This is a genomic window from Nocardia sp. NPDC005825 (assembly GCF_040630175.1).
In the GTDB taxonomy this organism is placed as follows: domain Bacteria; phylum Actinomycetota; class Actinomycetes; order Mycobacteriales; family Mycobacteriaceae; genus Nocardia.
Genome location: NZ_JBEXXC010000002.1, coordinates 1 through 57,671, shown reverse-complemented (window position 1 = coordinate 57,671; position 57,671 = coordinate 1). Strand labels below are relative to the sequence as shown.

At 65.2% G+C, this 57,671-nt stretch carries 48 protein-coding genes (1 of these 48 running past the window's edge); 29 read left to right on the top strand and 19 right to left on the bottom strand.

Going from position 1 to position 57,671, the window contains the following annotated elements:
• The 6 genes from ABZ382_RS04915 to ABZ382_RS04890 all read left to right on the top strand — a co-directional run.
• On the top strand, window positions 1–876 hold the 3' portion of the coding sequence (locus ABZ382_RS04915; protein WP_357084211.1) for a helix-turn-helix transcriptional regulator. The gene continues 441 nt to the left of window position 1, outside the view; 876 of the gene's 1,317 nt are visible here — the last part of the coding sequence; its start codon lies off the left edge, out of view; it ends in the stop codon at window positions 874–876.
• Window positions 877–884: 8 nt separating this feature from the next.
• Window positions 885–1,790 carry an aminoglycoside phosphotransferase family protein gene (locus ABZ382_RS04910; protein ID WP_357084208.1) on the top strand — a complete coding sequence of 302 codons (906 nt, stop codon included), beginning with the start codon at window positions 885–887 and terminating at the stop codon, window positions 1,788–1,790.
• 347 nt (window positions 1,791–2,137) lie between these two features.
• Window positions 2,138–3,043: an aminoglycoside phosphotransferase family protein gene (locus tag ABZ382_RS04905; RefSeq protein ID WP_357084205.1), complete on the top strand. Its 906-nt coding sequence runs from the start codon at window positions 2,138–2,140 to the stop codon at window positions 3,041–3,043.
• 638 nt (window positions 3,044–3,681) lie between these two features.
• Window positions 3,682–3,837: a hypothetical protein gene (locus tag ABZ382_RS04900; protein ID WP_357084203.1), complete on the top strand. Its 156-nt coding sequence runs from the start codon at window positions 3,682–3,684 to the stop codon at window positions 3,835–3,837.
• Entirely contained in the window at window positions 3,834–4,808 is a 975-nt protein-coding gene (locus ABZ382_RS04895; protein ID WP_357084200.1) for a radical SAM protein, read from the top strand. The genes ABZ382_RS04900 and ABZ382_RS04895 overlap by 4 nt, the downstream gene beginning before the upstream one ends.
• A 91-nt stretch (window positions 4,809–4,899) precedes the next feature.
• Window positions 4,900–6,138, top strand: a complete 1,239-nt coding sequence (locus tag ABZ382_RS04890) for a glutamate-1-semialdehyde 2,1-aminomutase (RefSeq protein WP_357084198.1) — start codon at window positions 4,900–4,902, stop codon at window positions 6,136–6,138.
• Between the two features lie 153 nt (window positions 6,139–6,291).
• Here the strand turns inward: ABZ382_RS04890 and ABZ382_RS04885 are convergent, their stop codons facing one another.
• The 4 genes from ABZ382_RS04885 to ABZ382_RS04870 are packed head-to-tail and all read right to left on the bottom strand — an operon-like array spanning window position 6,292 to window position 11,352.
• Window positions 6,292–6,885 carry a GNAT family N-acetyltransferase gene (locus ABZ382_RS04885; protein ID WP_357084195.1) on the bottom strand — a complete coding sequence of 198 codons (594 nt, stop codon included), beginning with the start codon at window positions 6,883–6,885 and terminating at the stop codon, window positions 6,292–6,294.
• Window positions 6,869–8,758 carry a hypothetical protein gene (locus ABZ382_RS04880; RefSeq protein ID WP_357084192.1) on the bottom strand — a complete coding sequence of 630 codons (1,890 nt, stop codon included), beginning with the start codon at window positions 8,756–8,758 and terminating at the stop codon, window positions 6,869–6,871. Before ABZ382_RS04880 ends, ABZ382_RS04885 begins: the two co-directional genes overlap by 17 nt.
• A 25-nt stretch (window positions 8,759–8,783) precedes the next feature.
• Window positions 8,784–9,785, bottom strand: coding sequence for a hypothetical protein (locus ABZ382_RS04875; protein WP_357084189.1), 1,002 nt, complete (start codon window positions 9,783–9,785; stop codon window positions 8,784–8,786).
• 43 nt (window positions 9,786–9,828) lie between these two features.
• Window positions 9,829–11,352, bottom strand: coding sequence for a hypothetical protein (locus ABZ382_RS04870; protein WP_357084186.1), 1,524 nt, complete (start codon window positions 11,350–11,352; stop codon window positions 9,829–9,831).
• Between the two features lie 766 nt (window positions 11,353–12,118).
• Here ABZ382_RS04870 and ABZ382_RS04865 point away from each other — a divergent pair.
• Window positions 12,119–12,832, top strand: a complete 714-nt coding sequence (locus tag ABZ382_RS04865; protein WP_357085862.1) for a hypothetical protein — start codon at window positions 12,119–12,121, stop codon at window positions 12,830–12,832.
• A 66-nt stretch (window positions 12,833–12,898) separates the two neighbouring features.
• Here the strand turns inward: ABZ382_RS04865 and ABZ382_RS04860 are convergent, their stop codons facing one another.
• A complete protein-coding gene (locus ABZ382_RS04860; RefSeq protein WP_357084183.1) occupies window positions 12,899–14,263 on the bottom strand; it encodes an amidohydrolase family protein in 1,365 nt (454 codons plus the stop codon).
• A gap of 1,562 nt (window positions 14,264–15,825) precedes the next feature.
• On the opposite strand from ABZ382_RS04860, the gene ABZ382_RS04855 reads away from it, so the two are divergent.
• The 4 genes from ABZ382_RS04855 (at window position 15,826) to ABZ382_RS04840 (ending at window position 18,640) form a co-directional block, all read left to right on the top strand.
• Window positions 15,826–17,034 (top strand): hypothetical protein, encoded by a 1,209-nt coding sequence (locus ABZ382_RS04855; protein ID WP_357084180.1) that lies wholly within the window; start codon window positions 15,826–15,828, stop codon window positions 17,032–17,034.
• A complete protein-coding gene (locus tag ABZ382_RS04850) occupies window positions 17,022–17,792 on the top strand; it encodes a hypothetical protein (RefSeq protein ID WP_357084177.1) in 771 nt (256 codons plus the stop codon). The genes ABZ382_RS04855 and ABZ382_RS04850 overlap by 13 nt, the downstream gene beginning before the upstream one ends.
• A gap of 138 nt (window positions 17,793–17,930) precedes the next feature.
• Window positions 17,931–18,428 (top strand): hypothetical protein, encoded by a 498-nt coding sequence (locus tag ABZ382_RS04845; protein WP_357084175.1) that lies wholly within the window; start codon window positions 17,931–17,933, stop codon window positions 18,426–18,428.
• Window positions 18,422–18,640: a hypothetical protein gene (locus tag ABZ382_RS04840; protein ID WP_357084172.1), complete on the top strand. Its 219-nt coding sequence runs from the start codon at window positions 18,422–18,424 to the stop codon at window positions 18,638–18,640. Before ABZ382_RS04845 ends, ABZ382_RS04840 begins: the two co-directional genes overlap by 7 nt.
• Window positions 18,641–19,426: 786 nt before the next feature.
• Here the strand turns inward: ABZ382_RS04840 and ABZ382_RS04835 are convergent.
• Window positions 19,427–19,996, bottom strand: a complete 570-nt coding sequence (locus tag ABZ382_RS04835; RefSeq protein WP_357084169.1) for a hypothetical protein — start codon at window positions 19,994–19,996, stop codon at window positions 19,427–19,429.
• 126 nt (window positions 19,997–20,122) lie between these two features.
• Between ABZ382_RS04835 and ABZ382_RS04830 the strand changes: the two genes are divergently transcribed.
• From ABZ382_RS04830 to mobF, 8 genes are all read left to right on the top strand, one after another.
• Window positions 20,123–21,355: a DUF4192 domain-containing protein gene (locus ABZ382_RS04830; protein WP_357084166.1), complete on the top strand. Its 1,233-nt coding sequence runs from the start codon at window positions 20,123–20,125 to the stop codon at window positions 21,353–21,355.
• Between the two features lie 2 nt (window positions 21,356–21,357).
• Window positions 21,358–22,227 carry a DNA-processing protein DprA gene (dprA, locus tag ABZ382_RS04825; protein WP_357084163.1) on the top strand — a complete coding sequence of 290 codons (870 nt, stop codon included), beginning with the start codon at window positions 21,358–21,360 and terminating at the stop codon, window positions 22,225–22,227.
• 145 nt (window positions 22,228–22,372) lie between these two features.
• A complete protein-coding gene (locus tag ABZ382_RS04820; protein ID WP_357084161.1) occupies window positions 22,373–22,612 on the top strand; it encodes a hypothetical protein in 240 nt (79 codons plus the stop codon).
• A 101-nt stretch (window positions 22,613–22,713) separates the two neighbouring features.
• Window positions 22,714–24,450 carry a ParB N-terminal domain-containing protein gene (locus ABZ382_RS04815; protein WP_357084159.1) on the top strand — a complete coding sequence of 579 codons (1,737 nt, stop codon included), beginning with the start codon at window positions 22,714–22,716 and terminating at the stop codon, window positions 24,448–24,450.
• Window positions 24,451–24,558: 108 nt separating this feature from the next.
• Window positions 24,559–25,083, top strand: coding sequence for a single-stranded DNA-binding protein (locus tag ABZ382_RS04810; RefSeq protein ID WP_357084156.1), 525 nt, complete (start codon window positions 24,559–24,561; stop codon window positions 25,081–25,083).
• Between the two features lie 366 nt (window positions 25,084–25,449).
• Entirely contained in the window at window positions 25,450–26,889 is a 1,440-nt protein-coding gene (locus ABZ382_RS04805) for a hypothetical protein (protein ID WP_357084153.1), read from the top strand.
• Between the two features lie 99 nt (window positions 26,890–26,988).
• Window positions 26,989–27,153 carry a hypothetical protein gene (locus ABZ382_RS04800; RefSeq protein ID WP_357084150.1) on the top strand — a complete coding sequence of 55 codons (165 nt, stop codon included), beginning with the start codon at window positions 26,989–26,991 and terminating at the stop codon, window positions 27,151–27,153.
• A gap of 319 nt (window positions 27,154–27,472) precedes the next feature.
• The gene (gene mobF / locus ABZ382_RS04795; RefSeq protein WP_357084147.1) at window positions 27,473–33,064 is read left to right on the top strand and encodes a MobF family relaxase; all 5,592 of its coding nucleotides are present in this window, start codon (window positions 27,473–27,475) and stop codon (window positions 33,062–33,064) included.
• 43 nt (window positions 33,065–33,107) lie between these two features.
• Here the strand turns inward: mobF and ABZ382_RS04790 are convergent, their stop codons facing one another.
• Entirely contained in the window at window positions 33,108–33,848 is a 741-nt protein-coding gene (locus ABZ382_RS04790) for a hypothetical protein (protein ID WP_357084145.1), read from the bottom strand.
• Between the two features lie 41 nt (window positions 33,849–33,889).
• On the opposite strand from ABZ382_RS04790, the gene ABZ382_RS04785 reads away from it, so the two are divergent.
• The 5 genes from ABZ382_RS04785 to ABZ382_RS04765 are packed head-to-tail and all read left to right on the top strand — an operon-like array spanning window position 33,890 to window position 38,755.
• Window positions 33,890–34,474 (top strand): helix-turn-helix domain-containing protein, encoded by a 585-nt coding sequence (locus ABZ382_RS04785; RefSeq protein ID WP_357084142.1) that lies wholly within the window; start codon window positions 33,890–33,892, stop codon window positions 34,472–34,474.
• On the top strand, window positions 34,471–36,651 hold the full coding sequence (locus tag ABZ382_RS04780; protein ID WP_357084139.1) for a molybdopterin-dependent oxidoreductase: 2,181 nt from the start codon (window positions 34,471–34,473) through the stop codon (window positions 36,649–36,651). The genes ABZ382_RS04785 and ABZ382_RS04780 overlap by 4 nt, the downstream gene beginning before the upstream one ends.
• Window positions 36,651–36,902: a 4Fe-4S binding protein gene (locus ABZ382_RS04775; RefSeq protein ID WP_357084136.1), complete on the top strand. Its 252-nt coding sequence runs from the start codon at window positions 36,651–36,653 to the stop codon at window positions 36,900–36,902. Before ABZ382_RS04780 ends, ABZ382_RS04775 begins: the two co-directional genes overlap by 1 nt.
• Entirely contained in the window at window positions 36,899–38,221 is a 1,323-nt protein-coding gene (locus ABZ382_RS04770) for an FAD-dependent oxidoreductase (protein WP_357084133.1), read from the top strand. The genes ABZ382_RS04775 and ABZ382_RS04770 overlap by 4 nt, the downstream gene beginning before the upstream one ends.
• A 36-nt stretch (window positions 38,222–38,257) precedes the next feature.
• Entirely contained in the window at window positions 38,258–38,755 is a 498-nt protein-coding gene (locus ABZ382_RS04765; protein WP_357084131.1) for a hypothetical protein, read from the top strand.
• A 134-nt stretch (window positions 38,756–38,889) separates the two neighbouring features.
• Here ABZ382_RS04765 and ABZ382_RS04760 read toward each other — a convergent pair whose 3' ends face one another.
• Both ABZ382_RS04760 and ABZ382_RS04755 read right to left on the bottom strand, forming a co-directional pair.
• Window positions 38,890–39,858, bottom strand: a complete 969-nt coding sequence (locus ABZ382_RS04760; RefSeq protein ID WP_357084128.1) for a hypothetical protein — start codon at window positions 39,856–39,858, stop codon at window positions 38,890–38,892.
• Complete coding sequence (locus tag ABZ382_RS04755; protein WP_357084125.1) at window positions 39,855–41,132, bottom strand: hypothetical protein; 1,278 nt, start codon at window positions 41,130–41,132, stop codon at window positions 39,855–39,857. The genes ABZ382_RS04760 and ABZ382_RS04755 overlap by 4 nt, the downstream gene beginning before the upstream one ends.
• 64 nt (window positions 41,133–41,196) lie before the next feature.
• On the opposite strand from ABZ382_RS04755, the gene ABZ382_RS04750 reads away from it, so the two are divergent.
• Window positions 41,197–41,784, top strand: coding sequence for a TetR/AcrR family transcriptional regulator (locus ABZ382_RS04750; RefSeq protein ID WP_357084122.1), 588 nt, complete (start codon window positions 41,197–41,199; stop codon window positions 41,782–41,784).
• Between the two features lie 784 nt (window positions 41,785–42,568).
• Here ABZ382_RS04750 and ABZ382_RS04745 read toward each other — a convergent pair.
• The 10 genes from ABZ382_RS04745 to mdcA form a co-directional block, all read right to left on the bottom strand.
• Window positions 42,569–43,804 carry an NADH:flavin oxidoreductase/NADH oxidase family protein gene (locus ABZ382_RS04745; RefSeq protein ID WP_357084119.1) on the bottom strand — a complete coding sequence of 412 codons (1,236 nt, stop codon included), beginning with the start codon at window positions 43,802–43,804 and terminating at the stop codon, window positions 42,569–42,571.
• Window positions 43,801–44,703 (bottom strand): SDR family oxidoreductase, encoded by a 903-nt coding sequence (locus tag ABZ382_RS04740; protein WP_357084116.1) that lies wholly within the window; start codon window positions 44,701–44,703, stop codon window positions 43,801–43,803. Before ABZ382_RS04740 ends, ABZ382_RS04745 begins: the two co-directional genes overlap by 4 nt.
• A complete protein-coding gene (locus ABZ382_RS04735) occupies window positions 44,696–46,093 on the bottom strand; it encodes an NAD(P)-binding domain-containing protein (protein ID WP_357084114.1) in 1,398 nt (465 codons plus the stop codon). Before ABZ382_RS04735 ends, ABZ382_RS04740 begins: the two co-directional genes overlap by 8 nt.
• Window positions 46,094–46,384: 291 nt before the next feature.
• Window positions 46,385–47,314: an acyltransferase domain-containing protein gene (locus tag ABZ382_RS04730; protein WP_357084111.1), complete on the bottom strand. Its 930-nt coding sequence runs from the start codon at window positions 47,312–47,314 to the stop codon at window positions 46,385–46,387.
• Window positions 47,315–47,318: 4 nt separating this feature from the next.
• Window positions 47,319–47,945 carry a malonate decarboxylase holo-ACP synthase gene (locus ABZ382_RS04725; protein WP_357084108.1) on the bottom strand — a complete coding sequence of 209 codons (627 nt, stop codon included), beginning with the start codon at window positions 47,943–47,945 and terminating at the stop codon, window positions 47,319–47,321.
• Window positions 47,942–48,754, bottom strand: a complete 813-nt coding sequence (locus tag ABZ382_RS04720; RefSeq protein WP_357084105.1) for a biotin-independent malonate decarboxylase subunit gamma — start codon at window positions 48,752–48,754, stop codon at window positions 47,942–47,944. Before ABZ382_RS04720 ends, ABZ382_RS04725 begins: the two co-directional genes overlap by 4 nt.
• A complete protein-coding gene (locus ABZ382_RS04715; RefSeq protein WP_357084102.1) occupies window positions 48,751–49,605 on the bottom strand; it encodes a biotin-independent malonate decarboxylase subunit beta in 855 nt (284 codons plus the stop codon). Before ABZ382_RS04715 ends, ABZ382_RS04720 begins: the two co-directional genes overlap by 4 nt.
• Complete coding sequence (locus ABZ382_RS04710) at window positions 49,605–49,901, bottom strand: malonate decarboxylase acyl carrier protein (RefSeq protein WP_357084099.1); 297 nt, start codon at window positions 49,899–49,901, stop codon at window positions 49,605–49,607. The genes ABZ382_RS04715 and ABZ382_RS04710 overlap by 1 nt, the downstream gene beginning before the upstream one ends.
• Window positions 49,902–49,903: 2 nt before the next feature.
• The gene (locus ABZ382_RS04705) at window positions 49,904–50,761 is read right to left on the bottom strand and encodes a triphosphoribosyl-dephospho-CoA synthase (protein ID WP_357084096.1); all 858 of its coding nucleotides are present in this window, start codon (window positions 50,759–50,761) and stop codon (window positions 49,904–49,906) included.
• Between the two features lie 70 nt (window positions 50,762–50,831).
• A complete protein-coding gene (gene mdcA, locus ABZ382_RS04700; protein ID WP_357084093.1) occupies window positions 50,832–52,487 on the bottom strand; it encodes a malonate decarboxylase subunit alpha in 1,656 nt (551 codons plus the stop codon).
• Between the two features lie 147 nt (window positions 52,488–52,634).
• Between mdcA and ABZ382_RS04695 the strand changes: the two genes are divergently transcribed.
• The 4 genes from ABZ382_RS04695 (at window position 52,635) to ABZ382_RS04680 (ending at window position 57,574) form a co-directional block, all read left to right on the top strand.
• Window positions 52,635–53,549 (top strand): LysR family transcriptional regulator, encoded by a 915-nt coding sequence (locus tag ABZ382_RS04695; protein WP_357084091.1) that lies wholly within the window; start codon window positions 52,635–52,637, stop codon window positions 53,547–53,549.
• Window positions 53,550–53,693: 144 nt separating this feature from the next.
• The gene (locus ABZ382_RS04690) at window positions 53,694–55,007 is read left to right on the top strand and encodes an MFS transporter (protein WP_357084089.1); all 1,314 of its coding nucleotides are present in this window, start codon (window positions 53,694–53,696) and stop codon (window positions 55,005–55,007) included.
• Entirely contained in the window at window positions 55,004–56,467 is a 1,464-nt protein-coding gene (locus ABZ382_RS04685) for an amidase family protein (RefSeq protein WP_357084086.1), read from the top strand. Before ABZ382_RS04690 ends, ABZ382_RS04685 begins: the two co-directional genes overlap by 4 nt.
• A 33-nt stretch (window positions 56,468–56,500) precedes the next feature.
• Window positions 56,501–57,574 (top strand): Lrp/AsnC family transcriptional regulator, encoded by a 1,074-nt coding sequence (locus tag ABZ382_RS04680; RefSeq protein WP_357084083.1) that lies wholly within the window; start codon window positions 56,501–56,503, stop codon window positions 57,572–57,574.
• Window positions 57,575–57,671 lie beyond the last annotated feature (97 nt).

The following is a 57,671-nucleotide window of genomic DNA, read 5'->3' as shown; positions in this document are numbered from 1 at the left end:
CTGACCAAAGCGGACCGCCACCTCGGCGGAGGCTACGCCCGAGCCACTCTGCTGCAATTCATCAATGCCACTGTCGGGCCCGCACTGCGCGGCTCCTACACCACCAGCACCGGCAAACAACTGTTCACCGCCGCCGCCCGGCTGCTCAACCTCGCCGGGTTCATGCTGTTCGACACCGCCAACCAGGGCCGCGCACAGCAATACTTCCGCCGCGCCCTTCAGCTCGCCAAGGATGGCGATAACCACGCCCTCGGCGCGCACATCCTCACCGACATGGCCATGCAGGCTCACTACGTCGGCCACCCTGCCGAAGCGGTCGCGATCGGCGAAGCAGCCGTAGCGACCGCCTACCAAACCGGGTCGCCGTCCACCGCAGCACGAAGCAACGCGCTGCTCGCCCGCGCACACGCTCTCCATGGCGACCGCATCGCCAGCGACAGAGCGATCGGCGCCGCACAAGTCCACCTCGATCGCGCGCGCCCCGCCGACGAACCCGAATGGATCCGCTTCTTCACCGAACGCCAGCTCGCCGCCGAATCCATCTACGCCGCCCACGACAGCGGCCAGGCCGCGGAGGTCCGCGCCAACGCCCCCTTCGTGCTGGCCGACTCAGTCGGCATGGAACGCCGCCACGTCCTCGCCGCCGCGACCTTCGCTGGGAGTTTCCTGATCGCAGGCCCCCACACCGACGGTGTCGACGTCGAGAAGGCGTGCGAGGTACTCACCGACGCCCTGCCCGCCGCGTGCGGGCTCACCAGCTCCCGCAGCATCGAAGCCATCAACGTCGTTCGCCGCCAACTCGCCCCGTATGCTGACCTGCCGTGCGTTCAGGATCTCGAACAGCGATACCACCAAACCGTGTCGATGATCGGATAGCCCACTGCATGCCGACGCACCCCCTTGCCGCCCTGCAAGCCGCGTGCACCATCCGCGGAATCGATTGCGCAGGAGCACAACTGATCCACCACTCATCGAACGCCGTCTACGTGCTCCCAAGGCCCGGCGCGGTCGCACGCGTCAGCACCAAGGAAGCCTCCGGACATCAGGCCATCCGAAGTTCGAAGGTCACTCGCTGGCTCAGTGAAATCCACCAGTTCGGGGCCACGGCACCGCTTCCCGGAGTTGAGCCGGTCCAACTCGACGAATCCACCGCCGTCGGATTCTGGGTCTACTACCCCCAACCGGCCGGCGAAATGGCCCCGAACTCGCGAGAACTCGGGACATTGCTGCGCACCCTGCATGCTCTGCCCGACTCGCCTCCCATCGAGCTCGGCACGTGGACGCCGCTGGAATCCCTCTACGCCACCCTGCTCGACGACGACACCGCCAGCGCCCTCGACGACCCCGAACACAGCTGGCTACTCGACCGGATCGCCGAAATCCGGCACGAGATCACCGACCTGGAATGGGCCCTGGAGCCCGGCCTCATCCACGGCGACGCCTGGGCGGGAAACCTGCTGTGGGACATCACAACCAATCCGGCCCGGGCCATACTCGGCGATTGGGACTGGGTGTGTGTCGGCCCCCGCGAAGTCGACCTCATCCCGACCTGGCACGCGTCCGTCCGGTACGGCCGCGATCGTGACTGGGTCGAGAACTTCATCACCGCCTACGGCTTCGACCTCGCTACCTGGCCCGGATACGACACCCTGATGGATATGCGTGACCTGGTCCAAGTCTCCGGACCTCTCCGGCGCGCCAGCACCTCAGCCGTCCACGCCGCCAGACTCCACCAACGTGTCACCGACATACGCGCCAGAAACCGCACCACACGATGGACCAGCTACTAACCCTGGCGGCACCGAACCGATGCCTCCGTCTGCGCCAAGTTTGGCCAATTACCTTCCGAATCCGCTCGCGCCGCCGCACCGGCCCCGACCGCAACCGACCGCCTCACAAGTCGGCACTGTGGAGCAACAGCCAGAGAGCGACCAGCCCGAGCCCCCTGCGCCGGAAGCGATTCCGGTGTCCCCGCACTTGCTGTGTACGGCGACTGCTACGGTCGAGCCCATTGGAGTGTCAGACCAGCCGCAGAACGTCGCCGGGCCGCGGACGACCTGCGCCGCCTCGCATCGCCCCATCAGAACCTGGCCGAGGTTGCAGAGTTGACGGACCGCATCGAGGGGCTTGTTGCCGTATGAGTTTTGAGACGGTCGCCGACTCATCCGAAGCAATTCTCCATGCCGCGTGCGCCCGCGCGGGTGTCCGATCCGATGGGGCCGTCGTCCTCAATCGCAGCGAGAACGTCATCTACAAGCTCCCCGGCGGGATCGTGGCGCGAGTAGCTCGGGCCGGCCAGCAGGCCGCGGCGCGGCGCGAGGTCGAAGTCTCGCGATGGCTCGAATCGGCACGGATGTCGGCGGTGCGCGTTGTTCCCGAGATCGAGCAGCCCGTCGTCGTTGACGAACGGGCAGTCACGTTCTGGGTGGAGCTCCCGCCCCACCACCATGGCACCCCCATTCAGGTGGCTGGCGCGCTGCGCAAGCTACACGCCCTGGCACCGCCGTTGGACCTACACTTCGGCACCCTGGACCCATTTGTGCGGCTGGACAAACGAATTGAAGGCGCGACCACTATCTCAGCGGACGACCGGGCCTGGATGCGTGAGCACCTGGCCGAATTGAAGGAGCGATGGAGTCAGCTGCCGGCTGGGCTGCCGTGGTGCGTCGTACATGGTGACGCTTGGGTGGGCAACGTCGTCGGCACCGATAGCGGCGAGACAATCCTGCTCGACCTGGAGCGAACCTCCATCGGCCCGCCGGAGTGGGACACCGTCCACACCGCGATCAAGTTCAAGACCCTCGGCCAGATCAGCGCAAGGGAGTACGACGCCTTCTGCGATGTCTACGGGCACGACGTGACTACCTGGGCGGGATATGTACTGCTGCGCGACCTTCGCGAGTTCCGCATGACCAGCATGGCAACGCAAACCGCGGTCACCATCCCCGCAGACCGAGCCCAGGCCGATCACCGAATCGCCTGCCTTCGAGGAAAGTTCGGTCCGCGGCCATGGGCAGGCTGGCGACCGGTGCCATCGCAGTGAAACCCGCGCTGTGACCGCGATGCAATCACCACACCGGCAACTCATCGGCAATCATCATGACGGTTCATCGCAACCATCGCCACCAGGACCTCACAGCACCCAAGATCGGGAAGACAGCGACCTCGGAACAAGCACCCTCAGCCCCTTCAGCAACGGGTTGAGACCTCCCGAAGGAGCGATAGCGACCGGCGACGGCCCGACAGCCGGGGTGCCGTAGTGGCGGTTACGACCCCCGTGGGGACGATAGCGACGGTGTTCGGCGGGCCGCACAGTTCGAACACGGAGGCCGATCGATTCGACGGCATCGTCTCAGCGCGGACGGCCGTCGCCGTTGCGCCGGCAACGACGGCGGCCAGCCCACAGCGCAATTACTCGCTGCGATTTGGCACCGATTCCTAGGTACACTTGCCGCCGAAAGTCGTTGCAGACCTGCGTATTCAATCATGAGTCACCGGCGGCACAGCTGTCTGATCGTGAGCCAGAGAGGCCATCGGCAATTTCGTGGGTAGCGCTGCGCAGTCGACCTTGAGCGCCACCGGCGGCGCCGTCAACCGTCATTCACCCACAGCGGCAATGGTTTGGCAGCCACTCACAGCAGCAAAGGTTTGGAAACCTGGTACGGCGGTACGCCTCAGCCCATGCGCGCTGGTGAGCAAGGCCCTTTCGGCGGCTTGTTCGCCGCCGCTGCAACACCGCCGGCCAAGCCGGAAAGATCTCTGAAATATGTTGTCTGCCAAGGCTTTATTGTCGGCGAGCTGGGGGATATCATGTGTGATACAGAGGAGGAGCGATGATGGAGCCAGAGGCACGTTTCGCTGAGAAGACCACTCCCTACTTGCGCGAAAGGGTTGCCGAGAGTGCAGCCTTACGTCAGATGTACCTCTTCGATCCAGAACATGAGGATTTGCCCGCAGACACCGATCGAGACCTTCTCCACGAGAAGATCAATTCACCCCTGTTCGGGACAGTACGCAAATTCGAGGGGCGGCTGCTCGTACTGTTGTCCTACACTTGTGCAGCCAATTGCCGCTACTGCGAACGGCAGGATCGGGTTGGCGTGGGATTGGACAAGATCGGGCGCCTGTCCCCAGCCCAGATCGATCGGATCGTGGATTATGTCGCCAGCGACAGCTCGCTATACGAGGTCATCGCCAGTGGCGGCGATCCACTGATGCACCCGCGCGGGCTCGAACAGCTGTTCACCGCGTTGTCTTCGCTGGAGCACATCCGTGTGCTGCGTATCCACACTCGCTTCCCGTTGCAGTGGCCCGAGAGAGTCAAGATGGATCTCCTGCGACGGCTGGGAGAGCTCCGGCCGGTCGTCTACTTGAGCCTGCACGTGGACCATCCTGATGAATTGACCCAACCCGTAGTCGAATTGATCAGAAAGCTCCGTGAATTCGGGATCCTGCTCATTAGCCAAAGCGTCTTCTTGAAGGGCGTGAACGATGACGTAGCCACCTTGGAAAGGCTGTTTCTTCAGCTCTTCCATCTGGGTGTACGGCCCTACTACATCTATCACTGCCAGCGCATTCCGACCACCGACCGCTTCGAGATGGCGTTGAAGGACGAGGTCGAGATCATGTCGGCGTTACGTGAGCGGCTGAGCGGTCTGGCTTTCCCACAGCACGTGCTCGACTTGCCCGGCGCCCGGGGCAAGGTGGTTGTGCCCTCGCACCATTGGGATGTCAATATGGGTCATGTGCGCGACTTCGACGGTCTGACCGTTGATACCGAAAGCTGGCTCCGGTCTATGCCGCACTGACCTTGAGAAGTGCAATCACGATTGGCGCGATAGCGACAGTGAGGGCAGTTGTACTGTCCCGTTTCAAGCGCATACAGATCATGGAGCCGGCATGCCAGGCAGTGACGCTTTTCTACAAACCAGCGAATCGTTGTTCGAACGGGCTCGGCGGGTAATGCCCGGAGGTGTGAACAGCCCAGTCAGAGCATTCACGGCAGTGGGCGGTACTCCCTATTTCGTCGCGCGGGCCGAGGGGCCGTATATCTGGGACGTTGAGGGCCGGCGGTATATCGATCTCGTTCAGGGATATGGGCCGATCATCGCAGGTCACGCGCATCCGAAGATCGTGGACGCGGTTCAGCAGGCCGCGGCAGGCGGAACTACCTACGGCGCCCCGACCGAACGTGAGGTCTTGCTAGCCGAGGCGATCTGTTCGCGGGTGCCATCGTGCGAGATGGTGCGCCTGGTATCCAGCGGCACCGAGGCGACGATGTCTGCCATCCGCGTGGCCCGGGGGTTCACTGGCCGGTCTCGCATGTTGAAGTTCGTCGGCAACTATCATGGCCACAGTGACCAGTTGCTCGTTGCTTCTGGAAGTGGTGTGGCGGCGCTCGGCTTGCCGGGATCGGCCGGTGTCACACATGCGGCGGTCTCGGACACGGTGGTCGCTCCCTACAATCAGGTGCCCGTATTGGACGAGCAGTTCGCGTGCGTGATCGTGGAACCCGTCGCCGGCAACATGGGCTTGGTGCCACCCGCCGACGGGTTTCTCGAGGGCTTGCGTGACGAGTGCGACCGGGTCGGTGCGTTGCTGATTTTCGACGAGGTGATCACCGGCTTCCGGGTGGCCCGGGGCGGAGCGCAGGAACTCTACGGGATCATCCCCGACCTGACGACATTCGGCAAGGTCCTCGGAGGTGGCCTCAACATCGGTGCATACGGAGGACGGGCCGATGTCATGAGCGAAGTGGCGCCGCTTGGCCCGGTGTATCAGGCTGGCACTTTATCTGGAAATCCCCTGGCTACCGCGGCCGGGCTGGCAGTGCTCGAACTACTCGACGAGGCGGCTTACACCACCCTGCACGAGCGAGCACAGACTCTCGCAGGGCACCTTCGCCAGGGGCTCGACAAGGCGGGGATTACTGCTCAAGTTCCGGTCGTGTTTTCGCTCGTGGGACTCCATATAGGAAACGGAGAATCTACCGACGTGCACGGTTATGCCGATCTGTTCCATCGATTGCTCGCTCGTGGCATTGCTATCGCGCCGAGACCATACGAGATCCTTTTTCCTGGATTGGCTCATACCGACGAAGTACTGGCCGAGATCGGCGAGGCTATTGCGCGGTGCTGACCTGACAGACGTGCGCGCGAGCATCAGCCGGCGAACGCGCAGGTGCGCATGCACTCGACCCTTGCCGTACGGAAGATTTCCAATGTCCGAACGATGACCATGATCAGGCCCTGGGGACTGCCAGGGTGACCCGCGCGTCTAGTTCCGGATTCTTCACATGGACGACCGGCTCAGCGGCATCCACAGGAAGTGCCTGGAGTGTCCCATAGGATAGTCCGCGAGCTGGCCGAACGTCCGGTAACCCCTACGCTGGTAAAAATCGGGTGCCTGAAAGCTGAAGGTGTCCAGCCATACAGCGGCACACCCCCGTACGCGGGCCGCGGATTCGACTTTCCGCAAAAGATATGTGCCCAGGCCCTGTCCACGGCTGTCGTCGGCAACCCATAGGTATTCAACGAATAGCCACCCCCATTGCGTAAATCCGGTGACGCCCGCAACAAGAACCCCGTCACACTCGGCAAACACCCCTATCGGCACCGCGGCATCGGCACCGTCCACACGCAGATTGTGCGCGGCGAGACCAGCTTTCACTGCAGCTGCTCTGGCTGCAGTCACCTCATCGGTAATGGTCAGATTCAGCTGAACCGAAGGCAAGTCGGCGGCGTGCATAATAATACCGAGTATTCCACAGAAGGCCGCCACCTCGAGATCTAAATGAGCGGTCCGGGAAAATTCTCGCCACACCAGGCAGTAATTGACTTCCAAAGGAGAACAAACCGACATTCCGGTTTCATTGACATCGAGCAAAAAGGTAATCCAATGCCACACTGAAAGCTGCGACAAACGGATATCCGGTAGGGCAGGCTTGCCGGTCCTCGTCGCTGCCACGGGCGCCAGCGAGCACGAACCGCCTGACCAGTTCTTTCTCGTCAACCTCGTACATGCATCCGGATGCCACCTGCCAACCATCCAGGGCGATGCGGAACCCAAGCGCCAGGCCGGTCTTGGGGTTGCGGGCTGTGTCGAAATTGCCAGCCGGTTCCGGATGATCGGTCACTACTACGATACGTTCGCCTGTTTCGAGCCTGACGGCGTCGCCGATATTGCGCATAAGTCCGAAATCTAGCCATGCACCGTATATGTCCGGGTAACCGTAACGGCGCACCATCGATAGCGCAGTTTCGTAGGTGAGTCGACGGGACATAGGAGCAGTCCCGGGCGCCATGTCGGTACTGCCGGAACATGTTTTCAGCACAATGCCCTCGACGAGCGTCAGTGCCAGCTCGACTACCTGGCCTAGGTCCAGCGGTTCCTGGATACCAGCCGATAGTAGGTAGGTCTCAGCGATATCGGCCGGAGCCCAGGAAGAATCAGGGAACCAGACGGGCCCGACTTCGTACACACGACCAGCCCCCGGCGTACCCGCAGGGTCTATCTCGAACCGGATCGAGCTGCGTAACGCACCGCCCGATCGTGCCGCCGAGCTCATACACGGAGTCTGGATCTCGAGGAACCCCGCAGAGGCCATGTAATCCCGAACTACCGCCAGCATCTGCGCCTTGCGGCTGAGCCCTGGGCCAGCCAGCCTGGGGCCGCTCAGTTGAGGTGTCGGGATCTTATACGCGTTGTCGCCCGGCAAGTCCAGTTCGCCGGCCACAGTTCGCGCCCAGTCCCGGACGACCTCCTTGGCTTTGTTGACCTCTCGCTGCCTCGCTTCGAGCCCGCTGCGCGCTTCGGAAGCGATCTCGTCCAATTGCACCACCGTCCATGACCGGTGCATTATCTGCCGGGTGATGGACGGCGAGGACATGTCCAGTACCAGTGGGACACTGTCACCGCTGGCGAGTACATCGAACACCCGCTCCGCGTAACTGCGCGACTCTGGCGCCGGCGCCAGACATATGACAATGGCCTTGACGGTCTTTAGGAAGCCGAACTCTCCCCATGGCACCGGCACGAATCGCTCCGATGACCTGCCTGCCACCGCTGACGCCGTTCGATTGACCACCATAAGGGTGTGATTGGTCTCTTTCAACAGAATCTCGGCCAGCAGCTGGCCCGTACGGCCGAAACCCAGAACGGCGATCTCCGCGGCCTCGGTTCTGAGTGCGTTCTTTAAGCGACCTGCCACGATGCGTTCGAGGCAGGTGTTGCCCTGCTGAAGCGCGGTACGTAGCCGCACGTCTCTCAACAGCCCCGCAAACCGCCGACTGACGAGTGCAAATGGGGAGTGGTGCTCGTCCGCGCCCTGTGCAGAACGCATCCCGTGCACCACCTGCGAATAGACCTGAGTGTCGCCGAGCACCACACTGCGGAGGCCGATAGCCACTTCACCGAGGTACTCGAGGGCCGCCATGCCGTAGTAATGATGCACTTGGGACAGCACACGCCCGAGATCCGGTGCTACCTCAAGCCACCGATCAAGTAACACCTCGCGAACGAAATCGGGATCGGTATCGACAGACACCGTTGCCACGACGATAACCGCATTGCATTTCTCGATGACAGCGATGTCCTCCAGGGGCCACACCAGACGGCAACGAAGAACTGCAGCGGCGCTGAGTCCGGAATCTGCTGGAATGAGCGCAGCCTCGAGGAGGGAGCTGCTCGATCGCCGCAGACGCCGCAATTCGAAGGACAAAACGTGCAGACGCTCGCAGCGCCGGGGTGACGATCGCATCGAAGCAGGCTTCCAGTCTCAGTGGCTACGTAGTAGCCGATGGCGGCCGCCACTGGGGTGCCTTGCGATCGATAACCAGCGCCATGACGTCGGCGAATGTGGTGCCGGCGTAGCCAGCTGCGACTGCGAAGGACGCCTTTCCCGGTCGTACCTCGGGGTTGGGCGTCATCTCAAGGAACCAGACTCTGCCGGCAGAGTCCACACGGCAGTCCAGGCGCGCGTAGTCCCTTTGCGAGGTGAGCGTGAATCCGGCGCAGGCCATCCGGTAGATCTCGCCAACCACGCAGGCATCCCAATGGTCTATCGGACCGTACTGCAATCCCCGCTTCGATCGCTTGGAAATCGCATCGAAGACGAACGGCGTCCGATGGTCCAGGTCCAGGCGATTCAGAGCGAGAGCCGGAAGGCAGTAAGGTTCACTGTCTCCAATCACAGGCACGGTCACATCGATCCCGTGGATGTATTCCTGAATCAGGAACGGGCCTGGCACATGAGCTCGCAGGGTGCGAATTGCCTCGCGCACATCGCCAATGTCATTGGGAAGCAGGCGCAGCCCGACACTTGCTTCCTCGTAGGCTGGCTTGACGACCACTAGGTCGGAGTTGGCTATCGGTGCCAGCAAATCCGCATCCTCGAGAGACCGGAGAGAAGGAACGAGGACCGAGGCCGGGCAGAGGAACCCACAACTGGCCATGAGCTCTGAGGTGTGTGGCTTGTTGGCACTGAGCATCAATCCGATGGGCGTAGCACCGCGGTAGTCGAACCCTCCGCTTTCCAGGACATAGGTGGGGTATATGCCCTGGTGCATCAATTCGAAGCCGAACGTGTAGTTGAAGACGATCTCTTCCCGGACCAGATCACTTTGCCATCCCGGGAATGCGGTGTTGATAACCCTCACAACCCCGTACGTCCGCTCAAGCTCGGCACAGAGAAGTGCGAGATCTTCGGGCGATTCAAAGTTTCCCGCAACTTCACTGAATGTTCCTGGGGGCGGCGCATCGGGGACGAAACCGAGAAAAGTGAGCATGACTACCGTATATCCTCTAGTGATGATCTCATGAAAACGCATATCAAACGATAATAAAATCCAGGACGGTCGAAATTCGCGACGATCGTGCAGCTTCCGGATGGAATGCATCCAGTGGTGCCGACCGGTGGAAGATGGCCGATGTCGGCGACAGGTAGAGGGAATCTATTGCGGAAGCTGGAATGTGGAGCACCTCATCATGATGTAGCTCGATCAATTGCAGGACGGATGAGGCCACGCTTGCAAGGTGGACCGCAATCGGGTGGCTGACGCGCGATCGGGGAGTGTTGATACTGCGGTTGATCGCGAACAAGCCGAGGTCACCGATTGCGGGCAGCACGTCCCTAAGGGCACTGAACCCCTCTCCTTGTTTTGTCACGCGGAAGATCCCGGCAGCCGAGCTGAGCTTCAGGTGCTCAAGCAAAGCTGAGTTGGCATGAGCAGACGCCATGGTCACGAAGCATCCCTGCTTGTCGTTGAACGTGCTGGACTGTATGCCGTGAAGCGAGGAGTCCGGCGACCCGGCGGTGCCGGCAATGTGCATGCCGTTCGAAAATCGACATCCGCCCCCGGACGGTGTGCGCACGTTGATATCGGCAGGGACCGAAGTTTCGATGAGCTTGTCCACTTCCCCGGCATCAGCTATCCCACGGACTAGGCAGCTGAATCGCTTCCCCGTCGCTTCACCTGCGGTACTGGCGGCGAAGGCATCCTGAACGGGGAGGGCGCAATGGAACGGCATCATAGACGGGCCTGGTAATTGAACCTCCTCGCTGAAGAACAGCGAGGTGGCTTCACCCGGTTCGACGACGAACATATACCGGTCACCCAGCGGATGGGCGAATATCGTTCCTGAAATGGTGCCGTCCTGCATATCCCAGTCCACAACAGACAGGTCCTGCACCACTCTGGTTCGTTCACGTATATCGGCACTGGTGCCCGCAAGGTAACTGTACTGGTTTACCAGCCTATCGCGATGGTAGCGCAGGCCGTCACCATTAAGAACAAACCCAAGTTCACGCGAAATCCTCCGCAACGAAACGCCCAGAGCGGTACATACAGCGGTCGCATACGACTCGAAGAACTTGTCGAAGTCCATCGATGGCGGGTCCGCGACGTAATAAGATCCCACATCCTTGCCCGGCGCTTTCAGCCAGAGGGGCGTGAGCTCAGCAAGAGTACTTGGTGGAGATGTCCTGTCAGTTGTCAGCACAGCTTGATCGGCAAGGAGATTCTCAAGTAAGCTAAGGACTCGGCGTTTTTCCTCGGTCATATACACAAAGAACTGAGTCGATCCAAATGTGAATGTCTGGACTTGTACACAGCGTGGCTTACCACTTTGGGCAAAGCTTCGACGTGTAGTTTGAACCGTCCGGTTCAACTCGATGCCGAACCAGGTCCCTAGCATTTCGGCAATTACAGGCTGATGGAATAAGGTTCGATGAGTACCTTGATCCGGATGGGTGAAGAACTGGTTGATGATCGTAAGTTTCACGTCATCATCAGTAGCATTCAGTGCGTTGATCGTAACTGATCGAGATCCCGGTGATGCGAGGATGTGCTGCACCACAGTGGCGATATCTGCCGGAGCCGGTCGCCCTGGCAACATCAGTTTTGCTATGGCGGAGTCCAGACTTCTGCCTCCAGGAAGGACCGGCATTACGTCCACCAACTTGCTATCGAGTACGGAAAAGCTGTTATCGAGTGATCATGCGAAGGACTCGACCACTGCCGAAGCTGCGGCCGATCCTCGGTTCGAAGCCGACGATCAGGTCAGTGCCGAAGGCGCGACGCTATCCGATAACGCACCGCCATCAGGGCCGGCACGCTGATACATGGCTGTTGTCCGCAGGCGCCGCGCGGGAACCGCTTTCGTGACGTCACCAGAGCACAGCAGCGACCCTGCACGCGCGTGTGCGCATTTCTGCCACTGATCGAGAAGTCTGCGGGCGTGGCAGCCTGAGTACAGTTCCTGCAGCTGCGAAAATTGCTGCAGCGCAGCGGTCTCCCGGCCCGTGTATTTCGGCATCGGAGCTACGACGACCCCAAAGGGGCAGCGAAGCATACCGTTCTGGATCGAATCCTCCGGCGCAAGCACTCGCATCCACACCGCCTCCTGCCGACGCGGCGTCAGTCCCGCCCACGTCATTTGTCAGGGTATCACTTCACGCCCCGAGGCCGCGCGAAAACGGCCACGCCCCAGTAACTTTCGGTGTCCACCGCTCTCCTCGATGCTAGGCTCGGCGTGTGATCGCGCATGCAATGAGATCCTCCGTACGACGGGGTCCCGTGCAGCCTGACGGCGCGGAGGTCGACAGGTGACTCGCGTAGCGATGTGGTCGGGGCCCAGGTTCATGTCGACCGCACTACTGCGGTCCTGGGAATCGCGGGCCGACACCGCGACCGCGGACGAGCCCTTCTACGGCTACTTTCTGGCAGCGACAGGAGCTGACCGACCCGGCCGCGACGACGCGCTTGCGTCGATGCCTCAGCAATGGAGCGAGGTCGTGCGGTGGCTAGAGGGACCCATCCCTGACGGCAAGGCCATCTGGTATCAGAAACACCATTCCCTGCACCTGGTCGGCGAAATGCCCTGGCAGTGGATCAGTGGAATGACGAACTGCTTTCTCATTCGAGACCCCCGCTTGGTGATCAAGTCATACAGCCGGATTCGACCCGAATTCACGGCCGATGACCTGGGCTACAAGCAGCTGGTGGAGGTTTTCGACTTCGTGCGCTCCACCGCGATAACCCCTATCGTTGTTGATGCTTCAGATCTGCGGCGATCACCAGGCCCGCAGCTGGAAACGCTCTGTGCTGCGGTCGGAGTACCCTTCGACCCGGCAATGCTGAGGTGGGCGCCTGGTCGGCGCTCATCGGATCCACCACTGGGGGATCCTTGGTACCAAAACGTCCAACAGACCACAGGCTTCGCGGGAACAGACGATCCGGTGCCGGCGGTCCCCCGACAATATTGGAAAGTGCTTGAGCTCTGCACGAATCACTACGACTATCTGTCCATGTATCGACTGGGGGCCACAAGGTGAGCGGCACTAGAGCGCCACTAGAGACTGGGCCGGGCACCGTTGGTGCAGCAACGGTCGCCAGCCGGTTTAGATGTCGACTCTTTTCATGAGAGCCAGTGCTCGCCTCCGGCCCAGCCGATAGACCTCTTCCTCGTCAAATTGGGTGAGCCTGCCATTGTTCAATACAATGACACCATTCACCAGCACTGTGCGAACGCCCTTCGATCGCGCACCGAGCATCATGCTGCGTATTCGATTGATGCCCGGCTGCAACTCGGGAACCATCGACTCGCGAATCACTATGTCGGCGAGCTTCCCAGGCTCGATAGAGCCGATCCGATTCGACATCATGAGTGATCTAGCACCGCCCATTGTCGACATCTCAAGAAATGATTCTGCCGGAATGTAGTCGCCACCGGCGCGCATCGCCAGATATCCCAGCAGCGCCTGTTCTCCGTAGCCCCACGCTTTCGCAACATCGGATCCCAGCGCGATGGTTGTATTACGTGTTACAAGTTCCGCAATCGGCGACCGAGTATGCGCCGGGAGCGAATAGAAGAAGAACTGCCCAGGTATCCATACAATGGAGCTTCCGCTGTCGCCGACGGCTTCCTTGTCAGTATCGGACAATACGTTCATATGAGACAATGATACGTTGCGCCCCAGGAACCCAATCTTCTTGAGATGCGCAATGGGCGCTCGTCCATGCCGCTTCGTATCGCGAGCCACATCACGCGGCTCCATGGACTGATGCATGGTCAAGGACACATCGGCAGCATCGGCACGCGATTTAGCCTCAAGCAACAGCGTGTCGCTGGCGGTGCCCAGCCCCCAGAGCGCGATATGCCCGCGAACCAGACCATCGGATGCATTCCGCCAGAGCTGTCCACCCAGACGCTCGATCGCGCCCGACTTGTCACAGCTAAACTGCGCCAGCCCCCGCGTCCATTCGCCGTCTTCCAAATCCCACACGAACGGATCAGCGAGCAAACCTCTCATCCCCACACACTCGATGGCTTCGCTCACCGGCTCGGCATTGATCACCGAGCCCGAATCGGCGAATGTCGTGATGCCCGCTCGAACCATTTGCGATGCGGCCAGCAGAGCGCTGGCGTGTTCGTCCTCTGGAGTCAGCGCATTCAATGATCGAATAAGGCTTGTGAAGTAAGTAGACGAATTTGGAGCGTCAGGAAACGCTTCCCTCGTTAGATGCATGGAAACATGGGTGTGGCCGTCGACAAATCCCGGGTGAACGATACCTCCGCCCGCATCGAGTGTATTGCAGGTGCTATAGCGTTGGGCGATCACATGGTCCAGTCCAACATCGATAATCTTGTTCCCGGCGATCGCGATGGCCCCCGGTGCATACGTCCGTCGTTCGGCATCGACAGTCCATACCGCCGCATTCCGAATGAGCAGGGTACATTCCTTCACAGATCCTGCATTCGTCACACATAACACGGTAACGTCCAAGCCGTCCCGCGCGGAGTGCTTTGGACGATGGCGACGGGTCCGGAGCCTGACTCTCCCTGCCGGTACCATCGACCGACAGCGAGAGTGTTCGCCCGGTGCTCGTCCGGCTATCGGTGCCGACCGCACCTCGCCGGCTGCAGCGGGGAAATCGTATAGCCTGCTTCGAGTTACCGGTGTCATGACGTCTGCTCGCCTCCGCAGCACCCACCATCCGAGAAGCCTTCTACGTGACGTCCACCTTCACCTCTGGCACGCTGGAGGGACCCGCTCTTTTTCCGCACGTCAGGCTTCGGCGCCGTCGAGCTGGACGAGACCCTCGCCACAGCCGCTACGGCCGGTTGGGCCCTGCATGAACTTCCGCGTCGCCACGTTCCTCGCGCAGATGCCGTCCAGACCACGGCCGATCTCGCGACCAGCTCCTCGACCGAGGTGCCGTTGGTTCTGCGAACGTCACCCCGACGGCCGTGAGCTGTAGGCAGCGGTGCTTGCGCCAATTGCCTTGGCTCTTAACTGAATCTGCAAAGCGAGCCGCCGGATTTCTTCGGTGGGTGTGGTTGTTCGCGATCTCGCTGTTGCCGATGTCGCGCGCGGCCACGGCCGCCAGAGACCGGTCACGGCCGAACAGCAGGTGGCACACACTGCTACATCACATACTTCACGCAAAGTCCGAATTCAGCGACGCCAGACAAGGTCTGTGCGCAGCGCACTCACTCCTCCGGGGCATCACCCCCGGCCTCATCGAACGAGCCGCGGTACTGGTACATCGCGACCGCCGTGCCCATATACGTTGCGCCGTCATGGGCTCCACCAGCATTGGCGACAACTGACGGCGCCCAGCCAGCTCGGACGAAGCCCCGCACCTGCTCGATAGTCAGCGGCTGATGGGAAGGTCCTGCAGCCCAGCCGCCCTGGGCAGTGGTGAGCCATATCGCAAGATCGTCGGCGGTAGCGAAGACCGGTGACAATGGCGAACCGTCACTGACCGTTTCCCATAGTTGCCAGCCCCCCTTCCGGAGGCTCGACCTCTTTGCCCTCAGGCATCGAGTAGCCCCTCCAAAGCTTGCCGAGCGGCCAGTTGAACTCCCTCGGGACTCGCTTGATGGTTCTGCTCATCGGGCTTCCTCCAAGTCGGCGCCACTGTGTGGCCCCACATGCCGACCTCTACGGGATGTCGGGACTGCCTCCGTGAGTACCAGCGTGCACATCGGTTGTGGGTATGTCCAGGGGTTCTCACACAAGGCGTTCGCAACCTCGAGACTGATTCCCCTATTTTGGTCGGCCTCCCAGTGCGCTCTCCCCAGCCTCGCCCGCTTGGCCACAAACCAACTCATCTGCATCTGTGAGTGCCCGTCCGCTCACAGGCATGGCTGGCGCTCGGTCGAATCTCGTTCGCCGTCCGCTGCTGATCGGCTCACCAACGCAGCGAGATTTCGGCGGTATACGCCAGCAGCACGAGTGATGTGGCCGTGAACAGCGAGCACTCGCATGCCCTTCTCATGCTCTGCCTCCCCGTTCGCAATCGCCAAGGAAGGTCTCCAACTATGACCAATCCCCCTACGGCACTGGTCTTCTGCGACATCTGTGCCGCAGAACTTCCCGATGATCCACCCGCACGCGACCTCGGCCGCCTCTGCCCCGTTTGCGATAACCTTCCGCTCTGCGACGACTGTGGTGAGCGAACGTCGGCTGTTCGCCGCACCGTCGATGATGGGATCTTGTGCCCGCGGTGCGTCGGCCGATGGTCGCAGTGTGAGTGCTGCGAGCGCTATACCGCAGCCGGCGAGGACACCATCCACAACGGTGTCGTATGCGATCGGTGCAACGACGATCACTACTGGCGCTGCTCGGACTGCCGCCTGCTCGCCCGCTCATTGCGCACCGTCGATAGCGGTGACGAGGTTTGTGAGGACTGCCAGAACGTCTACCGCGAATGCGCAGACTGTGATCGCCTCGTCAGCGGCAGCGGCACCTACTGCACCGCATGCGATTTCGATCGCCGCGACGACCGCGTCCACGACTACTACTACAAACCCAATCCGGTGTTCCATGGGGAAGGCCCGGTCTACCTGGGATTGGAACTCGAGGTCAAGACCCCCGGTCACGCCCTCGAGGATTGCGTCGATATCGCCCTGAACCATCTCGGCGACGTGGGCTACCTGAAAGAAGACGGATCCATCGGCTACGGCGGCGGATTCGAACTGGTCACCCACCCGATGAGCTATGGGTGGGCCATCGAGCGGTTTCCCTGGAATGTCCTGCGGGAGCTTCGTATTCGCGGGGCCTATACCGACAATCAGGTCGGGATTCATGTCCATGTGTCCAGGGATGGGTTCGCTTCGCCGGCGCATGTGTATCGGTGGATGAAGTTCGTGTACCGCAACGAATCGTTCGCCACGCGCCTGGCGCGCCGTCGCAGCGACGACTGGGCCAGCTTCGACCCCGATGCCCGCGCCGAGATCGTCAACTTCGCCAAGGGCGACCGGTTCGGCTACGGCCGCTACCAAGCCATCAACGTGTGCCCGGCGGAGACCTTCGAGGTCCGCATCTTCGCCAGTTCACTCCTGCCACAGCAGGTCCAAGCCGCGCTGGCCTTCGTCGCGGCGTCGGTGGAATACACCCGCGATCTCAGCGTCGCCGATGTCGCTCGCCGACGCGGCTGGGAGTGGACCGCGTTCGTCACCTGGGTGCGCCATAACCCGATGTATCTGCCCTTGCTGGCGGAAATGGAGTCCCTCTCGTGTGCATCCTGACCTTCTTCAAGCCCGGCATCACCCCCAACCTGGATGCCCTGCGCGGCGGAGCAGCCGCTAACCCTCACGGACATGGTTTCGCTGTCGTCGGTGACAACCGGGTCCTCGTCGGCCGCGGCCTCGACGCCGCCACGGTGATCGAGGAATTCTCCTGCGTCCGTGCGCAATTCCCCGACCGCCCCGCACTGTTCCACTCTCGGTTCGCCACTCACGGCGTCATCGGCGAGCAGAACTGCCATCCGTTCGCAGTCGGCGGCGACGAACGGACGGTGATGGCACACAACGGGATTCTGCCCAACATCGTGCACCCCGGGCCCGGAGATCCGCGGTCGGACACCCGCGTGGCCGCCGAGGACTTCCTTCCGATCGAACCCTTCGGGCCACTGGACTCCTGGATAGGACGTGCCGGGCTCGAACACTGGCTGGCCGGCGACAGAATGATCGTGCTGACCGTCGACCCCCGATACAGGCACACGGCGTATGTGTTCAACGAACACCGGGGGCACTGGAGCAGCGACGGGATCTGGTACTCCAACCACTCCTACCTCTGGCACGACCTCGACACCGCCGACAAGCCCGGTGGCTACCTCTACGACTACTGCGACTACTGCGGCCAGTTCGACCTCTACCGCGTCGGCCCGCACTGCACGGCATGCGGCTTCTGCGACGAATGCTGGCGCGAGTTCCCCCACTGCGAATGCGAATTCCTCTCTGGGACAGACCGATACGCCGACCTGACCTTCACCGACGCCGCCTGACGGCGCCGCCACGGCTTCCCCATTCAGTTGCTGTTACGCCCGAGAAACGGAGTTCCGACATGACTCGTCCTCGACAGGCATCGATCCCGCATCGACCCACCGGGTTTCACCTTCCCGACCGTTCCGGCGGTGGTGTCGGTGAACGGTGATCTGAACAGTTACATCGCTCGGCTGCGCGTCGACCCGCGGTATCAGGAGGTCGTCCCGCAGCCGCCGGCAACCCGGGCCCTGATTGTCGGCTATCGAGCTTGCTTCGCCACTGCCCCAACGCCCGGGACGCCAGTGGCGACCTTCCCGGCGATCTCATCATCGGCGGCCACCAGTTTCCCGGCGCCGAAACTGGCGTTGATCTCGATCGAACGTGCGACCCAAGTCGTTCGTGTCCGGCCGGACGGCACCCGTGAAACCCGTTGGGAAGAGGACTACTTCCCCGCCTTCGGGGACTCAGGCATCCAATGGTGCCTGCTGCCCGTCGACCCCTCGCCCGACGGGCAGTTCGTCATCGCCGAAGGATGGTGGGCCGCCACCGGCTACCAGGCTGTCCTCACGCGATCCACGATCGCGAACGCCCCTTCCGCACCGACTGTCGTCGCCGTACACAACACCAACCCACGCACGGGCGGCAAAAGATGGTGATTTCCGACGCCGCCGCACTGATGTCGTGGATCGAGTCGTCGCTTCCCGAGCTCGATGTGGCGACATTCGGCCCCTGGCTCGCGCAGCCTGCGGGACCCGGTGCGGTGACGGCGCTCGTCCATGTCCGTGTGGAGTCAGCCGCACAACCGACGCGGTCGATCACGGTGACGCTGTGCGCCCACCCGATCGCCCCCGACCACGCCGCGAAGTAGTCGCCGCCGCTACCCGTCGCGTCACCGATTACAAGGAGCACGCTGTGAATCCCGAAGCATCATCGTCACATTCGTCGCGACCGCCCATCCCCGCTGATCTGCACCACGCTCCCCGAGCGCAGGGCTTGGTCATCCCGTACCTGACTTTGTGTCATCGCGGGCGGGTCGCACCGGTATGGGGCGCGATCGATCCCGAGCGGTATGCGGTGGTGCTCGCGTTGCGCCTGTGCCAGGTGTGTGGAGAAGCCCTCGGCGATGGTGAGGGGCCCGGCAACCAGGTCGTGGTCTTCATCCGACCCCAGGACTGGATTCGAGGAATCGGGCCCGAGCCCGGCCTTCATCCCGCATGCGCCGCCTACTCCACCCGAGGCTGCCCGATGTTGGCCGGCCGCATGCCCACCTACCGATCCAACGCAGTCGCGGCACGCATCGCACCATGCGGTGACCCCGACTGCGACTGCCCACAATGGGCTCCGCCCGGCCCAGAGTCCGACGAAGCCCAGCGTGCAGGTAAACCCGCCGAGCCCTGGTACTCCGCGTTGATCAACGCCCGCGACTACCAGATCGTGCGATACAGCGGCAACGAATCCGGGCCCTCCGGGTACGGCGTCGACCTCCGCAATGTTCGGCTCCTGCGCGTGCGGAGGGTAGGTGACACGGTCGAACGCGGTCGGACCGTTCTGGGCATGTTGGCAGACGCTCTGGACCTCTTTCGGCTCGCGGACCGCCGAGGACCCCGACATGGATCTGACTCCAACCGGGGCGATCGTTCGGTCGAATAGCCTCTCATCCTCTGGGGCCCTTGGGCCCTGCGGCACTCGGATGCGGGGGCACCGCGGGGGCAACGGTGTCCGAGACCTTGACCCCGAGCATCTGTCGCGCTGTTGGTTCAGCTTGAATCGGTGGGCCCGTTGGGCCTGCCTTCTTCGACGATGTCTTGCCTCTGGGCTCGTCCGCGGTGGTCGTACGTGAACTGGCCAGAAGTTGACGGGCGCGTTTGACGGTGACCTCGAGGAGATCGGCGAGTTCCTCATCGGTCTGTACCAGTGTGCGGACACCCGCAGCAGCCGTCGCCTGTGCTTGTTCGTGGGTCGAGATCTCCTTCGCCGCACGAGAGTTCACGACATCGATTTGCGCGCGCAGCGCTGCCACATCACTGTCACGGCGCTGCTCGGCATCGGCGATCGCATTCCAGGCGACGAGGTAGTCCTCCACGCCGCGGGTGATCGCCTTCTCTCGTACCACCGCCGCAGTACGACGTTGCAGACTGCGCTGCCGTGAACGTTGCCGGCGGGCAACAAGCTCCGCAGAACTCGCCGGGAAACGACTACGGCGCGGACGAGGGGCTTCGGTCATGACAGACCACTCCTGTCAGGCGTGCGACAACCCGATACATCCCTCGCGCATATCACGCTACCGGCCGCCCACCGCCTCCCCGAAGCCCGCTGTCAATCCGTTACGCGGACACCGCCGATAGACGCGGTGATTCACCGGCTGGCCTCACTTCACATCCGGCCGGATCAGCACGACGCGGTCGACCGGACGCTGCCCAGCAGATTCCGGCCGTCCGATGCGCCTTCAACTAACCCCGGAGGAGTTCCTTTCATGCCGTTGCCTGTGCCCATTGACGAACCCGGCGAACTCATTGCCGCCGTACCCGCTCTACTCGGCTTCACGCCGACCCGGTCACTAGTCCTCATCTATTTGAGTGACGACACCCCCTGCGAGGGAACAACATCAGTGCACGCCATCACTCGCACCGAGTCGCCGCTTGAACACGACCGGCCTTCCGATCGTGAGATCGGACAATCCGTCGCCCGGGTCTGCGCGCGGGCTCAAAGCCGCGCAGTGCTGGCGGTTCTGGTCGACGACCGATTGTCTCGCCCCACCGCAGCCTGCCCCATCAGTGAACGCTGGCGCTCGGCACTCGATATGTTGCGCGGGGCTCTGGTGTCCAACGGCCTCGAGCTCGCAGGGGCGTGGAGCGTGCGTTCAATCGCCACTGACGCCGACTGGTGGGACGAACTAGCTCCCGAGCGGCACGGGAACCTGCCTGATCCGGCGACCTCGTTCATCGCTGTCGAACTCGTTCACGCCGGTCGGCCGATCCATCAGACCCGTGCCGATCTCCACGTTCTAGTCGATATCGATGTGGCGCTTCGAGATCGCGTCAGTGTGGCCTTGCCGGTGGCCGCCGCTGACGCGCATCGACGCTTGGTCCGAGCCGTGCGAATCGGCGATCCGGACTCGTACACCAGGCAGGCGTTGTGGCAGGTCATGCACGTCATCAAACACACGTCCACCTTCCAGGTGCCCGAGCCGCGCGTGCTGGCCGAAGTCTCTGTCGCCCTGCGAGATAAGGCGGTGCGCGATGTCATGTTCGGTGTCGACGACGGCGAGTACGCCGCCCACGCGGAATTCCTGTGGTCCATCCTCGTGCGGTCCCTACCCGATCCGGATCGCGCCGAGGCAGCCACCCTGTTCGCGTTCACCGCCTACCGCCGGGGACTCGGGGTGCTCGCGGGAATCGCCATCGACGCCGCGTTGTCCTCGGACCCCGACCACCGAATGGCACAGCTGCTCGACATCGCCTTGTCGAACGTCCTTCCACCACAGCGACTACAGCCACTGTGCCGAGCCGCAATCGAAACCGCCGCCGAGCTGCGCGTCGACATCGGTGCATCCGAACCCAATTCACCAACACAGGAGTCCTGACCATGACCTCAGCCGATGAGCGCCTGCTCGCATGGGCTCTCCTGTCACGGGCATCACTCACCGCGCCCGCCACTGTCCGCGACCTGCTGACCGCCCACGGCCCGATCGGAGCGGCCGAGCGGATCGCGACAGACACACGGACCCCGCGCTTCGGCCCGCAGACCCGCACCGTGGCTGCCCATGACCTCAAACGCGCGCAGCGTATCGGTGTTCGCCTGCTGACTCGTGATGACCCCGGTTGGCCAGACATGCTCACCGACCTCGATAGCATCTGCGCCTTCGCGCCGATCGCTTTGTGGACGCGCGGCTCCGGGCAGTTGAATCTGCTGACCGAACATGCCGTCGCCGTTGTGGGCGCACGCGCGTCCACCAACTATGGCGACAAAGTTGCGACCCACATTGCCTCCGGGCTCGCCACGCAAGGCTGGACCATCCTCAGTGGTGGCGCCTTCGGGATCGACGCTGCCGCCCATCAGGCAGCCCTCGACACCGGACAGCCCACGATGGCAGTGCTACCTGCAGGGCTGCATCGGCTCTTTCCCCACGGCAACGCCTACCTGCTGGCCAGTATCGAGCAGACAGGACTCCTGGTGAGCGAGTATCCGCCAGGAGTCGAACCGAGCCGCGCGCACTTTCTCGCGCGCAACCGCATCGTCGCGGCGCTCGCGACCGGGATCGGGGTGTGTGAGGCAGGTCTGCGAAGCGGCACCGCCAACACTGTCCGCTGGGGAAACCAACTGCGCCGGCCCGTCACCGCCGTGCCCGGGCCGATCGACTCCGCAGCCTCGCGCGGCTGCCACGACTTCATCCGCAACGGCCACGCGCAACTGGTCGTCGACGCACACGACGTCCTCGACGTTCTCGCACGTTGACCGTCCCCGGATTCCGGGTCCTCCCCTGGCCGATTTCGAGGCCACACCAGGCCCCATCGGATCCATAGCCCGCGCGATCACCGGACACGATGCGCTCGTCCGCTTCCGGCAGCACCATCACCCCCAACACCATCGGAGGTTCCTCTTGCCTGTTAAATCCATTGCTGTCAGCCGTGTCTCGCGCGGCGAGTACGAGCAGTTGGTTCATCGTGGCCACGCCGGAACGGCACAAGCGCTCGACACCACGGCCGTGCTGGAACGCTGGCGCGCCGATCACCCCGACTGGCGTGGCCGCCATTGGACGTTCGTTGCCGATGACCATGGCGTCCTGCGGCTGCGGCCACTGAATGTCACCCGCGCCGAGCGTCACCCAAGCGCTGCCTGACCACAACCACTCATCCACCGTCTTCCTTCGCGGGGCCATTACTCGTCCGTCAGTTCCGGCGGGTGATGACCCCGCATTCATATCTCCAGGAGGTATGTCCCATGCAATCCCCTGAATCCCCGACCGGCACCGGCACGGTCGTCCTCGACGACGAACCCGTCTCCAATGCAACTGATGTCGCGAATACCACTCCCGCCGAACCCAACCCGACGCCTGAGCCCTGCCGCGAGGCGGAGCCACTGCCCAATGTCGAGGCGCTGTATGTACATCCGTCGGAGTTAGTGATCGCGGAGAATGTGCGCAAGACGTTCGACCTCGCCGAGTTCCCCGACATGATCGCCTCCATCAAGGAATTCGGCGTCGAGATCCCGATCATCGCTGAACGCCAGCCCGACGGCAGCCTCCATGTCACCGAAGGACAGCTGCGCACCCTCATCGCAGTCGAGGTCGGCACCGCCAAGGTTCCCGTCTGGGTGACCGACACCGATCCGACCGTCCCGGACAACGAACGTCGGATCCGAACGACTCTCAAACAGATGAACGTCAACGACCGACGCGTGGCGATGCTCGACGCAGACCGCGCCGGCGGTGTGGCGTTGATGCTGGATCTGGGGGCGTCGGTGACCCGCGTGGCGACCGGCCTACAGCGCAAACGATCCGAGATCAAACATGCGGCGGCGATCGCTGGATCGGCCACAGCCCGCGGACTCGCCGACTCGGGCACCTACAGTCTCGACCAGCTCGCCGTCATCGCCGAATACGAAACCCTCGGCGATACAGAAGCAGTCCAGCGGTTGCTGAACGTACAGCGGTCGCGGTTCGCCTACGTGGCCAATCAGATCGCCGCCGACCGCCGCGAAGCCCGCGCCCGCCTCGAGGCTTCGTTGACCTACGCGGCCCGTGGTTTCGGGGTGCTCACTGTCGAACCCGACACCAGTTCACCCGAGGCGCACTACGTTCGGTCGGAGATGCTCCAGACCGCTGACGGCACGCCGGTCACCGAAGACGTGATCGCCGCGGCAGCCGACCGGTGGCTGGTGTATGTCGATGTCGAGGAGAGCGGACAGCTCGTCGACACCCTCACTGGTGAACTCGTCGATCCTGGCTGCGTCGATTGGGATACCGAGGGCAACGGCGACTCCCACCCTGCTGAGGGCGCGCGTCACGCCGATTCGGTGGAGTACCGCGACCGCTGGAACCCTCTGTACTTTCTGCCCGCCGATCAGGTCGCCGAGTCCGGTTTGCGGATCCGGCCGTTGGCCCGGACCGGTGAGGTGCCTGGCAGCGACCGGGCCGTGCAGTTGCGGGCGGCCGCTGCGGCGGCTGCGGTCGAGCGGGAAGCCGCGCGGCAGGAACGGCGGCGGGTGCGGGAGTTGAACAAGCGCGGACTGGCCGCCAAGGAGCGGCGCGTGGAATTCCTGCGCCGGTTGCTGGCGCGGCGTACCCCGCCGCCGCTGGCCGGGGCGTTCGTCGCCGAATCGCTGGCGTGGGAATCGGATTTGCTGGGGTCGTTCCACGCGCCCAAGACCGCGCTGGACCTGCTCGGTGTTTCCGGGCACACCACCGAGTTGGTCGCGTCGATCCAGTCCGCGACCGCGGGCCGGGCGTGGGTGATTGTGCTGGGCATGGTGTTGGGGGCGTTCGAATCCCGGGCCGGGAAGGATTCCTGGCGCTACAACGACCGCGGGCTGCAACGGTATCTGCGATTCCTGGCCACCGTCGGCGAGCAGCTCGAATTCGAGCTCGTCGACGTCGAGCAAGCCGCTGCCGGGCTCATCGACTTCCACGACATCGATATCGACACCGACCTCACCATCGACACCGCCGCCGCGGCCTGACCACCCGATACGCCGCAGCGATACGGCGACTGTCACAGCGCGGCCCGTCTCCGACAACCACTGCGAAAACTTCTTCACATCAACTAGTTTCGAGAGGGGAGCCGCTCCATGGCTCTGGACACGACCCTGACCGTCATCGGGAATCTGACCGGTGACCCCGAGCTTCGATTCACCCCGGCCGGTGAAGCGGTCACCAATTTCACCGTCGCGTCCACACCGCGCTACTTCGACCGCAATGCTGGTGAGTGGCGCGACGGCGAGGCCCTGTTCATGCGGTGCGGTATCTGGCGACAGGCCGCGGAGAACGTGGCCGAGACCCTGACTCGCGGAGCACGGGTGATCGTCTCGGGGAAGTTGAAGCAGCGCAGCTATGAAACCCGCGAAGGCGAGAAGCGCACCGTCATCGAGCTCGACGTGGACGAGGTCGGTCCCTCGCTGCGCTACGCCACCGCGAAGGTGACCAAGAACCGGACCGGCGACGGCGCAGCGACCGGACGGCGCAGCGCTGCCGAGAACGGGTTCGGACAGCCTGCCGACGGTGGCGATCAGCAGTCGGTGGATCAGGGTCCGTGGCGCGCACCGGCGCTCGCGGTGGTCGGATCGAACACCTACACCGACGATCCGGGGTTCTGAGTCCTCTCCACCGATCCTCCTGTCCTGGCTGTAGTGGCCACGTACAGGAGGGTGGGTGGGATGGCCTGCTGGTCTGGGCGGCCATCCATCTCGAGGGCTACCGGTGCCGATTGTGCCGCGCCACGGAGCCCACGCCCGGCGTAACCGAATTCCCGTGCGCACCTTCTGATCTCTCAGCATCCGTCGCCGCCTTCGAGCGCACGGGAATTCGCTTCCGCACGCCCGGCGCGTTCTCCGCCGGCGCCTCGCGCTCGGCCCCGGTCGTGCGCCCTCGGCTGGTCGCCCAGACTAGCCGGTCATCCCGGCTGCCGAGGTTGCTCACGCGCCGGGGTGCTCGCCGATTCACCGTCCAGATTAGGAACTCTCGTGTCCGAACCCAGCGCATTCATCGACGCCATCGCCGCACTCGACATCACCTTCACCACCGACCGCCGCGCAGCACGCCGCGCCTTCCCCGCCGCACTGGCCCTCGCGGGCCCGCAGGATCTCGAGTTCCTGGACCGGCTAGCGGAAACCTTCACCCTCTATCCGTTCGAGTCGGCCATGAAACGCCTTGCCGCCCAGTACGCGCACGAGCCGCACAACCAGCATCGCCTGGTGACCTTGGTCCCCGATTCCGACCCAGGGCTCTACATCCGCGACCGCGCCGACCGGCTGGCCGAAATCCAGGCACGCGCGGCACGCAACAACACCACCGTCGAGGACGAATACTCCGCCACCCACGCAGACTTGCCGACCGCTGAGCTTCCGCGAACCCCGATGCGGCAGTGGCGCAATCCCCCCGCCCGCACCTACCTGGCACCCAGTCGCGAGACCGAGAAGTCACGCCAAGCTCCCGAACAGATCACCTACCGTGCCATGCGCCGCAGCAACCGCCGCCCCGTCGAGACCGAACCCGACATCGTCACCAAGTATGTGGCGGAGAGCCTCTACACCGACACCGTCGACAGCGAACTCACCGATGCCCGCGCCGCGGAAGCCCGCGCCCGCGGACGCGGACTGCTCGCCCGACCCGCATCGAGCTCGTGGACGCCGCGGTTCCCCGGCGACAAACCGCCCCTCGATTCCGAGGAGTCACGCGCGCTGTGGAACCACCTGTACGTCAACTACGTCGCCGAGCAACACCAACACGCACAAGCCCTTTCCGGAAAGTCTGCCGTCAGCGACGACAACGCCCTCTCCCACGCCTCCACCCGCACCGCGTTGCGCGGCTACACCGATCGCCGGGCCACGCTTCCGTTCCAGGGCAACGGCCTGGACTACGACCATGAGGCCATGACCCCTGTCCGAGGGTGGAGGTGCGTGTCCTGCTTCATCGAACGCAGCGACACCGACCAACACATCACCCACACCCACACCGGAGGACTCCGCAGCGACGACGGCCTCTGCGACATCTGCCGCGCCGACGACCGCCCCGGCCTGCCGCTCTTACCCGACGGCTTCACCGCGCGCGACCTCGCCCGCACCTACTTCCAGTTCTTCGCCGCCACCTACCCCGACTCCGCGCGCGGCCTGCTCGCCGAGGTACGCGGTCGTGCACCGCAATGGCTGATCGAACTCATCGACGAGTACCTCGACACCGCAGCACTTCCCGGCGAGGCTCCCAACGAGCCCGACCCTAAGCCGCCCGTGGCGGCGGCCCAGCGGCCCCCACAGCGACGCGGCCCGGTTCTGGGTGCAGGGCAGCGCACCGGCCGCTGTGACGCGTGCACCCGTATCACCGCGGTCAACAGCGACAGTCTGTGCACGCAATGCCTGGTCTGGATCGGACTGGACGCACCCGCCCCGCGCGAACACGCCGCCTGACCCCTAGTCACTCCATTCTCCGGTCCGCCGTGGCGACTACTCCTGCGGCGGACCGGCCACCATCCCCACCCCGACCGTCAATAGCGAAGGAGCCACAACATGTCTCACGTAACCGTGATCGTGCGGTACACCCTCATCTACATCCTCGTGTTTGTGGCGTTCTATCTGACCGCGTACCTCCTGAACCACGCCCTTCCCATCCCGTTGACGCCATCGATCGATGTCACTTGCCCGACAAGCAGTCCCGTCGACCGCCGGGCGTAGCCAGCGGAGACGTCGTCGAGCGATCAGCGCGGCAGGTAGGCCAATCCTTACGCCTACCTGCCGACCCCCACCACCTCACCCTCACCATCCGCCCACTCATCCACCAAGCACCCAGCACCCAACAACCTCACCCCAATCCAGCCGCACTCCATATCTGCTTCACTCCTCCCCCACACCCTCTCTTTCCCTTCAACGGCAAGCAGACCTCTTGCATTGCGGAATACAGTTCGATAACGACCAGCTGAAACGGCAGAATTGGTTATTTCCTTACCAGTTCCGACTATTTCAATCGGCGGTCATTCGGGGTTTCGATTAATGAGTGACAGCGACGCTGCACAAAGTGTTGGCCGGCAACGGCTATCTGTATTACCTGCGGCAGGTCGCCGCCACCGACTCCACCGACCGAGGCCCCGGGACCCTGGCCGACTACTACTCGGCACAAGGAGAGTCACCTGGCCGATGGCACGGCAGCGGCCTGCCCTCACTCGGCCTGGCTGCCGGGGATCTGGTCACCGAAGCGCAGATGAGGAGCCTGTTCGGGCAAGGACGCCACCCCGACGCCGACGCCATCGAGACCGCGGTCATCGACCGCGAGATCACCGCCGGAGCCAAACCCAAAGACGCGCTGCGTGCCGCGGACAAGGCGACCCGGTTGGGGCGTCCGTTCCGGGTGTACGAGGGCGGCAACGAGTTTCGTGAACGCTGCGGCGACGCGTTCGCCGAGCACAACACTGCGCAAGGCCGCCCACGTTCAACCGCGATCGATGACGACGTCCGTGCGCGGATCCGTAGCCGGGTCGCGACCACGATGTTCACCGAGATGATTGGCCGCGCGCCTCTGGATGCGCGGGAGCTCTCGGGGTGGGTGGCGCGCAATTCGCGACCACAATCCGCGGCCGTCGCCGGGTTCGATATCACCTTCAGCCCGGTCAAGAGTGCGTCCGCGCTGTGGGCGATCGCCCCGAAAGCGGTGTCGGATAAGATCGCCGCCGGGCACGACAAGGCCATCGACGATGCGGTGGCATGGCTGGAGAAGCATGCGATCTTCTCCCGACTTGGCACCAACGGCGTGCGGCAGGTCGATGTCGAGGGGATCGTCGCGGTGCGGTTCGTGCACCGTGAATCACGGTGTGGTGACCCCGATTTGCACACACATCTGCTGATAGCGAATCGGGTCCGGGCGCTCGATGGACAGTGGCTGACGTTGGATGCCGCGGTGGTCTATCGGCTGATGGTGACCGTGAGCGAGGTCTACAACACGCGTCTGGAGCACCATCTCGAACACGACGTGGCCGTGTCGTTCAGCGAACGGCCCGGCACCGACCCGTCGAAGAGACCGATCCGCGAAATCGACGGCGTGCCGATGATGTTGATCGAGTATTGGTCACGCCGTGACGCCGCGATCACCGCGCGCCTCGGTGCGCTGGCGGCCAGGTTCGAGCGTGAGGTCGGTCGGGAACCGATGTCCAAGGAAATGTTCGCCCTCGCCGAACGCGCCACCTTGGAGACCCGCCCCGCTCGGCACCGATCCCGGTCTTGGGCACAACAGCGCGCCGTTTGGCGCCGGCAAGCCGAAATAGTGCTCGGCTCAACGGAACTGGTATCGAGAACGGTAGCGACGATCCTATCCGGTCGGTCCGCACCGCGCCGCCCTCTCACCTCCACCGAGATGTCGGAGGCTGCACAGCACGTGGTGGCGACCGTGTCGACCGAGCGATCGAGTTGGCAGTGGCATCACGTACGCGCCGAAGCGGAACGGCAACTGCGGGGGCTGTTGGACAAAGATCAGTGGCCCACCGTGGTGGATTCCGTTGTGGATGAATCACTTTCAGCGGTGCACGCGATCGCGCGCGGGGATCCAAATGTCGCCGCCGAGCCGGTGCTCGCCGAGGTCCCACCTCTATATCAGCGTGCCGATCATTCCAGCGTCTACACCGGGGCCGGCACCCAGACCTACACGACCGTGCACCGTTTGGGCGCGACCCAACGGTTGATCGACCTGTCCATACGCCTCGGAGCCCACATGCTCGACGACCCGGTCATCGACGCCGCGGTCGACGCCTACCACGCCGACCCCGCGAATGCGGGACGACGGCTCAACGCCGGACAAGTCGCGGTCATCACCGAATTCGCACGCTCCCCGTGGTTCATCGCCACCACGAACGCGCCCGCCGGAGCCGGGAAAACCACCGCGATGCGCGTGCTCGCCGAGGCCTGGCGCGCCGACGGTGGCACCGTACTCGGATTGGCGCCGACCGCCGCAGCTGCCGCGGTGCTCGGCGAAGCGATCGCAGCGCGCACCGAAACCGCCGACAAACTCCTCGACGTGCTGCACAAACACTCCCCCGCCGCCACGTCAGCCCCGGATGCCAACCCGTTTCCGCCGTCGCTGCCGCAGTGGATTCTCGAGATCGACGCCCGGACGCTGGTCATCGTCGACGAGCATGTGCGCCTCGGCGACGACAAACGATTGGAGCTGTTCGATTTCCTGCTCGACCGCGAAGCGGCGGTGCGTTGTGTCGGTGACGACCATCAACTGCCCGCCATCGAAGCAGGAGGCTCGGCCGCCGATACCGCTGATGCGGCGCGCGCATCGACCCTGACCCAGGTGGTGCGCTTCGCCTCGAGCATCGAGGCGTCGGCCAGTCTCGCACTGCGCGAAGGTGATCCGAGCGCGCTCGGGTTCTACCTCGATCACCGACGGGTGCGTTCCGGGTCACCGGCCGCCGTGCGGGAACAGGCGTATGCCGGATGGATCGCCGACCAGCTCGGCGACCGGGACACGGTCATGCTGGCCGCCACCAACGACATCGTCACCGCACTCAACGAGCAAGCCCGCACCGACCGTCTCACCCGAAGCGATCTCGAGGTCGGGCGGGAAGCCGAACTGGGCGACGGGCTTCACGCCTCGCTCGGCGACATTGTCAGTACCCGCCGCAACGATCCACGCCTGCGTCTGGGCGCACACGATTGGGTACGCAACGGCTATCGGTGGACGGTCACCGCAGTCCACCCCGACGGCGGACTCACTGTCACCCACCTAGGTTCGGGACGGCGCACCGGCGAGACCACCATCCTCCCGAGTGCGTATGTGCGCGAGCACGTCCGCCTCGGATACGCCACGACCATCGACTCCGCTCAAGGAATCACCGCCGACACCTGCCATGTCGTGCTCACAGGCACCGAGTCCCGCAACCAGCTCTACGTCGCTCTGACTCGTGGCGCGACCGCCAACCACGTCTACGTCACCACCGCGATCGACGGCAGCGAAGCTTCCTATTGGACCGAACCTGGTCTGTTCCCCCGCACGGCTATCGAAGTCCTGCAACGCATCCTGGCCCGCGACGCCACCACAGCCTCCGCGCATACCGAACTGCGTGACGCTCTCACCCCCCACCAGCGACTCGGGACCGCCATCGACATCTACCACGACGCCCTGGCCCTCGCCGCCGAGGAGTCCCTCGGCACGGTGTCGTTGACCACGCTCGACACTCGTGCCGAGCAGATCTGGCCCGGACTCACCAACACACCAGCCTACCCGGCGCTGCGGGAAGTCCTCTCGCTAATCGCGTTGACCGGTCGCGATCCCGGCGACGCCTTGGCGTCCGCGCTCGCCGCGCGAGAGTTGACCACTGCGGCCGATCCCGCCGCCGTGCTGCACTGGCGCCTCGACACCGCGCACGCGTATCCGCGTGAGACCGCGCCGTTGTCCTGGGTGCGGGCTCTGCCCCGGAACCTGCCCGAGGGTCTCGTATCCGACCATCTGCGCGCCCGTGCACGCCTGATCACCCGCCTCGCCGAGCAGATCCGTGAAAACACCCGCACGTGGACGACCGCGACAGCACCGGTGTGGGCGCGCCCCTTGCGGGGCAACGACGCGATACTGGGTGATCTCGCGGTCTGGCGGGCCTGCCGTCACACTGTCGACACCGACCTACGGCCCACCGGCCCACCCGGTTTCACCGCCCGCGAGCAGAATCATCAGCGGTTGCTCGACGCACGAGTCACCGATGTACTCGGCGACCTCCACAGCGCAATCAACGCCTGGTCGCCGTTAGCGAAACGACTCGATGCCCGCGTGCTCGATGACCCGTGGTGGCCGAATCTGGCCGACAAACTCGACGCCGCCGCCCGCGCGGGCCTCGACATCGACACACTGCTGACCCGGGCCGCGACCGAACGGCCGCTGCCCGACGACATGCCGGCCGCCGCACTATGGTTCCGCCTCGGCCTGGATCCTTCCGCCCTGCAAACCGCGACCGGGGCCGCGCATCTGCGACCGGACTGGACCGCCCACCTCCACCAACTCCTCAGCGCCGAGGTCGCCGACACGATCCTCGCGGGTCCCACCTGGCCGCGCTTGGTCGCCGCGATCGACCACGGCATCGACGCAGGCTGGGATCCGCACGAACTGCTCAACACCGCACACGAACTACTCACCGCCGCAGCACCCGACGACCCCGGACCCCGACCCGACCAATACGCGACCGCACTCGCCTGGCGCATAGAAGCCCTCCTGCGCCCCGCCACACCATCCCCAGCGCCACCATCCCCCGACCCGACAACCCCCAGCGAAAACCACAGCACCGCAGCAGATTCGAACGATCCCATGCCTCATACCGACGAACCCGACACCACGCCACCACACCTCGACGAACCGAATCCGGACGATCAGCACGATCCTGACCACCACACCAGCACCCGCGACACGCTTACCGCAGACCTGCTCGCCGTCACCGCACTGTTCCGCGCCGGTCGCGCCTCCGAGGCCAAAGACGCGCTCATCGCGGCCTCCCGCACGGCGACCGACAGCGAACTCGACATCCTCGAACGTGTCGCGACCACGCTCTACCAGAACAGTTTTCCGGTCGCTCGGGCTCGGCTGCGATGGGCAGCGCAGCAATATCCCGAATTCCGAGCGCTCATCGAAGCCGCAACACCCTCCAGCGACCCGCACACCTATGACCCCGACTTCGGATCCCGACACGGACCCGCCGTCGACGACATCAAGAATGCCGCCCGTGACCACGAACCTCGCTTCGACAGCAGAGCCCCTCGTGTCCGTCCGACCGCCATGGACATCGCTGCCCAGCGTGAAACTGCCGAATATCTCGAGACCGTCGCCGACGTGGATTCCTCGCCCCATCACCTTCCACTGCCCGAAGGTGTACCCCACCGCTACTACAACCCGCGTCCCCATGACCCGCGACCCAGCCTGGCACCTCTGGACTACGACCTCGCCGCCATCCCCGATAGCCGCGGATTCGACTGCGTGCACTGCGGTCTCGAACGCGCCGTCTTCGACGCCACCCCACTGCCGAACCGCCGCGGTGACGACGGATTATGCGGCGAATGCCGCGACAGCGATGCCCCCGCGATCCCTGACCACGAACCACGCGAACACATCTCGGCGCGATGCGCACACATCGCCAACACCTATCCCACGCCGGCGGCGTTGACGATGCTCCGCCGCGACTGGCACAGCGCACCCACCGCCAACATCCGCCAGCAGGTCGAGGATTGGGTCGCACAACATCTCACCGACCCTGACGCTGTTGCCTCCGCCGAGGCCGATCCAGCTTCCGCCGATCCTCTCCGCGCCCTAGACGGAAACGAATTGGCTCAACGCATCGAGCACATCTCGCGCCGACTGGCACTGGCCGACACCGAAGCGATGCTCTACGGTCTCACACAGCCCCATGGCAACGGAACATTCGAGCCCGAAACCGACTGGCTGATCGATGAATTGAATCGGCTACAGCAAGAACGACAACGCCGCTCCCACCTCACTGCCGATGACGCCGAGGCAGAAGATCTCCATCGCGGCGCTGCCAGCGCCGAATCCGAAATTCCGACGTCAGAGCGCGTCCCGGATACCACCGATCGCACGGGACCCGGAGTCGATCCGTGACTTCGAACAAACTGGTCACGGACGGCGTCCTTCGTCGTAGCGGTCACTCCGCGGCGCGCTGCAGCTCACTCACCCAGCGATCTAGCTGTGAGGAATTTGCTCCCCAGCAGCGTTTTTCACCAGCGCTCCGACGACACGCACTTCCAAGGGCAGGCGGTCGTCGGTCAGGCAGCGGCCGGAGCTTTCCGTGCTGCTCGGCCGGTTCTTGGAACTCGTGCGGCCCGCCTGCCCGCCGCGACACGATCTCGAATTCGCTGCCCGCGCTTCGCCCGCGAAGCCACCGCAGGAACACCGAAAGCGGTTGTCGCTTTGTTGGATTCGCGGACAGATAGGTATCGATGGTTTGCCGGTTGAGTGCGTCGATGTCGAGCCCGACGCTGCGCATCCATTCCAGGAAGCAGATGGCTGCACGGATCTGGGCACGGTCGGCACGTGATGCCGCATCGGTGTAGCGGCCAGCACAGTCGGTGCAGATTGGATCACGAGAGTCCGGCGCCAACCCGGGCAGCGCCCAGTCGTCGCCGCAGCCGGGACAACGGCCTCGGAGGCGAAGGGCGCGATCGAATCCCAGCTGCAGCAGGTGGTTGCGGCACTGGCTCATCCGCGGCGCAGCGGCGGGGCGGCGCTGGAGGTCCGGGCTCACGTGATGCAGCAGTTCAACGACGACGTCCAGGCCGCGCTGCAGAACACGGTCTACAACTCGGGCGGATGCCGCAGCTACTACTTCGACAAGAACGGCCGCAACGGCTTCCCTTCTTTCCAAGCATGCAACGATGTGCAACACTGATGTTGCATATTGAATCTGCGTGAGAGGAGACCGGCGACATGACCGAGGACACTCTGCGCTCGGACGTCCGGCGCAACCGCCGCCGCATTCTGGATGCGGCAGCGGACGTGTTGGCAGTTGTTCCGGATGCGTCCATGCAGGATCTCGCCGACGCCTCGGGGCTCAACCGGGTCACGCTCTACCGGCACTTCCCCAACCGCGAGGAGCTGTTGGCCGCGATGCGGGCGGCTGTGGGTGCGGACGTGAAGGCCTGCTACGAACAGCTTCCGAAAGACGGGCCGGTCCTCGACCGGATCATCGACCTGATCGAGCCGTTCGTCGGTCTCGGCAACCGGTATCGCGCTCTGATGACGGCTCCCGGCTGGCTCGGTAGCGACATCACGGCAACGCTCGAGGTCGGCGCACCACTGCTGGCCGCGATCGAGCGTGGCCAGCACGCCGGCGAGATCGACGCGTCGTACTCGCCCAATGTCGTCGCGCTGCTGTTCACCGACGCCATCGTCAACACGGTGCTCATCGAGACCGCCGGCGTCCTCACCCGCGATGAGGCCCTCCGCCAGAGCACCCGCGCTTTCGTCCGTGCCGTTGCAACTCATCCCGATCGACACCTGGAGCTTTCATGACCGTGCGTGAGCAGGCGACGTTCTGCCGGATCTGCGAGCCGTTCTGCGGCATGATCGCGACCGTCGAGAACGACAAGCTGATCGGCCTGCGTCCCGATCCCGACAATGTCGCCTCGAAGGGCTTCGCCTGCTCGAAGGGCATGGCGTATGCAAGTGTGCAGAACGATCCCGACCGCATCACCCACCCGATCAAGCGCATGCCCGACGGCACCTTCGTCCGCGTCAGCTGGGATGAGGCGATGGCCGATATCAGCTCGCGCCTGAAGCGGATCGTCGATGAGAGCGGTGGTGAGTCCGTGGCGTGGTACTCCGGGAACCCGTCCGCCCTGAGCTACAGCCACGCGCTGTGGACCCAGGGGTTCCTCAAGGCGATCGGGTCGCGACATTGGTACGGTGCGGGCTCCCAGGACACCAACAGCCGATTCGCGGCCAGCTCGATCCTCTACGGCACGAACATCACCGTCCCGGTCCCCGACTTCGACCGCACCGAGCTCGCGGTCATCATCGGGGCCAACCCGGCCGTCTCTCACGGCAGCCTCGCGTCGGTGCCGCGGATCATGGACAAGCTCCACGGGGTCGTCGAGCGCGGCGGACGCGTCGTGGTCATCGACCCGCGGCGCACCGAGACCGCCCACGAGTTCGAATGGATCCCCGTCACCCCCGATAGCGACGCACTGCTGTTGCTGTCACTGGCCAACGTGCTGCTCACCGAGGGCCTGGTCGATCGTGAACGCGTCGCCCGCATGGCAACCGGACTCGAGGCCCTGGAGCGGGCGGTCACCCGGTTCGCCCCCGAGTCCACCGAAGGCCGCACACGGGTACCGGCCGGGGTCGTACGGACTCTGGCGAGGGACCTGGTCGGCCGCCGTGCGCTGCTGTACAGCCGTCTCGGTCTCTGCCTCGGTACCAGCCCCACGTTGGCCAACTATCTGCTCGACGTGGTGAACCTGCTCGCGGGCAACCTCGACGCGGAGGGCGGGGCCGTCTTCTGTGACAACCCCCTGCTGCTGCGTGAACTGTTGGCCCTGACCGGCCTCGACACCTACGACACCTGGCGCACTCGCGTCGGCAATCTCCCCGAGGTGCTGGGCACCTCGCCCGCCGCGAACATGGTCGCCGAGATCCGCACACCGGGCAAGGGTCAGATTCGGGCGCTGTTCGTGTCGGCCGGGAACCCGGTCATCTCCACACCCGGTGGCGACCGGCTCGAGGACGCCCTGGGCGAGCTCGATCTGATGGTCTCCTTCGACTTCTACATCAACGAGACCGGCTCGCACGCCGACTATGTGCTGCCTGGCACGGCGATGTACGAGCGCGAGGACGTCGCGATGGTCAGCCAATCGCTGATGCCGGTGCCGTGGGCGCAGGCTACCCAGGCTGTCGTGCCCCCGGCGGGGGAAGCCCGCCCCGAGTGGGAGGCCATCGACCAGCTCGCGCGCGCCCTCGGTACGCGGGCGCTGCCTACCCGTGCGGCGCGGGTTTCAGCCCGGATCGGTGAGATGGTCGGCGTGCGCGTCACCCCGAAGCTCATGGCCGACGCGCTGATCCGCTCGGGCCGCTATGGCGACAAGTTCGGTCTGCGCCGCAGCGGCTTCGGCTTCGACTCCCTTGCCGAGCGTGCGCCGCACGGTCTCAGGGTGGCCGAGACAGCCGCCACCGGGCTGATCCGCAAAGCGGTGCGGCACCGCGACAAGAAGATGCATCTCGACCACGCCGGAATCTGGCGGGAGGTCGAGCGGCTCGCTGCCCGGCAAGGCGACTCCGAGCACCCATTCCTGGTGATCGGCCAGCGCGAGCCGCGCTCGGAGAACTCGTGGATGCACAACGTTCCCAAGCTTCGCGCGGCCCGGTCTCGGCACTCGGCGCGGATCAACCCTGCCGACGCCGAGGCGCTCGGTGTCGTGCAGCGCGGCGTCGTGCGCCTGGTCTCGCCGTACGGCGCGATCGAGTTGCCCGCACTGGTCACCGACGAGATTGCCCCCGGTGTGATCGCCGTGCCCCACGGCTGGGGTCACAAAGGCCGCGGACAGTGGTCCTTGGCCAACTCCGAAGGGGGTGCGAGCATCAACGACCTGATGACGACCGAGCCTGCCGAACTGGACCCGCTCTCGGGTATGTCGCACCTCAACGGCGTGCGCGTGCGCGTCGAGGCCGTCGAACCCGCGGTGGGTGTGTGATGGCGTACATGATCGGGCCGGCCTGCGTGGCCGACTACTCCTGCCTCGAAGTCTGCCCTGCCGACTGCATCCGGCCGCGACCCGACGACCCGGAGTTCACCACGACCGAGCAGCTCTACATCGACCCGAAACGCTGCATCGACTGTGAGGCATGCGTGCCCGCGTGCCCGGTCGAGGCCATCCATCACATCGGACGGCTACCCGACAAGTACGCCGACTACCCGGCCATCAACGCTGCGTGGTTCGCATGATCGCGCCGCTCAGAGTCGCCGTTGTCGGCGCGGGTCCCTCAGGGCTCTACGCCACCGGGCACCTGCTCGAAGCTCCCGGCGGCACCTACCTCGACGGACGGTTGCAGAAGCTGGTTGATCGGCCGGTGGAGGTCGATGTCTTCGACCGGCTGAGCACCCAGTGGGGGTTGGTTCGCCACGGCGTCGCCCCCGACCATCCGGAGAAAAAGCTCGTGCAGCGCGTCTTCGAGGAGACCGCCGCCCGTCCGGGCTTCCGGTTCTTCGGCCGCGTCGAGGTAGGCATTCACGTCTCGGTCGAGGAACTACGCCGGTGGTACGACGCGGTGATCTTCGCCTTCGGCGCACCCGGGGACTCCCAGCTGGACATCCCGGGGGAAGCTCTCCCCGGCTCCATCGCTGCCCGGTCGTTCGTGGCCTGGTACAACGGCCACCCCGACGCCGCAGACCTGGCACCGGACCTGTCGCACGAGCGTGCGGTCATCGTCGGCAACGGCAACGTCGCGATGGACGTCGCTCGCATCCTCACCCTGCCCGTCGACGAGCTCGAAAAAACCGACATCGCCCCCGCGGCCCTGACCGCGCTCGCGTCCAGCCGAATCCGCGAGGTCGTCGTGCTCGGCCGCCGCGGCCCGGACCACGGCGCGTTCAACAACCCCGAACTCGAAGAACTCGGCCGGCTGCCAGGTGTCGACGTGCTCGTCGAGGGCGAGGTTCCGGAGCCGGCGGGCCAAGGCGAGGCGACGCGGCGCAAGCTCGCCACCCTCCGCACGTACGCCGAGCGCCCACTCGCCGGCCACGACAAACGGATCGTGCTGCGCTTCCTCGGCTCGCCCCACGAGGTGCTCGGAACCGACCGGGTCACGGGTCTGCGGATCGTGCACAACCGCATCGACGAGGGTCGTGTCGTGCCGACGGAGAAAATCACCGACCTCGACACCGGCCTCGTGCTCCGCTCGATCGGCTACTTCGGCACCCCGCTCGCCGGTCTGCCCTTCGACCACGACCGCGGCGTCGTACCCAACCTCGACGGCCGCATCCTCGTCAACGGCACCCCCGTGCCCGGCCTCTATGTCACCGGGTGGGCCAAACGCGGACCGCGCGGGATCATCGGTACCAACAAGGTCTGCTCGCGCGACACCGTCCGCGCGCTGCTATCCGATGACCTCGGCGCCCGTGCCCTTCCCGCGGCCCAAGTCGAGGCGATCCTGCGCCAGAGAAGCGCCGATCTCGTCGACCACCAGACCTGGCTGCGTCTGGATGCTGCCGAACGCAGAGCCGGGCGCAAGCTCGGCCGACCCCGTCTCAAACTGGTGGTCTGAGACCGAAAAAGGTCAACAAACAGCCCGAAGCACTCCATGATCACCCACCTGGGTCCACCACTCCTCAACGGGGAAAACGCATTTCAGAGGCATGTTTCAATCCCGACCAGCCCGCCGACGAGGAACAACGCCGCAGTCGCGCCGACGGTTTCGACAACATGGCCTCCGCCGCCGACCACACGCGCCGCGCACCGTCAGTGGGCCGCCGAACTCGGCCCGTCCGAACCGGCGCACTACACCGAGGACACCGTTATCAACGCTGCCGAGATCCGCGAAGCGTTGCCGACCGGCACCGCGACGGCCACCGTGCAACTGCCCGACGGCGTGGGCTTCCTCGCGGTCACGCTGACTACCGCCGTCGGCACCAAAGGCGCCGACCCCGAAGGTTGGACGACGTGGACCAGCGACGCACCCCTGCCGCTGAGTCCGATCACCGGCGCGACACATCTGGAGATCCAGTCTCTGGTCACCGGCCTCAGCACGGTGATCACCCGGAATCTGCACCCGGAGCTACTCGACCTCGACGTCCTGTGAGCGGCCTATGGCCCGAATACCGGCGTGTTCGGGCCGAGCCAGGCGCCGAATCAACAACTGTCGCAGCGTGATTCGCTAAGCACCGGATTTCTCAAAATCTGGACCCCAAAGGCCGGCTGATGGAGACCCTTGTATCACCGAACGGAATCCGGTGGCGGTCTGTCCTCGGTGATTCGGTCGTCTTGCCGGTAGCGGGGCGTCGGGTCGTCGTGCAGGACGCCTGTCGGGGCGGCTCGGACCGGATCGATGGCGTGCAGGATCAGTGCCGTCAGCGTGCTGGTGGTGGGCGCCTCGGTATCCGATGGCGCGAGCTCCCATTGATGGTCGAGCGGTGCGGGTTCGGCATCGAACCGGCAGGCGTAGCCGACAGCGCTGCGGAATCCGGCGTAGGGCAGCAGATCCAGGGACGGGGCATGGTCCGATCCGAGATACCAGTAAGACTCCGTGTGGAACACAGTCCGCCCGTCGAGATCACCGCGATAGGTCAATCGGATGGTGGTGTCGGCGGGCACGTCCGCACCGAGCGCGAGTTCGCCCTGCTCGGTGAGATATTCGGCCTCGGCATCGACTCGGATCCGGTCACGGGGGACCGTGAACAGTTCCGCGGTGGCCGAACGCAGCGCTGACCCGTAGACGGCGTCGCCGAGGGACTCGACGAGTTGGCTGCCGCCACGTCCGAGTGCCGCCAGGTCCGCGTGCCCGTCCGGGAAGGACGATAGATCGAGCATCTCGACCAGCCGGACTCCGCGCACCGACCGCAGTGCCTGCGCCAGGGTCAGGACCGAGTTGGCGACCATGAACTGGTGAACGCCGGTCCGATACAGCCGCGCCCGTCCGCGTTCTGCGGCGGACGCCAGCTCCGCGTCGGAGACCGCGAGGGGCGCGGTCGCGATGACATCGCGGCCGGACTCCAGCAGACGGAGAACACCCTCCGCGGTGTCGGGATTCGGGATCAGGGAGTCGGATGTCACCACCACGCAGTCAGCGGCGCCGGTGACGTCCGGGCTCGCGGTGTGGACCGCGTCGATTCCGTGCAGGCGAGCTTCCCGGTGGACTGCCGAAGCGAGTTCACCTGCTCCCCAGACGATTACACGAGTGGTCATAACAGGCTCCCAGTCTCGGTTCGATAATGTGCGCCGGCGTCGTCGATCAGAATGCCCGGCGCCGCGGTGCACACCGGTTCGACGGCGTCCAGCACTGCGCGGACCGACATGCTGGTGATGGGGTTGCCGTCGGACGGCAATTCGCGCCCGGAGATCTGGCCGCGGATCGTTGCGGTCGGCGCGGTGATCTCGTAGCTGTAACCGCTGTGTTCGGGGTGACCGCCGTAGGGCAGGTCGTCGCCATGGAACAGATTGTCCGGGGTCAGGTACCAGCATTCTTCGTTGGTGAAGAAGTGCCGGTCGTCGAGATAGCCGCGGTGGGTCATGTGCATGACCGCCGTGGTGCCCGCACGAATCCGGGTCGAACCGACGGTGATGTCGCGCCGGGCGGGGATTCCGCGCAGTGACCGCTCGACCCGCACCCGGTCCGGATGTGCTCCGTAAAGCGCATGTGCCACATTGCCGGTCAGGTCGCCGTAGTAGAAGTCACCGGCCTTGGCCAGCAGCGAGTCCGCACCGATGTCGGCGGGGTCGCGACCGAACCCGAACAGTTCGAGTCCGCCCCACATGCCCTCGGGTGCCATCGCGAAATCGAGCGCTTCGACGAACCGCACGTGCGACACCTCCGGGAGCGCACGACACAGCCGGATCAGGTGGCGCTCCACCATGAAGGTGGGGTGAACTCCGGTGCCGTGCAACGAACTTCCACCCGCACGACAGGCCGCCATCAGGCGTTGCGGTGTCGCTCGCTGCGCCGCTTGCGCGTCGACCGCGCCTGCCACCAGCGGGTCGAGGATGCCGTCGAGGCGGCTGAGCCGGTCCGTCGCGCGGAGCAGGCCCATAGCGAGGCGTTCGCCGCGCGACCGGGCCGCACCGGCGATGTTCGCGATCGCGCGCATCCTGGCCATCGGAGTCCGGGCCGAGTTGTACCAATTCGGCATCGTCACATTGTGGTAGGCCGCCGTGGTCACCACATTTTTGCCCGACTCCAGCAGGGCGATCACATCGTCGTCGAGTCCCTCGAAGATCGACATGGGTTGCGGGGCGACGATCACACAGTCGGCGTCGAGAGCGAGGATCCGCTCCTTCGACCGCGTCGCGACCACACCGATCGGCTCGATCCCCACCAGCTCGCCCGCATCCTTTCCGTCCTTGTGCGGGCTGAACACCTTCACCCCGACGATCTCGAATCGGGGATCGAGGCGCGCGGCTCGGAGCACACTGCCGCCGACTTCCCCGGGACCCCAGATGATGAGCCGGATCGGCTCGGACATAGGCACCATCCTCAGGTAACTTTCATCGCGAAAGTTAACTTATATGATGTAAGTTACTGTGTCAATGACACAGACACGAATGCCCGGACCGCAACGCCGCGAGCAGATCCTCGACACCTGCCGCCGCATCGCCGCCGAGGACGGCTTCACCGCCGTCACCATTGATCGCGTCGCGTCCGAATGCGCCGTCAGCCGGACTGTGATCCACCAGCACTTCCGCACCCTGCCGGGAATGCTCGTGTCGCTCCTCGATCGGGAGATCGAGCGTGCGGGGCGAGGATTCCTTGACGCCGTCAGCTCCGTCCCGGCAGCGCGGCAGCACTCCATTCGCGAGATCACCGCAGCGGTGCTGGCCGCCGTCGACGCCGACCCGGCGACATGGCGGCTGTTCATGCTCCCCTCCCCCGGTGGACCGCCAGAGCTGCACGAACGCCTCGAAACGGGCCGTGCGGTGGTACGGGCGTATCTCATCAGCGCCATCGAAACCGCCACCGGCGACGCCGATCCGCAAGACGCGGAACTCGCCGCACGTATCCTGCACGCCGCCGCCGACGAAATCGTGCGCCTACGCCTGCGCGACCCGCATACCTACAACACCGAACGCCTGCTCCGCCAAGCCGACCGCCTGCAAGCCGTCTTGCACCGGGCCTGACCTCGGCTGATCTGGCACGAACCGTTCGACCAGCCAGTCGCCGATGGTGCTACGGCGGCCACGATCTCGGCGGAGAAGGCCATCGAGCTCGCCGCCCAACACCCTGCGCGCATGAGGCGGGGCAAGCCGCGGTGCTGCGGTTGAATCTCGGGCGCAGCACCGGCATGGACATTGCACCGGATCGCCAGCGCCGAGGCGCTGGTCCTTGCGGCACGCTGATCCGCTATGGCGGCACCCGCTGGACATTCATGGCCAGCAACGACTGGTCACCAGCCTGCACAACTAATACGGAGAATCCCTCGACATCGACGCTGGTAGCCCGCCATGCCCCGCGCACAGCAAGCCTGTGGCCGCATCCCGGGATCGCGCCGACGAGCCTGATCCGTGGCGCGCCCCGAGATCGTCGCTGAATCGGCGGTGTGACTCGCCGAGTGGCGAGCCGGGCCGCGAGATCCGAATGGCCGACGGCAATGAGCAGGTCACGTGCAATACGGACTGGGTATTCCTGGTCGGTCACGAACGCTTCCCGGAACCCATCGCGCGGTATCGCACGTGCCTGAACCGCCCACACCCAGTCCTGCTCGACACCACCTACCTCGCAGACATGCGGGTAGCCAAGCACGTCGACAAAACATAGTCCCCGAAGTCATGGCCACCATCGTCCTCGCCCGAACCGCCTGGACCAGGCCCCTCGCATCGGCAGAAACCCGACTACCCGCCCACCGCACCTCGATGAACTCGACCTGCTCGTACTCGTGGTTCGTCGGCAGCCAGCGCTTTCGGGCTACTTGCCACGAGGTGAGCGCAGGCTCTGGATGCCGTTGTTGAGCAGGTACTGGGTCACGTTGATGGCGGCGTGCCGGTCGGGCGCGGGTTCCTTCCCGGCCGCCATGCGCCACATCTGGACGCTGTAGTAGGTGAGTTCGGTGAGGTTGTCGAGCAGCTGGATGCCGCTGCGGCGCGGGCGCACGACACTCTCGTCGACTCGGCCGGCGAGCAGATCGGCGGGGAAATCGGGCTGCACCGCGAGTGGGCGCGCGAGGCCGACGATGTCGACCGCGCCCGATTCGATCGCGTCGATCATGCCGTCCGCGCTGCGGAATCCGCCGGTCAGCATCAGCGGTAACGCGGGGAGCTGGGCGCGCACCCGCTGCGCGTACGCCAGGAAGTACGCCTCCCGCTTGCGGGTGCTCTCCTTCAGTGACTCGTCCACGCCGAGCATGGCCGAGGAGGTGTATGTGCCACCAGATATTTCGAGCAGATCGAGTCCCTCGGCCGCCAATGCCTCTGCCACGTCGAGGGACTCGTTCTCGCCGAAGCCGCCCTGCTGGAAGTCGGCCGAGTTCAGCTTGATTCCCACCGGGACGCGCGGCCCGACCTCGGCGCGGACCGCGCGGAAGATCTCGATCACGAAGCGGCGCCGGTTCTCCGGCGATCCGCCCCATTCGTCGGTCCTCTGGTTGGCCAGCGGAGAGAGGAACTGGCTGATCAGATATCCGTGCGCGCCGTGGATCTGGACGCCGTCGAAGCCGGCCGCAGTGACGATCCCGGCGGTGACGGCGAACCGTCGGATGATGTCGTGGATCTCGCTCGTGGTCAACGCACGAGGTGTGGCGAACGCTCCCGCCGTTCCTGGCACCGCGATCGCAGAGGGCGCGACCGGCTGCGGCGTGAGGTTCCGCGGCGCCTGGCGCCCCGGATGGTTGATCTGCACCCAGACCTTCGAACCGCCAGCCTTGGCGATCCTGGCCCAGTCTGTCAGGTCGTCGAAGTGGTCGCGGTCCGCCACGACGACATTGCCAGGCTCACCGACCGCAGTGTGGTCGACCATCACATTGCCGGTGATGGACAGGCCCACACCGCTGTGCGCCCAGCGACGGTAGAGGTTCTTGATCCGGGTGCCGGCCGTATTGTCGCGGCGCCCGAGTCCCTCGCTCAACGCGGCCTTGGCGAGGCGGTTCGGGAGGACGGAGCCGTTGGGCAGCTCGAAGGGCTGCTCCAGAATCTTGCGCGCGCTCATCCCCGGTCCGCCGGCCCTGCGAGTCGGCGGAGCTCATCTTCGGCAGTATCGGTTTCGTCGACACCGCCGAGTCGATCGGCGCAGGCGCTGTGCTGCCGTTTCCTCAGGTACTTCTCGAATCCACGCTTGCCCAGCTTGTTCAGTGGGCCGAGCAGATACGGCAGCAGCCAGGGGAACGACTGCACGACACGTGCGCCGATACTGTCGCCGTAGGGGAGGTAATACTCGAGCTTGCGTCCGTCGAGCGCGCGTTCGTAGGTGTCAGCGACCTCCGGGATCGAACTGACTTTGCCGACGAAGTTGAGCATGCTGCCGCCACCCAGGGCCTCGTGATACAGCATCTCGGTGTCGACTGCGCTCGGATAGATGCCGCTGACCGCTACCCCGGTCCCGCGCAATTCACACGACAGCGCGCACAGGTACGCGCGCAGACCGGCCTTCCCGGCGGAGTACACGGCGCTTCCGGGCATGGCGATGATCCCGCCCATCGATACCGTCGCCAGAATGTGGCCGCGTTTCCTGGCGACCATGACACGAGCGGCGGCCGCCGAGAGATGCATGGCGCTGCGCAGGTTGACGTCGAGTTCCAGGTCGACATCTTGCGCCGTGGTCTGCGTCGCGTCGCCCGGCACGATGACCCCTGCGTTGGCGATGACGATTTCGAGCCCGTCGGCCCATTCACCTTGGACTCGTGCGCAGATCGCCTCGACTGCCGTGGCGTCGCTCAGGTCGCACGCGACAGCGATCGCACCGTCACCGATCTGCCGGACGGCTTCGCGCGCTGTCATCTCATTACGTTCGACGGCGATTACACGGTAGCCGCGGCGGCTGAGCCGACGACCCAGCTCGACCCCGATCCCACCGGCCGCCCCAGTGATCAACGCCAGTTTGTCAGACATGCTGGGCTCCTGCCACGGAGCCGACGACGCGGAGGTTGTCGAACATGTGTGGACGCAAATCATCCAGCCCAACCTTCGAGCGAACGGCCGCGAGGTACTTCTTGAAGGTGTTCGCGTCGAGGTAGCCGGTGTGCCGATCGGACTTCACCAGGGCGAGGCCGCCGCTGAGATCCGGATGGTCGGTGGCGATCAGGTCCTCCAGTCGCGCTGCACGCTGCGGCGTCCGCACCTCGTCGCTCAGGTACTGCGCGACGATGTTGGAGATCTGATCGAACAGCGTATAGGCGCTGGAGTTGACCTCGAGAAATCCGAGTGTGATCAGGTTTCGGCGGCCTCGGGAGAACGCGGTCAGGTACTGCTGGGGCCGGTCGTTGCGCCACTGGAAATACTCTTCGGGCACATACGGAATGTGGTGCCGGTATCCGGTCGCGTACATGACGAGATCGATCTTCTCGCGGGTTCCGTCCGTGAATACAACCTCGGATCCATCGAATTTACTGATATCCGGCTTCGCCGTGATGTCACCGTGCTGCAGGTGGTGCAGCAGTTGCGAATTGAGCAGCGGATGGGACTCGAACAGCTTGTGGTCCGGTTTCGGCAGGCCCCACCGGGTGACGTCGCCGACCATGACACGAAGCAGCGTGCCCACGACAGCCCGCTCCAGCCATCGGGGAACCGACGGACCATTCTCTTCGAATTCGTCGGCAGGTACGCCCAGGATGTGCTTGGGGAGGATGTGATATCCGCGGCGAACGCTGATGAAGGCGGCATCCGCGTTTTGGGCGGCATCGCAGGAAATATCGGCGCCGGAATTCCCGAGGCCGACGATCAGTACTCGCTTGCCGTCGAATTCGCGGGGACTCCGGTAGCCGACCGAATGCCTGATCTCGCCGTCGAACGGACCGGAGTGGCGCGGCAGATTAGGAAACCAATTCGTTCCCGTGGCACACACCACTGCACGGTATCGGCGCGGTCGCTGCCCCTCTGGTGTGACGATCCAGGTGTCGCCGTCGGCGACGACACTGTCGATTGCGGTCGAGAACTCGATATTTTCCCGCAGGTCGAAGGCATCGGCGAAGTCCCGGGTGTACTGCAGGACCTGCAATCGGGTGGGGTAGTCGCCGAACGACTTGGGCATGGGAAAATCGTAGAATCCGGAGAGGTCACGCGAGGAGATGAAGTGCGCGGATTCGTACATCGGGGTCCCCGGATTGTCGATATCCCACAATCCGCCGACGTCTGAATGACGTTCGAACTGGTCGAATTCTACGTCGTAGGCCCGGAACATACGGGCCGCACTCAGGCCCGCAGGGCCGGCCCCGATAATACAGACGGCTGTGGAACGGTCGACGATGTTCCCGGTTCCTGAAAGGTGGTCGGTAGATGTCAATGGATGCCTTCACTGTGTTCGATCGACCCCGCGCCGGGGCGAGAACTCCAAGATAACGTCAGCCCAGGTCGGGCCGTCGGCCATGATTTCGGCATTACCGACATAAATGGATGATTCCCTCTGCGGATCGGAGTTGCGTGGCATCCGATCGGAATGACGGGTGCCGCAACACGTGGACTCGTGCCGAATTATCGGGGCATTCCGAACACTTTTCTGTCCGTGGATACCGGAACGGGCATGAAGGTATCGAGAAACCGGGCTCGGGCGCACCTGGACCGATACAGTCGTGAATCATTGGCGCCCCGGATCGGATGTGGTTTCGCGGCGCACTCTCGCGGCGGATTCGACGACCCCGATTTCGTCCACCGCACATGCCACGCGGTGATCGGGCAGCAGATTGAGCAACGTCCGGCCCGGTGGCAGCTGTATCCAGGCGGCGACACCGCGCACAGCGAGGGTGGACACCGCCGACCACCAGCGCACCGGCTCCGCGACCGTCGACCACAACTCGGTGCGAAGTGCGTCCGCCGTGGGGAGGGGCCGCCCGGAGCGCAGCCCAGCAATCGGGACCTCGGGCTCGCGGATACGGATCGATCCGAGCGCGTGGCGCAACCGTGAAGCTGCCTCTCCCAGGATCGGTGTGTGCACAGCGAGCCCAGGTGCCAGCGGCGTGACCCGGGAGTAGCCAGGGTCGGTGAGCTCGGCGACGACAGTGTCGATCGCGCCGCGCTCGCCGGCGACCACCACCTGGCACGGCGAATTCACGATGCTTACCCATACCCGGGCGCCGCGGTCACGATGCGCGCGGACCACCCGTTCCACGGTCCGCGCGGCCGCCCCATCGATGACCAGCGCACCGAGATCCGGTGCGACTGTCCGGTCCATCTCCGTCGCTCGAATGCCGACCAGCGCGAGAGCGTCGCCGAATTCGACGGCTCCGGCGGCCACGGCCGCGGGCCAGATCCCGACGGAGTGGCCCGCGACGAATGCGGGTGTCACACCCTGTCGGCGCAGTTCCCGGGTCCACGCAACCCCGGATATCAGCAGCGACAGTTGCCGGGCGCGGCCGGTCACCATCGCTTGGCGGGAATCGAGAGTGTGCGGGTCGACGCCGAGAACGGCTGCGGCGGTGTCTAGTACGTCCCCAGCGGATTCGGGGAGGCGGTGCAGCATTCCGACCTGTTCGGTGCCTTGGCCGGGGTAGAGAAAGGCTACGGACATACCCTCAGCCCCACGGCGCATCGGTGAGGACCGGCCCGGCGTCTGTCCGCAACGCGACCGGACCACCCGTACGCGCCCACTCGTCGAAACTGAACCCGCCCAGCGGGGTGACGACCTGAACATCCACCCGGGCGGGCGCCGCCGCCAGCGCCGCGCGCAGTCCGGCGACCACGGTCGAAGACAACCGTTCCGGCGCGGTGAGAAGCACATCGAGATCACTCGCCGGGGTCACGGTCGCCGCGCCGGTCGCCAGTTCGAACCCGACACTACCGACCGGGCCCCAGGACAGACGCGCGTCGATCTCCGCGACGGTTGCCCGGAAGGTGTCGAGCGCTCGGAAGGCCGGCAGTACGCGCCGTTGCGAGGCGCCCTGTAGGTGGATGAGCGCGGTCGGCGCGATCACCGACCGGACATCGCCGACAGCCAGCTGAGCCCGGTATCGCTGCGACCGGGACTCACCGCGGATACCGACCGGGATCCAGCGCCCGACGATCGGGGCACGCCGCACGACCACCCACGCATGTTCTCCTACCATCGCGGCGCCGCGCTGAGCGTCGGTGAGCGGCACGTCGGCGGCGCACAACGCATCCAGGCGGCTGATCCGCAGGAGATCGTGCGGGGCGGGAGTCACACGTCCCACTGTTCCCAGATGCGTTCGCGCACCGCGATCGACGCCGCGCGCGTGGTCCGCGCCGCTGGGTGATCGAGACGGCCGGGCGGCTCTGGTTGCGGCGACGACCCGAGTCCGGCAATCGCCGCGCCGAGTGCGGCCCGCACGGCAGCCAGGTCTTCGGGGGTGGGGCACCAGGCGTCGGTCACCGGTATGAGCTCCGACAGCACACCGAGCTCCATAAGCGTCCCGATGTGGTGCGACACGCCGGGACCACGGCATTCGTCCCGCTCGACCTCGGCTTCGCTGCGGCGGGTGATGACAGCCGTCGACCGGGCGGACATCACGGCCAGGCGTGCGTCGGGGTGGTCCAGCGCGAGCAGCGCCCCGGCCTGTAACCCGGTGGCCAGGAACGCGCCCGACACCGCGCTGCCGACGATCAGCGCGACCGTCGGATGTCCGGCGGCGCGGGCGGTTGCCATCGCCGCTGTGGCTGCGGCCAATCCCTGATGGATGCCGGCCAGCTCCTCCCGGTAGCCGTACGCCTGTCCCGGAGTGTCGACGAGAACGACGATCGCGCGGCGCCGGCCCGATATCCGGTCGGCCTCGACGATACCGTTGATCAGATCGGCGAATGCCCAGCATTGATCGAGGCCGACCTGCCCGGCTCGCGCACGGGGGAACCGGGACCCGACATCGGCGGTGATCGTCAAGAGGACGGCGCCGGGCAGGTCACCGGTCGAGCCCCAGCGCACCGCCGGGCTCGCCGTCGCCTCACCGACCGGCGGTGCGCTCAGCGCACGCAACCAGATCGACCCGAGTGTGGTCACTGCTGTTCTCCTTCTCGTACCCGGGCGACCGACTGACGGAATCCGGTCGGCGACACCTGTTCGGTCACGGCCGCCGCGTCGAGGATCAGCGTCCGTGCCGCCGGATCGCTCCAGACCGCACGCGAACCCTCGGATCGGGGCCGGACGAGTGTCTCGCGAATCGCCGCCGTCAGCTTCTCGACGTCGTCGTCGACCAGTTCGTCGGCGAGCGCGACGGAGTGTCGCTGCGCTCCCCCGGTGATGGCCCAGATCAGCGGCTTGTCCGAGGAATCCAGTTCCTCGACACCTGCTTCGCGTTCGATGACTTCCGGTCCGTTGAGGCCCAGGCGTCCCAGTTTCGTCATGATGATGTGAGTCGCCAGCCCGACAGCGATCGACATTCCGCCGAAACAGCCGACCGGCCCCGCGACGACCGCGACGACCGGGCCCAGTACGGCGAGCCCGACGAGGGCGGCGTGGATCTCCGAGATCGCCAATAGCCCGAAGTTCGCTTCCTGCAAACGGATTCCGCCGGATTCGACGAACAGAACCACGTGACACCGACGGCCTTGCCGTCGCTCGCTCAGCGCTCGCTCGAGGCCGCCGGCAACTTTCGCCCCCGACACCTCGCCGATACCACCGCCCTGGAATCGGCCGTCGATACCGATGACCACGGCCTGCACACCGTCGATGGTGCCGCGGCCGATCACAGCGCCGTCGTCGGACTGCGGTACGAGCCCCACCAGAGGCAGATGGGGTGATTCGAGACCGTCGAAGGGACCGAGGATCTCGCGGAAGGTGCCCTCGTCGAGAACCGCCTCGATCCGTTGGCGTGGGGTCAGCGCACTGACATGCTCGATGCGCCGATCCATCACCGCAGACCGCCTTCCATCTGCCGGCGGATCTGCGCGAAACGCAGGCGAACCATGCCCGGCGTCGCTCCCGCGTCGTTGATCCGATAGATCGCTCGTCGCGGGGCCTGCCCGACCTCACGATCGAGCACCCGCTGCCAGAGCAGGTCGTAACCGTCGACGGTGCTGCGCACAGTCACCTGCGCGCAGTCCGACGCGAGCGCCGGCGTGACGACGATTTCCAGGTCGCCGGACGCCACCGTACCGACATGTAACCGCTGTTCCAGCACGTCCGTCGCCGGGTAGGTCCGAGTCATTGTCAGCATGGTGCCTTCCTGGTGTGTTGGTCTGCGCGAGGATCCGGCTCCGGACCGGTCGGCCGGATTCCTCGTCGTTCGATCGTGTCGAGCAGGAGCGCGAGCGCCAGAACGTCGGCGCTGCCTCCTGGAGAGAGCCCATGTTCGAGCAGTTGTCGATCGAGCCGCTCCAAACGCCGCCGGCCCTCACGGATATGGGTGCCTCCCGCCTCGAGGACCGCCCGCGCGGCCAGCCGTGTGTGCGTCAACGCGACCGCACCACCGCGGGCGAGCAGGCAGGTGTCCTCCAGTCCTGCCATCGACGCCATCAGCGCATCGAGTTGCGCGTTGTGTTCGGGAGCGCCCGCTCTGCGCGACCGGCGCAGCTGCGCCAGCGCCGCTGCCGCGTGCGGGAATCCGAGACGGGCCTCGTCTACCGCACCACCGACCCGGTACCGACCGCGCACACGCGCACCGACGGTGTCCCAGCGATCGTCGCGCTCCGCGTCGTCCGGGTGCCCCGCGATTCGGGCGACTCGCCGCAGAATGGTGCCCGGCTCATTGCTCAGGGTCGCGGCGGCCGCACCCACCGCCAGCCCGAGCGCCCAGATCGCGCCTCGATGGGTGTTCACACCACCGGTGACGGCCATCATCTGCTGTTCACCCCGGCGCCCCACCGCGGCGAGCGCTGATCGACGGCGCCGATCTTCCATCGGCAGGGCCCCGATCATCGCCAGGTCCTCGAACGTGGGACGCAAGGCGTGGGCGGAAAGGCGCAGCAGACGCACGTCCATGTCCGTGTGGGTCCCGCCGCCGCGGAGGTCGACCAGGCCCGGTTTCGGCGTCAGTTCGGCCTCCGCGATCAGCGATCGAACCGCCATGTCAGCCAGTGATACGCAGCGTCGATCCACCGAACACCGCGGATCCGATGGGTACAGAGTGGTTCGCATGTCACCACTTCCGGAATCTGGCCGGTGGCTTGTACAGCCCGCCCGACCACGCCACCAGATCCTCGATGCTGTCGGCCGCCAGCAGATGCCGGCCGGCCTGCGCCGGATCGACACCCAGGTCCGCAGGTGTGGCCAGGATGCCGTCCCGGCGCAATACTCGGCGATCAGATTCGGAAACGGTCCGGCCCAGCGGACCGGCGCCCGCGAGCGCGGCAACGGCCTGCCGGCGTTCCTCGGCGCTGTTCGCCAGATACAGGTAGGCGACCCCTTCCTCGCTGATGAGGTGGGTGACATCGTCGCCGTAGATCATCACCGGCGCCTGGCTCATCCCCGCTTCGCGGCCGATGTCGATCGCGTCGAGCCGATCGACATATTTGGGGACGTTGCCGACACCGAAACTCTCTGCGATCTGCACGACCAGCTTGCGGCCACGACGGATCGTCGGCTCCGACCCGAGAGCCGGCTCGCTCATGCCGAGCCACGCGGCGGTCGGATGCCGACGTCCGCGTGCGTCGCTGCCGAGATTGGGCGCACCGCCGAACCCGCTGAGCCGATCGTTGACCACTGTCGAGGAATTCGCGTCCGCATCGAGCTGCAAGGTGGAGCCGATGAACATATCGGTGGCGTACAAACCGGCGACCTGGGCGTTCATACGATTCGAGCGCAGGCTCCCGTCCGGTCCGGTCGCGAAGACATCAGGCCTTGCCCGCACATAGTCCTCCATGCCGAGCTCGCCGCCGAAAGACGTGACCGTATCCACCCAGCCACTCTCGATCGCGGGGATCAGCGTCGGGTGCGGATTGAGAACGAATCGGCGAGCGATCCGGCCCCGCAATCCCAGGCTCTCCCCGAAGGTGGGCAGCAGCAGTTCGATGGCGGCGGTGTCGAAGCCGATGCCGTGATTGACGGACTCGATCTCGTGCCGTTCGTATACTCCGCGAATCGCCAGCATCGCCAGGAGCACATGCATGTCGGTGATCTGAGCGGGATCGCGAGTGAACAACGGTTCGATGGCGTAGGGGCGGTCGGCCTGGACGACAAAGTCGACCCAGCCGCCCGGTATATCGATCCGGGGCAGCGCGCCGGTCTCCACGATCTCGTTGACCTGAGCGATCACGATTCCGTTCCGGAACGCGGTCGCTTCCACGATCGTCGGCGTCTCCTCGGTATTCGCTCCGGTATAGAGGTTGCCGTCGCGATCGGCTGCCTCGGCGGCCACCAGCGCCACATCGGGAACGAGGTCGGTGAAAAGCCTCGCATAAAGCTCGAGATAGGTGTGAATGGCTCCGACACGTACTGTGTCATCGGCGATCAGCGCCGGGATCCGTGATGATTGCGGACCCGCGTACGCGAAATCGAGCGTGCGCGCCAGTCCATTCTCGAAGATGTCGAGATGCTCCGGCCGCGACACCGACGAGATAACCATGTGCAGACCGTAGATTTCGGCCGGGTCGAGCCGGGCGAGCGCGCGCGACAAAAAGTCAGCCTGTTTCTGGTTGTCACCTTCGAGCACGATCCGGTCGCCCGGTGCGATAACAGCCCGAAGTAGTTCGCTCACCGACTCGGTGGCCACCACCGAACGATCCGCCAGAGCACCGGCGATCGAAAGCCGGTGCTTCTTCCGGTCTCGCTTCGATGTCCACGATCGTCCTGTCACCACTGCCTCCTCGTCCCTGTTCCGCGGCAGCCCGGCCGACACCCGCTTCCGCGAGCGATCGGCATTGCCGACTACACCGCGCGCTGTTTTCACTCTGTCCCGAGTCCGCGGGCAGCGCGAATCGGCCGGGTGTAGATTGATTCACCAGTGAAAGAGGATCGTGCCGCCGCAACCATCGCCCCAGGCCTCGCCCAATTGGCCGCGCTAGGAGTCGAGCAGTCGATCACACGTGCCGCGATTCGTTCCCAGACGAGTCAGCCAACCCTGAGCCGAGCACTGCGGCGCTGGGAGGAGGCGGTCGGCACATCACTGGTAGAGGAGGACGGCCGAGGCATCCGGCTCACCGCCGCCGGAGCCTTGTTGACCGCGGCAGCCGCCGAAGCCCTCGAGACTCTGGCATCGACCATCCGGACCCTGACCGATAACCGCGCGGTACAGCACCTGACGATCGCCTACCTACGCTCGCTGGGTCCGTCGGTCGTCGTCGAGCTGGTGCCGTCCTTTCTCGAGACACATCCTGACGTGGTCGTGGCGCATCGGGAATCGTCGACCGCGGCGGTACTCGAAGCGGTCGAGGTCGGTGACATCGATATCGCTGTCACGTCGCCCAAGCCACCGGATCACTTCCATTGGCTTCCGCTGGGCACTCAGCCGATCGTCCTCATGCTGCACACCAGCCACCCCCTCGCCTCGCGCACCGAGATCAGTCTCGCCGAGGTAGCCGACGAGCCGTTTCTGGTGCTGGACCGGCGATTCCACACGCGCCAGTTGACCGACGCGATCTGCTCCGCCGCAGGAATCGATCCCCACATACGGCTGGAAGCCGATGACCTGCTCACCATCGCCAACTATGTCGCTGCCGGGCTCGGCGTGGGTGTGGTTCCGGCCGATTCGCAGGCGCATCCGAGAACGGTCAGCGTGCCGATCACGGACCGATACTCGCGCCGCACCTTCGGTCTCGTCTGGTCACCGTCGAACGACCGCGAGGCGCTCGCCGCGTTCGTCACTCACGCGCGAACCCTGGGTGAACGCTATCCGGGCTGGGCCGACATCGAGGCCTGAAACCGGTCGCCCGGTGACATCGTCACCCGACCCCGCGTTGAGCTGGTGCACCGCCGTGCGCATCACCGCAGCACCGTGAACCCCGCCAATCTATTCACTCGTGCATGAATCGGGCATTACGTACCGGGCGGCGGAGGTGGGGCCATGCCTACCCTACTGACGTCGCGCAATACCGCGCGCATCGGAAAAGCACCTCATATGCGCGCCCGGAGGACCATGCCACCCGCAACCACCCGAGTAATTTGGCTCTTGTTTGCTGCGTGGACGGTCGACTACGTCGATCGCCTCGCGATAAATCTCGCTCTGCCCGATATCGGGCGAGATCTCGGAATCGGATTGGCCGAACGCGGCTTGATCGTGTCGGCCTTCTTCCTGGCCTACGCCCTCGCACAGATTCCGGGTGGCGCGCTGGCCGACCGGTTCGGAGCTCTCCGAATCGTGACAGCAGCCCTTGTCGCCTGGTCGTTGTTCACCGGGTTGACAGCGCTCGCATTCTCGCTCGCTTCGATGTTGGTGATCCGAATCGCCTTCGGCCTCGCCCAAGGCATATTCCCCGCCGCGAGCCTCAAACTGCTTTCCGAAAGCACTACACCCGACCAGCGGATGACCGCCAACGGACGTGTACAGAGCGCGAATGCGGCTGGTGCCCTGATCGCGGCGCTCGCCTCGGCGATCATCCTGCCGACGCTCGGCTGGCGTGCGCTCTTTCTGACCGTCGCTGTGGCCGGGGTGTTTCTGGCATTCGTCACCAAGCACCTCATGCCACAGCCGGACTTCATCGAGTCCGGCGACATCGAGTCCGCGGGTGCGCCGCGGATGACGGTGCGACAGATCCTGTCCATGAAGTCCATGTGGATGTTCACCATCGCCTACTTCGGTTACAACCTGTTGATCTGGGGCGCCCAGTCGTGGACTCCCTCGTATCTGAACGAGCAGCGCGGAGTCTCCCTCGGCGCCACCAGCGCCTGGATGGCGCTCCCGACGCTGGCGTCCGCGGCGATGACTGTCCTGGGTGGCAAACTCACCGACCTCCGCAACGGTAGCCCGCGTTTGATCGCCATCCCGGCCATGGCGAGCGCTGCGGTGCTGGCGATAGTCATTCCGTACTGTCTACACATCGGTCTGCTCATCCTGTGCGTCACCGTGTTCTTCGGTGTCGCCGCGCTCGCGTATATGCCCATCTTCTCCCTGGCGATGCGGAACCTGCCCACCAGCATCCTCGGATTCGGCAGCGGCATGATCCTGACCGGCGGAATGGTCGGCGGTATCGTGTCCCCGACGCTGTTCGGAGCAATCGCGGAGCAGTTCTCGTGGCACGTTGCGTTCGCCTCGCTCGCGGCCGGACCGGTCATCACCATCCTGGCATTCCTCGGGGCGCCTGCCACGTCGGAACGTTTTCGACAGACATCCCCGCTGCGAGAACAATCCACTGCTGCTTCCGGAAAGGCCTCACAATGACCGCCACCGAACCCTGCGACCTGACCGCGGTCGATCAGCGCACGCTCATCGCCGCGGGCCGGCTCTCGGCCCGCGAGCTGCTGGTGAGCTCGCTCAATCGCATCGAGGCGGTCAATCCGTCGGTCAACGCCATCGTCACGCTCGATCGCGAAGCCGCGTTCGCCGCCGCACAGGCCGCCGACGACGAGCGTGCCCGCGGCAACCCGCGACCCGCGCTGGATGGTCTGGTCGTCGCCCACAAAGACATGACTCGAACCGCCGGCATGCGGACCACGATGGGATCCGAGTTCCTGCGGGATGTGATTCCCGAGACCGACGACGCCGTCCCGGCTCGGATGGTCGCTGCCGGAGCCACCCGGATCGGGAAGACCAACGTGCCCGAGTTCGGGTTAGGGTCGCACACCGTCAATGCGGTTTTCGGAGCCACCCATAACCCGTACGACCTCGCCCGCAGCGCGGGTGGATCCTCCGGAGGAGCCGCGGCAGCGCTCGCGACCGGAATGGTGAGCCTCGCCGACGGCGGTGACATGGGTGGATCGCTGCGCAACCCGGCGTCGTTCTGCGGCGTGGTGGGACTGCGCCCCTCCACAGGGCGGGTATCGACCGCACCGACCACAACCGCCGCTCCCTCCATGGCCGTCCTCGGCCCGATGGGCCGTTGTGTCGCCGACACCGCGCTGCTGCTGTCGGCCATCGCCGGCTGGGACGCCGGGGATCCCCACTCGCTCGACGGCGACGGTACGGAGTTCCTCACCGTCGCGGCGCAACGCCCACCGGAGGACCTGGCCGGACTTCGCGTCGGCTGGAGTGCGGATCTGGGCGGACTGCCGGTCGACAACGCGATCACCGAGGTCATCACCGCGCGTGGACTTCCGGCCTTCGAGCGACTCGGCGCTTCCGTCGACGACTGGGCCGCCGACTTCGACGGCGCCGACTTCGCGTTCCGTACCCTGCGCTCCTGGTCGCTGAGGGCGCTGCTCGGTCCGTTCGTGGCGATCGCCCCGGAGAAGTTCGGGTCGAACACCCATACCGAGATCGAGTGGGCCGAGGCGATCACCGCGGACGACGTGGCCCGCGCGTTCGTTCTCCAGAACGAGGTGCGCGCGCGAGCGAGGCAGGCGCTGGTCGCTCACGACGTGCTCGTAGCCCCGGTCACGCAACTTCCGCCGTTCCCGATCGGCTGGGATTGGCCGCGCTCGGTGGCCGGGGCCGAGATGGACAACTATCTCGAATGGATGAAGGCGTGCTGGTATGTCACGGTCACCGGTCTGCCCGCGTTGTCCCTGCCGTGCGGGTTCACCACGGAGGGGCTGCCGGTAGGTATCCAGATCATCGGCCGCCCGCACGCGGAGCGCGACCTGCTCGTCGTCGCGGCGGCGATCGAGCAGGTACTCACTGACGCCCAGAAGAAGCCGGCAGACCTCGCAGCCGACCTGATCGCGCGGCCTTCCATGCGATAACGCCGACCGCGTACCTCCGATTAGGATCCGACTATGGGCGCAATCTCTGCTGATGTGCCACAAACCCGCACACGGCCCGATCCACTGCCGGAATCCCGCTTCACCGAGGCGGATCTTGCCCTGATCGAGGCCCTGCAGGCCGCGCCTCGGGCGTCCTGGTCGCAGATCGGACACGCGCTGCGGCTGGACGCGACCACCGTCGCCCGGCGCTGGGAACGGCTGCGCGCCGCCGGGCTGGCATGGACCACGGCCTACTACTCGGCGCGGACGATGAGCGTGGCATTCGTGGAAGTGCGGTGCCGCCCACAGGCGCTGGAGGCGGTGAGCGCGACGGCGGCCGGGCTGCCGTGGGTGTTCACGGTGGACGAGACCGCGGGGGACTTCGATCTGCTGCTATCGGTGGCCTCGACCGATCTGACGACGCTCGGCCGCTGGATCCGCCGCGATATCGGTGGCATCGACGGGGTCCGGTCGGCGTGCACCCGGATCGGGATCACGCTCTACAGCGAGGGCAGCGATTGGCGGCTGCGCGCCCTGGAACCGGCCCGGCTCGCGGAACTGTCCGGGCCCCGCCCGCCGCGACGACATGCCTACGGCACGCGACGGCACGAACTGCCGTCCGCGCAAGACCAAGCGATGCTGGCCGCGCTCGGCGCGGACGGCCGCGTCGGCTACACGGCGCTCGGGGCGGCGGCCGGAATCAGCGAACACACCGCTCGCCGTCGTCTGCACCGGATGGTCCACGACGGCGACATCACACTGCGCTGCGACCTGGCCTATCCGCTGGCGGGCCTGCCCACGATGATCATCTACCGGATGACAGTGCCACACGCCGAACTGGAGCATACGGGCCGAAACCTCGCTCGCATGAACAACATCCGCCTGTGCGCGTCGGTCAGCGGGCCGCACAACCTAATGGTCCAGGTGCTGCTGCACGGCCTGCATGGGGTGGACGAGTTCGAGGGCGGGTTGGTTCGGGACTTCCCGAGCCTGCGGGTCGAGGACCGCACGGTCACACTGCGTGCGGTGAAACGCCTCGGCTGGCTGCTCGACGACTCCGGACGCGCGATCAGGCATGTGCCGTTGGAGCCGCCGCAGACATGGTGACCCGGCATGCCGGGCACCGTCGGCCCGGAACGAGTCGAGCGGCGCGGCGCGGGGGGGTGGGCGGGGGGGCGGTGTTGGGCCCGCCCCCCGCGGGGAT

What these genes read in the sequence shown, in the direction of transcription:
- ABZ382_RS04690 (WP_357084089.1), top strand. Translation starts at nt 53,694, where the DNA reads ATGCCTACCCTACTGACGTCGCGCAATACCGCGCGCATCGGAAAAGCA.
- ABZ382_RS04770 (WP_357084133.1), top strand. Translation starts at nt 36,899, where the DNA reads ATGATCGCGCCGCTCAGAGTCGCCGTTGTCGGCGCGGGTCCCTCAGGG.
- ABZ382_RS04765 (WP_357084131.1), top strand. Translation starts at nt 38,258, where the DNA reads ATGATCACCCACCTGGGTCCACCACTCCTCAACGGGGAAAACGCATTT.
- ABZ382_RS04905 (WP_357084205.1), top strand. Translation starts at nt 2,138, where the DNA reads ATGAGTTTTGAGACGGTCGCCGACTCATCCGAAGCAATTCTCCATGCC.
- ABZ382_RS04780 (WP_357084139.1), top strand. Translation starts at nt 34,471, where the DNA reads ATGACCGTGCGTGAGCAGGCGACGTTCTGCCGGATCTGCGAGCCGTTC.
- ABZ382_RS04815 (WP_357084159.1), top strand. Translation starts at nt 22,714, where the DNA reads ATGCAATCCCCTGAATCCCCGACCGGCACCGGCACGGTCGTCCTCGAC.
- ABZ382_RS04685 (WP_357084086.1), top strand. Translation starts at nt 55,004, where the DNA reads ATGACCGCCACCGAACCCTGCGACCTGACCGCGGTCGATCAGCGCACG.
- ABZ382_RS04750 (WP_357084122.1), top strand. Translation starts at nt 41,197, where the DNA reads ATGACACAGACACGAATGCCCGGACCGCAACGCCGCGAGCAGATCCTC.
- ABZ382_RS04840 (WP_357084172.1), top strand. Translation starts at nt 18,422, where the DNA reads ATGGTGATTTCCGACGCCGCCGCACTGATGTCGTGGATCGAGTCGTCG.
- ABZ382_RS04760 (WP_357084128.1), bottom strand. Translation starts at nt 39,858, where the DNA reads ATGACCACTCGTGTAATCGTCTGGGGAGCAGGTGAACTCGCTTCGGCA.
- ABZ382_RS04835 (WP_357084169.1), bottom strand. Translation starts at nt 19,996, where the DNA reads ATGACCGAAGCCCCTCGTCCGCGCCGTAGTCGTTTCCCGGCGAGTTCT.
- ABZ382_RS04880 (WP_357084192.1), bottom strand. Translation starts at nt 8,758, where the DNA reads ATGCGATCGTCACCCCGGCGCTGCGAGCGTCTGCACGTTTTGTCCTTC.
- ABZ382_RS04800 (WP_357084150.1), top strand. Translation starts at nt 26,989, where the DNA reads ATGTCTCACGTAACCGTGATCGTGCGGTACACCCTCATCTACATCCTC.
- ABZ382_RS04890 (WP_357084198.1), top strand. Translation starts at nt 4,900, where the DNA reads ATGCCAGGCAGTGACGCTTTTCTACAAACCAGCGAATCGTTGTTCGAA.
- ABZ382_RS04865 (WP_357085862.1), top strand. Translation starts at nt 12,119, where the DNA reads ATGTGGTCGGGGCCCAGGTTCATGTCGACCGCACTACTGCGGTCCTGG.
- ABZ382_RS04710 (WP_357084099.1), bottom strand. Translation starts at nt 49,901, where the DNA reads ATGACTCGGACCTACCCGGCGACGGACGTGCTGGAACAGCGGTTACAT.
- ABZ382_RS04785 (WP_357084142.1), top strand. Translation starts at nt 33,890, where the DNA reads ATGACCGAGGACACTCTGCGCTCGGACGTCCGGCGCAACCGCCGCCGC.
- ABZ382_RS04910 (WP_357084208.1), top strand. Translation starts at nt 885, where the DNA reads ATGCCGACGCACCCCCTTGCCGCCCTGCAAGCCGCGTGCACCATCCGC.
- ABZ382_RS04745 (WP_357084119.1), bottom strand. Translation starts at nt 43,804, where the DNA reads ATGAGCGCGCGCAAGATTCTGGAGCAGCCCTTCGAGCTGCCCAACGGC.
- ABZ382_RS04730 (WP_357084111.1), bottom strand. Translation starts at nt 47,314, where the DNA reads ATGTCCGTAGCCTTTCTCTACCCCGGCCAAGGCACCGAACAGGTCGGA.
- dprA (WP_357084163.1), top strand. Translation starts at nt 21,358, where the DNA reads ATGACCTCAGCCGATGAGCGCCTGCTCGCATGGGCTCTCCTGTCACGG.
- ABZ382_RS04895 (WP_357084200.1), top strand. Translation starts at nt 3,834, where the DNA reads ATGATGGAGCCAGAGGCACGTTTCGCTGAGAAGACCACTCCCTACTTG.
- ABZ382_RS04755 (WP_357084125.1), bottom strand. Translation starts at nt 41,132, where the DNA reads ATGTCCGAGCCGATCCGGCTCATCATCTGGGGTCCCGGGGAAGTCGGC.
- ABZ382_RS04810 (WP_357084156.1), top strand. Translation starts at nt 24,559, where the DNA reads ATGGCTCTGGACACGACCCTGACCGTCATCGGGAATCTGACCGGTGAC.
- ABZ382_RS04875 (WP_357084189.1), bottom strand. Translation starts at nt 9,785, where the DNA reads ATGCTCACTTTTCTCGGTTTCGTCCCCGATGCGCCGCCCCCAGGAACA.
- ABZ382_RS04775 (WP_357084136.1), top strand. Translation starts at nt 36,651, where the DNA reads ATGGCGTACATGATCGGGCCGGCCTGCGTGGCCGACTACTCCTGCCTC.
- ABZ382_RS04705 (WP_357084096.1), bottom strand. Translation starts at nt 50,761, where the DNA reads ATGGCGGTTCGATCGCTGATCGCGGAGGCCGAACTGACGCCGAAACCG.
- ABZ382_RS04855 (WP_357084180.1), top strand. Translation starts at nt 15,826, where the DNA reads ATGACCAATCCCCCTACGGCACTGGTCTTCTGCGACATCTGTGCCGCA.
- ABZ382_RS04900 (WP_357084203.1), top strand. Translation starts at nt 3,682, where the DNA reads ATGCGCGCTGGTGAGCAAGGCCCTTTCGGCGGCTTGTTCGCCGCCGCT.
- ABZ382_RS04740 (WP_357084116.1), bottom strand. Translation starts at nt 44,703, where the DNA reads ATGTCTGACAAACTGGCGTTGATCACTGGGGCGGCCGGTGGGATCGGG.
- ABZ382_RS04715 (WP_357084102.1), bottom strand. Translation starts at nt 49,605, where the DNA reads ATGGATCGGCGCATCGAGCATGTCAGTGCGCTGACCCCACGCCAACGG.
- ABZ382_RS04680 (WP_357084083.1), top strand. Translation starts at nt 56,501, where the DNA reads ATGGGCGCAATCTCTGCTGATGTGCCACAAACCCGCACACGGCCCGAT.